The sequence below is a fragment of the Streptomyces sp. NPDC001027 genome (assembly GCF_040299045.1).
GTDB lineage: Bacteria > Actinomycetota > Actinomycetes > Streptomycetales > Streptomycetaceae > Streptomyces.
On sequence record NZ_JBEPBI010000017.1, the window covers coordinates 1 to 54585 of the forward strand.

General features: G+C 69.1%; 57 protein-coding genes, 1 tRNA gene, 2 pseudogenes and 1 riboswitch (1 of these 61 only partly in view). Of the genes and pseudogenes, 31 read left to right on the forward strand and 29 right to left on the reverse strand.

What is annotated here, in order from left to right; all coding sequences use genetic code 11:
• Together ABT300_RS08060 and ABT300_RS08065 are read left to right on the forward strand one after the other, a co-directional pair.
• Positions 1–425 (forward strand): annotated as a pseudogene (locus tag ABT300_RS08060) (SEC-C domain-containing protein); the annotation flags it as partial.
• Between the two features lie 203 nt (positions 426–628).
• A complete protein-coding gene (locus tag ABT300_RS08065; RefSeq protein ID WP_351673243.1) occupies positions 629–1975 on the forward strand; it encodes a DNA cytosine methyltransferase in 1347 nt (448 codons plus the stop codon).
• Here ABT300_RS08065 and ABT300_RS08070 read toward each other — a convergent pair.
• Genes ABT300_RS08070 through ABT300_RS08085 form a run of 4 tightly spaced genes read right to left on the reverse strand, consistent with a single transcriptional unit; the run spans position 1907 to position 6393 of the window.
• Complete coding sequence (locus ABT300_RS08070) at positions 1907–2377, reverse strand: very short patch repair endonuclease (protein ID WP_351673245.1); 471 nt, start codon at positions 2375–2377, stop codon at positions 1907–1909. The genes ABT300_RS08065 and ABT300_RS08070 overlap by 69 nt on opposite strands.
• Positions 2378–2417: 40 nt before the next feature.
• Entirely contained in the window at positions 2418–4238 is a 1821-nt protein-coding gene (locus ABT300_RS08075; RefSeq protein WP_351673247.1) for a DEAD/DEAH box helicase, read from the reverse strand.
• Positions 4235–5686 carry a hypothetical protein gene (locus tag ABT300_RS08080; protein ID WP_351673249.1) on the reverse strand — a complete coding sequence of 484 codons (1452 nt, stop codon included), beginning with the start codon at positions 5684–5686 and terminating at the stop codon, positions 4235–4237. Before ABT300_RS08080 ends, ABT300_RS08075 begins: the two co-directional genes overlap by 4 nt.
• Positions 5687–5703: 17 nt before the next feature.
• Complete coding sequence (locus ABT300_RS08085) at positions 5704–6393, reverse strand: KpnI family restriction enzyme N-terminal domain-containing protein (RefSeq protein WP_351673251.1); 690 nt, start codon at positions 6391–6393, stop codon at positions 5704–5706.
• A 436-nt stretch (positions 6394–6829) separates the two neighbouring features.
• Between ABT300_RS08085 and ABT300_RS08090 the strand changes: the two genes are divergently transcribed.
• On the forward strand, positions 6830–7723 hold the full coding sequence (locus ABT300_RS08090) for a kinetochore Spc7 family protein (protein WP_351673253.1): 894 nt from the start codon (positions 6830–6832) through the stop codon (positions 7721–7723).
• A 29-nt stretch (positions 7724–7752) separates the two neighbouring features.
• Here ABT300_RS08090 and ABT300_RS08095 read toward each other — a convergent pair whose 3' ends face one another.
• Complete coding sequence (locus ABT300_RS08095; RefSeq protein WP_351673255.1) at positions 7753–8394, reverse strand: ATP-binding protein; 642 nt, start codon at positions 8392–8394, stop codon at positions 7753–7755.
• A gap of 216 nt (positions 8395–8610) precedes the next feature.
• On the opposite strand from ABT300_RS08095, the gene ABT300_RS08100 reads away from it, so the two are divergent.
• The 7 genes from ABT300_RS08100 to ABT300_RS08130 all read left to right on the forward strand — a co-directional run bounded on the left by ABT300_RS08100 (position 8611) and on the right by ABT300_RS08130 (position 14213).
• Positions 8611–9456 (forward strand): helix-turn-helix domain-containing protein, encoded by an 846-nt coding sequence (locus ABT300_RS08100; protein ID WP_351673257.1) that lies wholly within the window; start codon positions 8611–8613, stop codon positions 9454–9456.
• The gene (locus ABT300_RS08105; RefSeq protein WP_351673259.1) at positions 9457–9654 is read left to right on the forward strand and encodes a DUF397 domain-containing protein; all 198 of its coding nucleotides are present in this window, start codon (positions 9457–9459) and stop codon (positions 9652–9654) included.
• 130 nt (positions 9655–9784) lie between these two features.
• Positions 9785–11020, forward strand: coding sequence for a helix-turn-helix domain-containing protein (locus tag ABT300_RS08110; protein ID WP_351673261.1), 1236 nt, complete (start codon positions 9785–9787; stop codon positions 11018–11020).
• Positions 11021–11166: 146 nt separating this feature from the next.
• The gene (locus ABT300_RS08115; protein WP_502977894.1) at positions 11167–11580 is read left to right on the forward strand and encodes a flavoprotein; all 414 of its coding nucleotides are present in this window, start codon (positions 11167–11169) and stop codon (positions 11578–11580) included.
• 398 nt (positions 11581–11978) lie between these two features.
• Positions 11979–12143, forward strand: a complete 165-nt coding sequence (locus ABT300_RS08120) for a hypothetical protein (protein WP_351673263.1) — start codon at positions 11979–11981, stop codon at positions 12141–12143.
• An 85-nt stretch (positions 12144–12228) separates the two neighbouring features.
• Positions 12229–13425: a JmjC domain-containing protein gene (locus ABT300_RS08125; RefSeq protein WP_351673265.1), complete on the forward strand. Its 1197-nt coding sequence runs from the start codon at positions 12229–12231 to the stop codon at positions 13423–13425.
• Positions 13359–14213: an aldo/keto reductase gene (locus ABT300_RS08130; RefSeq protein WP_351673267.1), complete on the forward strand. Its 855-nt coding sequence runs from the start codon at positions 13359–13361 to the stop codon at positions 14211–14213. The genes ABT300_RS08125 and ABT300_RS08130 overlap by 67 nt, the downstream gene beginning before the upstream one ends.
• Here the strand turns inward: ABT300_RS08130 and ABT300_RS08135 are convergent.
• The gene (locus ABT300_RS08135) at positions 14201–15058 is read right to left on the reverse strand and encodes a hypothetical protein (RefSeq protein WP_351673269.1); all 858 of its coding nucleotides are present in this window, start codon (positions 15056–15058) and stop codon (positions 14201–14203) included. The genes ABT300_RS08130 and ABT300_RS08135 overlap by 13 nt on opposite strands.
• 240 nt (positions 15059–15298) lie before the next feature.
• On the opposite strand from ABT300_RS08135, the gene ABT300_RS08140 reads away from it, so the two are divergent.
• From ABT300_RS08140 to ABT300_RS08150, 3 genes are all read left to right on the forward strand, one after another.
• Positions 15299–15934: an RNA polymerase sigma factor gene (locus ABT300_RS08140; protein WP_351673370.1), complete on the forward strand. Its 636-nt coding sequence runs from the start codon at positions 15299–15301 to the stop codon at positions 15932–15934.
• On the forward strand, positions 15931–17115 hold the full coding sequence (locus ABT300_RS08145; RefSeq protein WP_351673271.1) for a CU044_5270 family protein: 1185 nt from the start codon (positions 15931–15933) through the stop codon (positions 17113–17115). Before ABT300_RS08140 ends, ABT300_RS08145 begins: the two co-directional genes overlap by 4 nt.
• Positions 17116–17221: 106 nt before the next feature.
• Complete coding sequence (locus tag ABT300_RS08150) at positions 17222–17524, forward strand: hypothetical protein (protein WP_351673273.1); 303 nt, start codon at positions 17222–17224, stop codon at positions 17522–17524.
• Between the two features lie 184 nt (positions 17525–17708).
• On the opposite strand, the gene ABT300_RS08155 is transcribed toward ABT300_RS08150, so the two are convergent.
• Both ABT300_RS08155 and ABT300_RS08160 read right to left on the reverse strand, forming a co-directional pair.
• Complete coding sequence (locus ABT300_RS08155) at positions 17709–18707, reverse strand: hypothetical protein (protein ID WP_351673275.1); 999 nt, start codon at positions 18705–18707, stop codon at positions 17709–17711.
• Positions 18708–18797: 90 nt separating this feature from the next.
• On the reverse strand, positions 18798–19760 hold the full coding sequence (locus tag ABT300_RS08160; RefSeq protein WP_351673277.1) for a GlxA family transcriptional regulator: 963 nt from the start codon (positions 19758–19760) through the stop codon (positions 18798–18800).
• A gap of 92 nt (positions 19761–19852) precedes the next feature.
• On the opposite strand from ABT300_RS08160, the gene ABT300_RS08165 reads away from it, so the two are divergent.
• Genes ABT300_RS08165 through ABT300_RS08175 form a run of 3 tightly spaced genes read left to right on the forward strand, consistent with a single transcriptional unit; the run spans position 19853 to position 22101 of the window.
• Positions 19853–20062 carry a hypothetical protein gene (locus ABT300_RS08165; RefSeq protein ID WP_351673279.1) on the forward strand — a complete coding sequence of 70 codons (210 nt, stop codon included), beginning with the start codon at positions 19853–19855 and terminating at the stop codon, positions 20060–20062.
• Positions 20059–20508, forward strand: a complete 450-nt coding sequence (locus tag ABT300_RS08170; protein WP_351673281.1) for a hypothetical protein — start codon at positions 20059–20061, stop codon at positions 20506–20508. Before ABT300_RS08165 ends, ABT300_RS08170 begins: the two co-directional genes overlap by 4 nt.
• Before the next feature lie 45 nt (positions 20509–20553).
• Positions 20554–22101 carry an alginate lyase family protein gene (locus ABT300_RS08175; RefSeq protein WP_351673283.1) on the forward strand — a complete coding sequence of 516 codons (1548 nt, stop codon included), beginning with the start codon at positions 20554–20556 and terminating at the stop codon, positions 22099–22101.
• Positions 22102–22257: 156 nt separating this feature from the next.
• On the opposite strand, the gene ABT300_RS08180 is transcribed toward ABT300_RS08175, so the two are convergent.
• Both ABT300_RS08180 and ABT300_RS08185 read right to left on the reverse strand, forming a co-directional pair.
• A complete protein-coding gene (locus ABT300_RS08180; RefSeq protein ID WP_351673285.1) occupies positions 22258–23778 on the reverse strand; it encodes an MFS transporter in 1521 nt (506 codons plus the stop codon).
• Between the two features lie 67 nt (positions 23779–23845).
• Entirely contained in the window at positions 23846–25198 is a 1353-nt protein-coding gene (locus ABT300_RS08185) for a DUF445 domain-containing protein (protein ID WP_351673287.1), read from the reverse strand.
• 215 nt (positions 25199–25413) lie between these two features.
• On the opposite strand from ABT300_RS08185, the gene ABT300_RS08190 reads away from it, so the two are divergent.
• Complete coding sequence (locus ABT300_RS08190) at positions 25414–26781, forward strand: SGNH/GDSL hydrolase family protein (RefSeq protein ID WP_351673372.1); 1368 nt, start codon at positions 25414–25416, stop codon at positions 26779–26781.
• A 169-nt stretch (positions 26782–26950) separates the two neighbouring features.
• Here ABT300_RS08190 and ABT300_RS08195 read toward each other — a convergent pair whose 3' ends face one another.
• From ABT300_RS08195 to ABT300_RS08210, 4 genes are read right to left on the reverse strand one after another with little or no spacing between them, the layout of a single operon-like run.
• A complete protein-coding gene (locus ABT300_RS08195; protein ID WP_351673289.1) occupies positions 26951–27802 on the reverse strand; it encodes a DUF1707 SHOCT-like domain-containing protein in 852 nt (283 codons plus the stop codon).
• A 9-nt stretch (positions 27803–27811) separates the two neighbouring features.
• Positions 27812–28837 (reverse strand): ABC transporter ATP-binding protein, encoded by a 1026-nt coding sequence (locus ABT300_RS08200; protein ID WP_351673291.1) that lies wholly within the window; start codon positions 28835–28837, stop codon positions 27812–27814.
• Positions 28834–29598, reverse strand: coding sequence for an ABC transporter permease (locus ABT300_RS08205; protein WP_452987873.1), 765 nt, complete (start codon positions 29596–29598; stop codon positions 28834–28836). The genes ABT300_RS08200 and ABT300_RS08205 overlap by 4 nt, the downstream gene beginning before the upstream one ends.
• 49 nt (positions 29599–29647) lie before the next feature.
• Positions 29648–30382, reverse strand: a complete 735-nt coding sequence (locus tag ABT300_RS08210) for an ABC transporter permease (RefSeq protein ID WP_351673374.1) — start codon at positions 30380–30382, stop codon at positions 29648–29650.
• A 297-nt stretch (positions 30383–30679) separates the two neighbouring features.
• Between ABT300_RS08210 and ABT300_RS08215 the strand changes: the two genes are divergently transcribed.
• Entirely contained in the window at positions 30680–33112 is a 2433-nt protein-coding gene (locus tag ABT300_RS08215) for a transglycosylase domain-containing protein (protein ID WP_351673295.1), read from the forward strand.
• A gap of 31 nt (positions 33113–33143) precedes the next feature.
• Here the strand turns inward: ABT300_RS08215 and ABT300_RS08220 are convergent, their stop codons facing one another.
• The 3 genes from ABT300_RS08220 to ABT300_RS08230 all read right to left on the reverse strand — a co-directional run bounded on the left by ABT300_RS08220 (position 33144) and on the right by ABT300_RS08230 (position 34423).
• Positions 33144–33464: a DMT family transporter gene (locus ABT300_RS08220; protein ID WP_351673297.1), complete on the reverse strand. Its 321-nt coding sequence runs from the start codon at positions 33462–33464 to the stop codon at positions 33144–33146.
• A gap of 35 nt (positions 33465–33499) precedes the next feature.
• Positions 33500–33570: riboswitch (guanidine-III (ykkC-III) riboswitch) on the reverse strand.
• 58 nt (positions 33571–33628) lie between these two features.
• Positions 33629–33931, reverse strand: coding sequence for a GroES family chaperonin (locus ABT300_RS08225; protein WP_393345432.1), 303 nt, complete (start codon positions 33929–33931; stop codon positions 33629–33631).
• A 162-nt stretch (positions 33932–34093) separates the two neighbouring features.
• Positions 34094–34423: a DUF3618 domain-containing protein gene (locus ABT300_RS08230; RefSeq protein WP_351673301.1), complete on the reverse strand. Its 330-nt coding sequence runs from the start codon at positions 34421–34423 to the stop codon at positions 34094–34096.
• Positions 34424–34517: 94 nt separating this feature from the next.
• On the opposite strand from ABT300_RS08230, the gene bcp reads away from it, so the two are divergent.
• The 4 genes from bcp to ABT300_RS08250 all read left to right on the forward strand — a co-directional run bounded on the left by bcp (position 34518) and on the right by ABT300_RS08250 (position 36699).
• Positions 34518–34985, forward strand: a complete 468-nt coding sequence (gene bcp, locus ABT300_RS08235) for a thioredoxin-dependent thiol peroxidase (protein WP_351673303.1) — start codon at positions 34518–34520, stop codon at positions 34983–34985.
• A gap of 599 nt (positions 34986–35584) precedes the next feature.
• Positions 35585–35752, forward strand: coding sequence for an HNH endonuclease (locus ABT300_RS08240; protein WP_351673376.1), 168 nt, complete (start codon positions 35585–35587; stop codon positions 35750–35752).
• A 56-nt stretch (positions 35753–35808) separates the two neighbouring features.
• Positions 35809–36576 carry an HNH endonuclease signature motif containing protein gene (locus ABT300_RS08245; protein WP_351673378.1) on the forward strand — a complete coding sequence of 256 codons (768 nt, stop codon included), beginning with the start codon at positions 35809–35811 and terminating at the stop codon, positions 36574–36576.
• Between the two features lie 48 nt (positions 36577–36624).
• Positions 36625–36699: transfer RNA gene (locus ABT300_RS08250), tRNA-Leu, on the forward strand.
• Between the two features lie 55 nt (positions 36700–36754).
• Here the strand turns inward: ABT300_RS08250 and rdgB are convergent.
• The 3 genes from rdgB to rph form a co-directional block, all read right to left on the reverse strand.
• Complete coding sequence (rdgB, locus tag ABT300_RS08255; protein ID WP_351673305.1) at positions 36755–37357, reverse strand: RdgB/HAM1 family non-canonical purine NTP pyrophosphatase; 603 nt, start codon at positions 37355–37357, stop codon at positions 36755–36757.
• Between the two features lie 40 nt (positions 37358–37397).
• Positions 37398–37814 carry a hypothetical protein gene (locus ABT300_RS08260; RefSeq protein ID WP_351673307.1) on the reverse strand — a complete coding sequence of 139 codons (417 nt, stop codon included), beginning with the start codon at positions 37812–37814 and terminating at the stop codon, positions 37398–37400.
• A 111-nt stretch (positions 37815–37925) separates the two neighbouring features.
• A complete protein-coding gene (rph, locus tag ABT300_RS08265; RefSeq protein ID WP_351673309.1) occupies positions 37926–38663 on the reverse strand; it encodes a ribonuclease PH in 738 nt (245 codons plus the stop codon).
• A gap of 241 nt (positions 38664–38904) precedes the next feature.
• Between rph and ABT300_RS08270 the strand changes: the two are divergent.
• Positions 38905–39045, forward strand: a pseudogene (locus tag ABT300_RS08270) (RNA-guided endonuclease TnpB family protein); the annotation flags it as partial.
• Positions 39046–39192: 147 nt separating this feature from the next.
• On the opposite strand, the gene ABT300_RS08275 reads toward ABT300_RS08270, so the two are convergent.
• Positions 39193–39426 carry a PTS sugar transporter subunit IIB gene (locus ABT300_RS08275; RefSeq protein WP_351673311.1) on the reverse strand — a complete coding sequence of 78 codons (234 nt, stop codon included), beginning with the start codon at positions 39424–39426 and terminating at the stop codon, positions 39193–39195.
• 179 nt (positions 39427–39605) lie between these two features.
• Between ABT300_RS08275 and ABT300_RS08280 the strand changes: the two genes are divergently transcribed.
• A complete protein-coding gene (locus tag ABT300_RS08280) occupies positions 39606–40904 on the forward strand; it encodes a PTS transporter subunit EIIC (protein ID WP_351673380.1) in 1299 nt (432 codons plus the stop codon).
• A 223-nt stretch (positions 40905–41127) separates the two neighbouring features.
• Positions 41128–42378 (forward strand): PTS transporter subunit EIIC, encoded by a 1251-nt coding sequence (locus tag ABT300_RS08285; protein WP_351673313.1) that lies wholly within the window; start codon positions 41128–41130, stop codon positions 42376–42378.
• A 109-nt stretch (positions 42379–42487) separates the two neighbouring features.
• On the opposite strand, the gene ABT300_RS08290 is transcribed toward ABT300_RS08285, so the two are convergent.
• A complete protein-coding gene (locus tag ABT300_RS08290) occupies positions 42488–43240 on the reverse strand; it encodes an MBL fold metallo-hydrolase (RefSeq protein WP_351673315.1) in 753 nt (250 codons plus the stop codon).
• Between the two features lie 260 nt (positions 43241–43500).
• Here ABT300_RS08290 and ABT300_RS08295 point away from each other — a divergent pair, with 260 nt between their 5' ends.
• The gene (locus ABT300_RS08295) at positions 43501–44052 is read left to right on the forward strand and encodes a type II toxin-antitoxin system PemK/MazF family toxin (RefSeq protein WP_351673317.1); all 552 of its coding nucleotides are present in this window, start codon (positions 43501–43503) and stop codon (positions 44050–44052) included.
• A 101-nt stretch (positions 44053–44153) separates the two neighbouring features.
• Here ABT300_RS08295 and ABT300_RS08300 read toward each other — a convergent pair whose 3' ends face one another.
• The 5 genes from ABT300_RS08300 to ABT300_RS08320 form a co-directional block, all read right to left on the reverse strand.
• Positions 44154–45104 carry a PLP-dependent cysteine synthase family protein gene (locus ABT300_RS08300; RefSeq protein ID WP_107443741.1) on the reverse strand — a complete coding sequence of 317 codons (951 nt, stop codon included), beginning with the start codon at positions 45102–45104 and terminating at the stop codon, positions 44154–44156.
• Positions 45105–45120: 16 nt separating this feature from the next.
• Positions 45121–45399 (reverse strand): MoaD/ThiS family protein, encoded by a 279-nt coding sequence (locus tag ABT300_RS08305; RefSeq protein ID WP_057574449.1) that lies wholly within the window; start codon positions 45397–45399, stop codon positions 45121–45123.
• Positions 45400–45488: 89 nt separating this feature from the next.
• Positions 45489–45584, reverse strand: a complete 96-nt coding sequence (locus ABT300_RS08310; RefSeq protein WP_216825713.1) for a putative leader peptide — start codon at positions 45582–45584, stop codon at positions 45489–45491.
• 190 nt (positions 45585–45774) lie between these two features.
• Positions 45775–46359, reverse strand: a complete 585-nt coding sequence (locus tag ABT300_RS08315) for an isochorismatase family protein (RefSeq protein ID WP_351673321.1) — start codon at positions 46357–46359, stop codon at positions 45775–45777.
• A 140-nt stretch (positions 46360–46499) separates the two neighbouring features.
• Entirely contained in the window at positions 46500–47846 is a 1347-nt protein-coding gene (locus ABT300_RS08320; protein ID WP_351673323.1) for a nicotinate phosphoribosyltransferase, read from the reverse strand.
• 56 nt (positions 47847–47902) lie between these two features.
• On the opposite strand from ABT300_RS08320, the gene clpS reads away from it, so the two are divergent.
• The 4 genes from clpS (at position 47903) to ABT300_RS08340 (ending at position 51178) form a co-directional block, all read left to right on the forward strand.
• Positions 47903–48220, forward strand: a complete 318-nt coding sequence (clpS, locus tag ABT300_RS08325; RefSeq protein ID WP_057574446.1) for an ATP-dependent Clp protease adapter ClpS — start codon at positions 47903–47905, stop codon at positions 48218–48220.
• Between the two features lie 11 nt (positions 48221–48231).
• Positions 48232–48840, forward strand: coding sequence for a DUF2017 domain-containing protein (locus ABT300_RS08330; RefSeq protein WP_351673325.1), 609 nt, complete (start codon positions 48232–48234; stop codon positions 48838–48840).
• 336 nt (positions 48841–49176) lie between these two features.
• On the forward strand, positions 49177–50610 hold the full coding sequence (locus tag ABT300_RS08335; RefSeq protein ID WP_351673327.1) for an amino acid permease: 1434 nt from the start codon (positions 49177–49179) through the stop codon (positions 50608–50610).
• Between the two features lie 145 nt (positions 50611–50755).
• Positions 50756–51178 (forward strand): M67 family metallopeptidase, encoded by a 423-nt coding sequence (locus tag ABT300_RS08340; RefSeq protein ID WP_351673329.1) that lies wholly within the window; start codon positions 50756–50758, stop codon positions 51176–51178.
• 25 nt (positions 51179–51203) lie between these two features.
• Here the strand turns inward: ABT300_RS08340 and ABT300_RS08345 are convergent, their stop codons facing one another.
• Positions 51204–51560, reverse strand: a complete 357-nt coding sequence (locus tag ABT300_RS08345) for a hypothetical protein (RefSeq protein ID WP_351673331.1) — start codon at positions 51558–51560, stop codon at positions 51204–51206.
• 205 nt (positions 51561–51765) lie between these two features.
• Positions 51766–54117, reverse strand: a complete 2352-nt coding sequence (locus ABT300_RS08350) for an immune inhibitor A domain-containing protein (protein WP_351673333.1) — start codon at positions 54115–54117, stop codon at positions 51766–51768.
• A gap of 388 nt (positions 54118–54505) precedes the next feature.
• Here ABT300_RS08350 and ABT300_RS08355 point away from each other — a divergent pair, with 388 nt between their 5' ends.
• Positions 54506–54585 carry the 5' portion of a hypothetical protein gene (locus ABT300_RS08355; RefSeq protein WP_351673335.1) on the forward strand. It continues 259 nt past the right edge of the window, so 80 of the gene's 339 nt are visible here — the first part of the coding sequence; it begins with the start codon at positions 54506–54508; its stop codon lies off the right edge, out of view.

Sequence of the window (54585 nt, forward strand, 5' to 3'; positions counted from 1 at the left end):
CACGCCTGCCGAGAACGTCGACCACACCGCCGAAGCGGCACGCCTGGAGCGGACCGCCGGCCTGTATCCCGAGGACGCGGAGGCCCTGCTGCGCCTCCTGTCCTCCTCGGACGGACCGGAGACCCGGAAGAGCCCCCACCTGATCCGCGCCCTGAAGGCCTCCAACCTGTGGGAGTACGGTCACGAGGCCGAGGCCGGAGCGGAGTCCCACGACGAGCCGGAGGCCGCACAGAAGACGTTCATCGTTCGCCGCCTCGGAGGGCGCCTCCCCAGCCGACGCCGACCTCCTCCCCCAATACTCGACGACCCTCGCAGCCCGAGGCCGCGCCACCGGCCGGCCCCCGGAGCGAGACGTACCGTGCTGGTGCGGCTCGGGCACGGCGTACGACGGGTGCCACGGGGCCTGCCTGGGCAGCAGCTCCTAAGAAACCGGACATCGCACACCTGCACATCTCCACACATTTCCATGTGTCCAGCGCGCACCCGGCACGGCCATGGTTAGTCTCGCGTACGTCTTGCCAACCGCCCGCTGCTGGTGCCGTTGGGAAGTGCGAGAATCTTGGTTCGGAGTGGCCGTCCACGACACGGGCCCTCTTCGGCACGATGGTTAAGACTCAGAAGGAGCGGCATGCCCCCCAGCGGCCACAAGCGACCGCAGTTCACCTCGCCACTGACCTCTATCGAGATCTGTGCGGGGGCCGGCGGGCAAGCCGTGGGTCTGCACAATGCCGGGTTTGACCACTTGGCGCTTGTCGAGTGGGACCAGCACGCGGTCAGCACCCTCGCGGCCAACATCGGAAGCTGGCCCGGCTGGACACCACAGAAGGCCAAGGCCTTGAAGCCAATGGACGTCAAAGACTTCCTCACATCAGATGCGCACAAGAGCCTTGGCCTCAAAGACAAGACACTCGATCTCTTCGCAGGCGGAGTCCCCTGCCCTCCTTTTTCCCTGGCCGGAAAGCGACTCGGGGCAGACGACGAACGAGACCTGTTCCCAGCCGCACTAAACATCATCGAGGAACTCACCCCGAAAGCAATCATGATTGAGAACGTCCGCGGCATCCTTGAGCCGCCGGAGGTTTTCATTGAATATCGGGCTAAGATTCTCGATCGGCTGCGCCGCGCCGGATACACCGTCCCAAAAATCGACACCTCACTTTCTCCGGCGGCTCAGGATCTTGAGATGCGTAAAGTGTGGAGGCGGCTCGATGCCAAGGACTATGGCGTCCCTCAATTGCGCCCAAGGGCCATCCTGGTAGCAATCCGTGAAGATTTCACGCAGCGCGGCAACGAATTCTGCTGGCCACTGGGAATCAAAGACGACGAAGCGACCGTCGCTGAGACCCTCCGCAAGACCATGCGGGAGCGGTGCCGCCCGTACTGGGACACAAACCAGTGGGGCGAACCAGCCAAGCCGGGTGAGCGAACCGGGGAGGACGTCTACAACGACTGGTTCGATGCCGCGCAGAAGTCCGCCGCTGCAGGTCGTGGCGTAGCACCCACCCTGGTAGGGGGATCCAGGAAACACGGCGGTGCCGACCTCGGGCCTACCCGAGCAAAGAATGCTTGGGCAGCCATGGGAGTCGACGCCATGGGGGTGGCCAACGAACCCAAGAAATGCATCCCAGAGCGGGACCTGTTCAGGGAGAACGGCCCTATGCTCACCGTTGAGCAAGCCGCCATGATTCAGGGATTCCCTCGCAACTGGCGTTTCCAGGGGAAAAAGACAGCCCAGTACCGTCAGGTAGGGAATGCTTTCCCGCCACCGGTTGCGGAAGCGGTAGGCCGTGCGATCGCCGCAGTGCTACGGCCAGAACACCGGGAAGAACTTCTCCGCGAATACAACCTAGACTCCACAGGCACAGCCGTCTTGGATGAGGAACCCCACCAACTAGAAATCCCGGTTTCAGCAGGAAGCACTCACGTTCCGGCGCTTGCGGACCATCTCGGTAATCTTGTCGGCACAGGTCACTGAAGACTCATGCTCCCAGAACCGCAGTACGAGCCATCCCGCTTCAAGAAGCCTTTGATCAGTGTCCCGATCCCGTGTCACGTTGCGCACCACTTTTTCTGACCAGTAGCCGGAGTTCGTTCTGGGTGGCACATAGTGTTCCGGACACCCGTGCCAATAGCAGCCGTCGATAAATACCGCCACCTTCGCCGGACGGAATACCAAGTCGGCCGTCCGGCGAAGGTCAGGCAGGGGCCGCGCTGACACGCGGTAACGGAGTCCTTTGGCGTGCACCAGACGTCGGATCAGCCATTCCGGCTTTGTGTCGCGGCTGCGGATCGCCTGCATGTTGCGACGGCGGGCGGCGGACGAGGCCCAGGAACCTTCCGGGGCTGCCCATTCGGCTTCGGGGGGCTCGGAGGACACAGTCTCGATCGTAGTACGCCGCGCCTGCCGCACGCGGCCCCTACCGGTTGCCTCCCAGGTGGCTCAGCAGGGCTTCGATGTCGCTTGGAGCCAGACCAGCGGCCACCGACGGCTCCTCCTCCAAGTCCGCCAGCTGCTGGACCGTGGGGTCATCCAATATCTGTCCCATGAACGCCAGCTTCTGTTCCAGTCGCGCGGCCACGACCTCGTCGATGGAGTTGCGTACGGCGAGTACCGTGACCCTCGTCTCAGTATCGGGGGCGAGCCCGAGGCGGTGGATGCGGTCCAGGCTCTGCAGGAAGCGGCCGGCCATAAAGTCGCGGTCTACGTAGACAGCGTCATGGCAGACGTGATGCAGGCTGATGCCCTCACCCAGGGTCGCCGGGTTGGAAATGAGCACCATGCAGGCCGGATCCTCGCGGAAGCGCCGAAGCTGCTCCTCCCGGTCGGGAGTTCCTCCGTAGACCACTGCCGGGCTGAACTTTTCCAGCATGCTTTCCAGCGTTGTCAGGCTTCGGACAAACGTCGTCCAGACCAGCGTCTTACGCCCGGCCGCCGCGTTCTCGGCAATGATCGCCACGGCTTCCTGGTACTTCGGCGACAGCTCGTAGTCGGGCAGATTCTGCAGCTTCGAGTACAGGGAGTCACCCGAAGGGATCGCCAGCGGAGGCAGCTGGTAGGCCAACGGCTCGTACTTGGTGGCTCCTTCCAGGAGCAGAGCCGGGCTCGTCGCGGCCATCAGGAGCCGCAAGGCTGTCCTGCCAAGCGCGCTCAGATCCTCCCTGGCCACCCCGTTGCTCATACCCCCGACCAGAGATGCGTAGATCTCATCATGCAGTGGCGGCATGTCCACGTAACGGATGCCGAGATCGACAGGGGGCAGTCCGAGTTCTTGCTTGGTCGTCCGCGTGAACAGCGGTCTCAGCACAGTACTTGCGCGCTTCAGGTCCCCTCCGGCCACGGCGCGGACAACGGTCTGCTGCCCGTGCCCCGGCCACACGAAGCCCAGAAGGTTTTCCAGGTCCTTGGAACCGTTAGGGGCCGGCGTACCCGTGAGGATCAGCCGCCGGTCCGCATGCGGTCCGAGGGCCATGCATGCGGCTCCGTAGGTGCCCCGAGCCCCGAGCTTCATCCGGTGGGCTTCATCCAAAATGATCATGGATGGCTGGGCCGCCAGCCACGCGGTCAACATCGGCAGCGACCGGTCCAGCCGTTCGTAGTTGACGACCAGTACCTCCGCCCACTGGTCCAGAGACCCATCCAGGACATTGACGCGCAACGCGTGTGTCAGGCACTCCGCAGTCTCGAAACGCCATGAGTCATAGGCCGACTTCGGGCATACGACCAGAAGCCGTCGCGCGTGGTCGGCGGCCTTCTGAGCCGCGTACACAGCCAGCGCGACTCGCGTCTTGCCTGCGCCGGGGACGCTGAAGTTGGCACCGTGTTGGAGGGACAGCAGCTTCGCGATGTCCCTGCGCTGGAAGGCACTCAGGTCGCCCTTCCAGTTGTCGCCGAGCAACCCCAGGACGTCGTCGGCGTCGACCTCACCGACGGAACCCGCTCCCGCCAGCCTGGTTTCCACAGTCCGGGCGTCCTGGAGGACGCCGGTCACCAGCTTCCTCAGAGCGGAGGACCACTCCACACCGCTGGGGTCGGCCCAGCCCCCCAGGACTTCCAGGTTCGCCAGGAAGTCATCAAGAGCGACCGAGGCACTGAGCAGGTCCAGTTGGCCGCCCGTCCGGAAACGGGCGGCCAACTGAACGAGGTCCGGCTGGTAGCGCTCAGTGGCCCGAAGGACAACACGCGTGTGGCTCTGATCGAACCCCAGCCGCAGGGACGTTTCACCCGATTCACTCGTCACCGCGGGCCCTCCGTGGCGACGGCTTCCATCAGCCAGGTAACGCCGTCCCCCGGGTCCTGAAGACCGCGGCCAGCTTGCTGGGCGAGCTTCAGCAGACTGACCCGAAGCTTGATCACCGCGTCATCGAAAGCATCTTCATCGAGACTGCGTGAGGTGCGGGCCTGCACCAGATCGCTCACGCACTGGTCAATGCTGGCGCACGCCTCCGCGAGCCGGGCCGGCGCGAGCTGCTTGCGCTTACGGAGCCGGGCACTACGGCCTGCGGCCTCGATGGCCTCGTCGAAGGTCTTCCTCGCATCGTCCAGAACGCGCTGGGCCTGCTCCTTGACCTCGTTCCCGAGGGCCAGCTCTTCGTTGCCCTCTTCCTTGTTGCGCACCACAGCCGCAGCATGCAGCAGACGGTCGTTGAGCGCCTTCATGTCGGCCACCGCGGACGAGGCGGCCGGAATCTCCACCCCGAGCCCAGGGATTACCACGCCAGCCGGCTTCGCCTCAGGCCGAGCCTCAGACCCCGGCGCAGCAGACAGCAGCCTCTGCTCCAGCCCCTCCTTAAGGAAGTCCTCGTTGATGTGACGCACGTCGGTCTTGGAGAAGTTGAGCAGGATCGCCGCCAGCCGCAGCTCCTTCAAAATCTCCGCCTGGTCACGGTCGAGCGTCTCCAGCTTCACGTACAGGCGCTGCAGCTCCTTGAGCCGTTCCTGGGCCCCCTCCCAGTCGACTAGCCGCAGGCCTTCACCGCCGGCGCCCTGGCTGCGCTTGATCAGCTCACGAATCGTGGCGAGGATCCAGCGTTCCTGGTGGTACGTCCGGACCTGGATCCGGAAGTCCTTGGCGATCTGTTCGGGCGTGCGCCCGAGCCCCGCCTGCTCTTCCATGGCGATGATGCGGTTGATGTAGGAGTAGTCACGCCGGTGGTCCCGGCGGAGCTGCAAGGACAGCTCCACGGCGTTGATGTCCGCCCAGGTGAACGACTCGGGCAGCACGCCCACGCGCATCGACTGCACACCGAGCTCGCGCAACGCGGCGGCCCGGGTGTTGCCGTTGACCAGAACCCCGTGGTGGGTGACCAGCCCCGGGTCATTCTGACCGAACTCATCGAGGCTCTCTTTCAAGGCGTCGAAGTCCACGTCGCGCAGGTAGGTGTCAGTGGGCGACGCCTGGAGCAGGAGGCGGAGGTAGTCCTGGCTGTCCGCGCTCCACGGGTTCTGGTCCAACTCCGCGTCTCGCGCGGCGTCGTGACTGCGCTGGGCCCGGATACGGTGCGTGCTGGGATTGAAGTAGAGCTTGCTGAGCGGAAGGTCGATCACATCGACGTGTGCCTTCTGCTCGTTCCAGTCGACGGTCACGGTCTCACGGGTACCGCTCGCCGTCTGCGCCTCCGCCACCTTCTTCTTGATCAGTTCACTCAGTTCGTCCGCCTGCGGCGGAGCGGGAAGTTCTCGCATCATTTCCGTTCGGTCCTGTCCTAGTCGTCCGCGCCGTCGAGCACATCCGCCACAGCGTTTCGGGAGGGCTGCGGAAGCGTCCGGTACTGCCCCCAGAGCTTGTCCAGCGGGCTGAGCGAACGCCGGTCGGCAGCGATCCAGGCTCCGAGCACTCGCTGTTCCATGGAAGACAGCGCAGCCGCCTGCTCCAAAACACGCCCGAGGTCGGCCTGCCGGCCCGCGCTGCCCACACCGCACCGCTTGCACTCGGTAACCAACTGGTAGGCGACCTCTCCGCCAGGCTGGATCACCTGGCGGCGGGCCACATTGAGCACGGCCTGCTCGATACCCTCCTCATACGCCTCACCAGCCGCGATGCCGCACGTACGGCACAGGTAACCGTCCTCCTCCAGGATCTTGGCGCGCTGGGCGGCCGTAAGGCTTGCCTTGTGCTTTGGCGCCTTCGACTTCCCAGGGATCCACACCTCCGCCCCCTGCGCCACGAACCGCTGCTCCTGCTGGCGAAGCGTGGGGTCCTCACGGCTCGTCGAGATCTTCCAGTCATGGTCTCGAAGGTCGCGCATGCGCCGGTCAATCTGGGCAACATCCGGGAACGCCTCACGCAGATCAGCCTTCGTGAAGATCTCGTCTTCCCCCACTTCCTGCACCAGCCACAGTGCAGCTCGTGCCATGCTTCCCAGGTTCGCGTCCCGCCAGGACGGCAGCGTCATTTGTCACTCCTGATGTCGAATTGCGCACGCATTCTGACAAAGGCGTAGTTTGCTGGGATACGTAACTCATCCAGCAGCACCGACGCCTCGGTCACCCCCCGGCTCCACGAGCGGCTAAATCAGAGTCTGCCACCAGAAACCGAAAGCCAGTCCCCACTGGAACACTTGCGCACCAATCAGCAAGAAGGCAACTCGCGGCCGATCGTGCACACTTGACCCAACCTGCGCCCGAAGGGCCGCCGCATTGACAAACCGCGTCACCAGCAGGCCGATTCGCCCCGATTCCTCACCAAAGGGCCGAGAAAGTGAAGTAAATATCATGCCGCGACCAAAAGGAAGTTACGCCCCTTACTGCTGGACAGAGAAGAGGTTCAGCAGTGATGTTCCACCCGGAAAACGCGCCTTCGCCTCCGAACTCCAGAGACTCTGCCGCCTCTTGGCTCCGGAGTCCGACGGCAGGACTCCGACACAGAAACAGGCAGCCGACCGGCTGAAGGTCAGCGAGACCTCATTGTCCAGATACCTCAGCGCCATACACCTGCCGGACATAACGATCGTCAGGGCGCTCCACGCGGCCGCAAGCACTGACGCAGGCGGCGCGGAGAAGCCAGGCATCACGAAGGCCGAACTGGAGGAGTTGCACTCCGTGGCGGCCTCTGCCAAACAATGTGATGAGTGCGTCGAGCTGCGCAGCGAGGCGGTCGTGTTGCAGCAGCAGACCAGTGAGAGAGTCGCTGAAGCCAGCAGCATCCGGACAGAACTCGACTCCACTCGGGCGAAACTCGACTCCACCCTCGCAGAACTCGACTCAACTCGACAGGAGGCCGCAACCCTGCGGGCAGGAGTCAGAGCCTTGAAGCATGAGGTGCAGGCGCTGAAGGCCCGGGAAGGGCGCGCGCTCAAAAACACCGCGCGGCGCGCCATTCGAGCCGGCCAGCGATCACGTCAGACCGCCCGGAGGGACGCAGCTCAGCTGCCGGTCCCCCGTCGAAGGGGGGACCGGCAGCTGAGCAATCCCGAGAAGAGAGCGGCACTGAGTGTCGCCCTCCAGGCCGGGGCCTTGCAGAACGGCGGCCGGCAGGACCGAGCACTTTCGCTGTTGCGTCACTCGGCAGAAGTGCTCAGCCCGGCAGAGACGGCCACCCTCATGCTCGTCTTGCGGGAGAGCCAACTAGACGATCTCGCAGGCACGTTGATCCACATCTACGGGCGAGACAACTCCGATCCGGATGTCATGCAGGCAGCAGCCCGGCTCCATCAGCACGGAGCGCCGGAGGATGCGGCCGCACTCTTGCAAGCGGCACTGTCGACTCGGACGGGGAGGGCCTGAATCCGGGGGGCAGGGCGGGTGGCCGGCAATCAGGCGGCCGCCGCCTCGCCCTCAGATTCGGCTTCGTAGTGCATCTGGGCCTGGTCCAGTACGTCATCGGGGTCTTGCCCCTGGGCGGCAACCCAGTGCAGCAAGTCCGCGATCAGCGCGACTGCGGACTCGTACAGGAAGGCCGCTTCGCTGCGCCCTCGCGCGGCCATGGACGGAAGGCTTTCCTTGTACCTCCCCAGTGCACCGCGAGCCCGTTCCACCCGCTGGCACACAGCCGGCTGCACCTCGATCTCACACCACACAGACTTGCCGACGGCCGTCAGCACCGTCCCCCAGTCCGCAGCCAGCGCCGCGAGCAAATGGAGACCACGCCCGCACTCCTCGTCGCAGCCGGCCTGCACGGGGGTCGGCAGCTCCCGGCTCTTGTCGTGAACCTCAACCCGCAGGCGTTCACAGCGCCACTCCAGAATGAGTGTCGCCGAAACACCCTGTCCCACGTGTTTGATGACGTTCGTGACAAGCTCCGTCACCAGCAACTCCGCCTCCTCGGCCACAGAGGCCGCCCCCCATTGTTCGAGCTGCGCGACGGCGGCTCTGCGCATCGGACGAACTGCCGCAGGCTCGGCATCGAACGGCAGTACACAGCGGAACTGAGGCTCGTGCGCTTCGTAACCGGGCATGGCCACTCCTCCCTCCTGAGCCACGCGCATGCCTGCGCCCGCCGCATCTGCACGACTGCATTGCGTAGCGATCTCATGACAGCATGACACGGAGAAGTCTTGCTGTGTAACTTCTCATGAGCTTCCATCGGGTGAATCTGATGGCTGGCCACCGCGTGCCTGCCTAGCCTGATGGGGATCTCCGGGCCTGCCGCCCGGCACTGGCGAAGGAGCCCCATGTCCCAACGAACCACCACCCGCCGCCGTCAACTGGGGGCGATGATGCGAAAGTTGCGCGCCCGCAAAGGGCTGACGCTGGAGGAAGCGGGACGGCTCGTCGGCGTCTCCAAGGCGACGGTGAGCCGATACGAGACGCAGGCCGGGCCGGTCAAGTGGCTCGTCGTCGACGCGCTATGCCGAGAGTACGGGGCAACTGAGGCTGAGCACAGGGCCGTCGTGAACATCGCCAAGGACGCCAAACAGCAAGGTTGGTGGAGTTCGTTCGCCGACTCCATCCCGGAGAGCATGAACCTGCTGCTCACGCTGGAGGATGAGGCCTTGCGCGAGAGCCAATTCGCGTGCGTCTATGTCCCTGGCCTCCTACAGACACGCGCCTACAGCACCGCACTGCAGAGAGCCAACGAAGTTCCTCTGGACTCTGCTGAGATCGAGCGCCTGGTCGACATCCGTATGAAGCGGCAGGCGATTCTCACCCGTCCCAAGCCGCTGCGACTGTGGGCGATTCTCGACGAGTCCGTGATCCGCCGCGTCGTCGGCTCACCTCAGATCATGCAGGAGCAGCTCGACCAACTGCTCAAGGCAAACGAGTCCCCTCACATCACGCTTCAGGTGCTGCCCTTCGCCAAGGGAGCCCATGCGGCCGCCCTGGGAAGCTTCGTCATCATCGGCGGACGGGAGCCGGCGCTGGATGTGGTGTACGTGGACTTCCACACGGGCTCCCTCTTCCTGGAGAAGGACGAGGAACTGGAGCGATACAGACTTGCGTTCGAGTACCTCCAGGCTCAAGCGTTGGACATGGAGGCCTCCTCCGCCGTGATCCATCGCGCCCGCAAGGAGTTGTGAATGTCAGCCAGCCCTCAGCCTGTCTCCGAGCCCGTCTGGTTCAAGTCGTCCTACAGCGGCGGTAACGCGACCGAGTGCGTTGAAGCGGCCTTCATGCCGACCTGCGTGCTCGTTAGGGATTCCAAGGCTGCGGACAGCCCTCACATCTCCGTGTCCGCCGAAGCTTGGTCCCGGTTCGTTCTTGCCTCATTGCGGTGATCTGTGGTGCCGACTGCTGCGGGCCAACGCCACGGTCGTCGGTATCAGCTACGGCTTGGGTTCCCGTCAGTTGTCCATTGCTGCTCACCTCTTGTTGGCATGACCCTTCCAGCGACCGTGGAGGACGCGGATGCGTGGGCTTGGAGATCACCTGACCATCGGTGAGCGGATCGCCTTCCACCGGCGACGCCGTGGCTACACCCAGCAAGTCCTCGCCGGCCTCGTGGGCCGCAGCACCGACTGGTTGGCCAAGGCGGAATCAGGTCGGCGCAAGCCGCCCCGTATCGACATGCTTGCCGAGTTGGCCCGTGTGCTCCGGGTGCCACTCGGCGACCTGCTCGGAAAGCCCGTGCTGATGGAGGACGTGCAGCAACAGGACGACGTCCCAGCTGTCCGAGACGCGTTGATGAGCCCGCGCCGCTTGTCCCGGTTGATGTTCGGGCCGGAGGGGGACAGTCAGCTCCCGACGCCGGGCGTGATCGCGCCTCGCGTCGAAGAGGCTTGGGACGACTATCAGGCTGGTCGGCTGGGCAAGGTGATCGCTGCGCTTCCCGGGCTTCTCCAGACAGCCCATGGGCTAGAAGATCGTGCAGCGCGCTCCGTCAGGGAGCGTTTGGACTCCTGGGCAGTCTCCGCGCGCATCCATCATCTCGCAGCCACAACCCTTGCCAAGGTGGGTGAGTCCGACATCTCGTGGCTCGCGGCGGAGAGGGCGATGAGGGCTGCCGACGAGTCGGAGAATCCGCTCGTCTTGGCGTCTGCTGCCCGATCTGGCACTCATGCCCTGCTGGCCAATGGCCGTTACGACGACGCACTGGAGTTGGCGATGACGGCGTCGGGCTGGCTTTCCGCTCGGATCGAGGAGAGCGAGCCGACTGCCTTGAGCCTGCTGGGCATGATCCACCTGCGAGCGGCCATCGCGGCAGCCCGGCACCAAGATCGCTCGACGGCCATCAGCCTGCTGTGCCGCGCCGAAGAGCTGGCCAATCGGCTCGGTTCCGACGAGAACCACTGGCACACCAGTTTCGGGCCTACGAACGTGATGCTGCACCGGCTGTCGGCAGAGCTGGATCTCGACAACATCTCGTATGTGGTGGAGCACGGTGATATCGACGTGGCCCACGTAGCAGCGGAGCGGAGCGTCTCCCACCGCATCGACTATGCCAGAGCGCTCTCCCTGTCCGGCCGAGTGGACGAAGCGTTTACACATTTGCGCATAGCCGAGTCCACATCGCCGCAGCTGGTGCGGAACAATCCTCGTGTCCGTGACACGCTGCGCGACCTGATCAAGCAGGCTCCGGTCACGGGCGGCGCTCCTTCGTCGGAGTTGTTCGTGATGGCTCAACGGTGCAGGGCGGTGCAGTGAGCGTGAGCAAGAGCCGGGTCCTGGGAGTCGTGGGCACCAGCGCCGGTGGAGTGGAGAGCCTACGTAGCGGCCTCGTGGAGCCGGCGCTGGCACGGGGCTGGCAAGTGGCGGTGACCCTTACGCCGACGGCGGGTCGCTGGCTGCGTATGAGTGGTGAAGTCGACCGCCTGGAGGCGGTAACCGGTCTACCCGTGCGGGATGGAGCGCGCCTGCCTGGTGACACAAGCCCACACCCGAAGGTGGACTGCTACGTGGTCGCCCCCGCGAGCGCCAATACGGTGTCCAAGCTCGCAACCGGCATTGCGGACAACCAGGCGCTGACGCAAGTAGGGGAGGCAATCGGCACTCTCGGACTGCCCGTCGTGGTGTTCCCCAGGGTCAATGCGGCCCATGCCCGCCACCCGGCCTGGAAGCGTCACATCAGGACGCTGCAAGAGGCCGACGTGCACCTGGTCTACGGGCCAGATGTCTGGCCTCTGTACGAGCCGAGAGAGGCACCAGCAGGGCGGGAACTTCCGTGGACCGCGGTGCTCGACACCGTCGGACGCGTCATCGGGTGACGCGATTCGCGGCTTCTGAGCTGCGGTAACAACCGACCCGGACAGTTTGTCAGGGCTCTTGCCCCTCAAGCCATCAAAGCTATCTCCTGTCGGGCCAACCACCGCCCGCGCTGGCCCACTTGCCGGTCTGAGACGGGAGTTTGCCATGCCCCGCACGAGTCCTCCCCTGCGGAGGAGAGGCCGGCCCGCACCGCGACAGCACGCAGTCGCGGATCCGCCGCCCCAGAGGGCGACGTCCCATGGACCCCGCCCCTGTACAAGTTCCAGAGTTCCTGAACGGCTCTGGCGTACCGCCAGAGCCCAGCACCAAACAAACGGCTGCGTCGCCTGACACAGCCGAGCACTTCGTGTGTCGTCGGCCTCCTCATTTCAGAGGCCCCGAGAAAAGGAGCAACGAGGTGGCAGAGAAAGCGACGTCGCCACAAGACCGCGGTCTTCTGGTCGCAGTGGAAGAGCTGACAGCCGTTCACGACCGCTACGACAACCTCCGGTCCGACAACGCCGGCAGTTCCGGCGACGCCCCGTGGCCGGGCGGTGACGGCAACCTGCACGACAGCGAGTAAGCAGCACTCGGCGGGGGCCTCGCGGACCGCCGTGCTGGGCCCCCGCTGCGTCCGCGCCCTGTGGTCGAACTCGGAGGAGGAAGTGATGAAACACCAGTTGATCGATGCCATCGAGACAGCGCTCGGATGGAGCGGTGCGGAAAACCTTGGCAAGGGCTTCGCGCGAGGAAGCACGGCTGCGCCAGACCTGATGTCTCGCATCCTGAATCCGCATCGCATGCTCGACATCGCCATGCGCAGGAGCCTGAACCGCCCGCAGTTCCGGGTCTTCCGTGAGAACGAGGAGGTGCACCCGGCGGTCTATTTCACCGACAGTGTGAGCCCTCGGGGCCAGAGCATCCCCATGGTCAACATGCACAGCCTTGGCAGGCTCCTCCGTGACGGGGCGACCGTCATTCTCGACCAAGCCAACGTCTTCGATCCGACTATGGAAGTAGTGTGTCGGGCCTTGCAGTGGTGGTCACATGAGCGCGTGCAGGTCAACGCATACCTGACCACGAACGAGGCATCCGGCTTCCCGCTGCACTGGGACGACCACGATGTGGTGATCGTCCAGCTCGCTGGAGAGAAGGAGTGGGAGGTACGGGGGGCTTCGCGGGCGGTGCCCATGTATCGCGACTCCGATCCCAACAGCACGCCGAGCGACGAGGTCATCTGGTCCGGGGTCATGAAGACCGGCGACGTGATGCACATTCCCCGAGGGCACTGGCACCGGGCGACCCGTGACGGTCACGGGTCAGGTAAGAGCCTTCATGTGACGTTCGGTATCACCAAACGTACAGGGGCGAACTGGCTTTCCTGGCTCGGCGACTGGTGTCGAGAGAACGAGGTGTTCCGGCACGACCTCGACCGTCGGCACAAGGCTGGCAGCCAGGCTCTGACCAATGCCGCCGCGCGTCTGATCGTCGACCGCCCCCCAGACGAATACCTGGCCGCGTATGAGCAGGCCATGCCTGTTGGGAGGCATGTGCCCTTCCTTGACGTCTTCGGGCAGCTTCACGCGGTGGTATGCACTACTCACTTCCCTCCACAGATTCGGCACGGCGGTGAGACAGTCGAGGTGTTGGCCTCAGGCAAGAAGCTCACGTTTACCGCCAAGGCCATGCCCTCGCTGCGGCTGCTCCTGAGCGGCCGGCCGGTCGACCTGGATCAAGTGGTGCCGGTCGTCGGGACCGAGGTGGTGGACGTCGCGGAGGTTCTGGTGAAGGAGGAGATGTGTTCGCCTCTGACCCCCGAGTTGTCCTCGGGTTACACCGGTCTCGTCACGAACGCCGACTCCTGACAGGTGCACTGGACCTGGGTGTCACCGAACTCGACACCAGCTCCAACTATCCCGGATTCCTCTCGCACGAGAAATTGGCGAGCACAGCTGCGGATCTGCTGCCGCAGTTCAGAGTCTCCACGAAGGTCGGCTATTTCCAAATGCAAGGCGGGGTAGAGCACTCCCTCGACCCCCTCCGGTTGCGTACGGGCGTAGAGCAGGCTGGCCGGGACCTCGGGCAAGAGCCGGACCTGGTGTTTCTGCACAACCCGGAACACTCACTCCAAAAGCCCGTCTCACATGGGCAGGACGCCCTGGCCCAGGCGTGCGCCGCTTTGGACGACGCCACGACGATGGGAATGTGCGGCGCATGGGGCGTCGCGTCCTGGGATCCGTCACCCCTGTCAGGCCTGATCGACACGACCACGCCGAGGCCCTCCGTGCTCATGGTCCGCGCCGGTCTGCTGGTCGGAAACCGAACACTCCTGGCCGCCGACGTCATCTCCACGGCGTGGGGCCTGGACGACGGCATGCTATGGGGTATGAGCCCCTTTGGGGGCAACATGAACGCACCCATATGGGAAAGGTTGGATCCCCGGGTCTTCCTTCGAGAGGGCGGCCTCTCTCGCGTTCAGGCGGCCTTCCGGGCCGCATACCATCTTCCACAGGTACGTGCGATAGCCGTCGGCACCGATGAACCGGCGCATCTGAGCGAACTGGTGGACGCTCTGACCTGTGAGGTCGACGAACGGGTAATCCGCGAGTACCGGAACCTGCTTCCGAGCGCCCCGCGTAGTCAGCCCGTCTGAAGTTCCGAAAGGATCTGCTCCGCCCTGAGGCAAGCGGGCTCCAAGCGAGGGTCCTCCGGGTGCGCACCCGGGCCGAGGATCTTCGCGCACGTGAACAGGGTCATCAGTTTGCCGTCCCGGCTCTCGAAATCGTGAAGTCGTTCCTGCCACACACGATCAGCCAGAGCCGGCACAGCTAGGGAGCTTCCCCACAATGTCGCGGAGTCCAGCCCTCTCGGGGCGTTCCCCCAGTCCTCCCAGTCGAAGAGACAGAAGGTCGGAGCGGTCACGTTGGCCCAGTTCAGGTCCGCATGGGCCGGTGCCCATCGTTCGACGGTCGTATCGAACCCACTGGGAAATGCGGTGCTGATGGTCTCGGTGACCAGAGCCTGAGTGATGGCGACGGTGTCCGGGGTGGCGACCCTCCTAGTGTGCTGCTCCGCGAGTGCGTCCAGGGAGTCGTTGAAGGCCTGCCACCACGTGTCCGTCAGCCTTGGGGCGTTGATCAGAACGGCGGTGCCGACGGGACTTCCGGGCAGTAGTTCAGTCTCGTCTGCCCGCCACATCACGGGCTCTGCAGGATCCCGCCAGACCACACAACCTTGCCATGCGGGCTGGGTAATGTGTTTGAGACGTGTGGCTGATTCGGTGCCGTTCCATCCCTGGTCGCTGATCTTGTCGAGCACACGACGTTCTACCCGGACCCAGGTATCGCGGTCTGTCCTGGCACCCACAGAACGACGCTTGCGTACCACCGTTTCCAGGGCCAAACGCACCTGCAGAGACCGCTCTACACGGTCAAGAACCTCATCAACCGGCTCAACTCGTAGATCAACAGCACGACCAGCGGAGACCGGGAGCGTCATGAAGGCGACCGTAGCAGTGCTGTCGGCTCGCTCACTATCGATCTCGGAACAAGGATGAGCGGCATGGACATTCCGGGTTGCTGACGAGTGCCGGTAGGCAGCCACGCCGCTGCACCGCCCGACCCGGTTGTACCGGACCATGGGGATGTGATCGGCGACACGGGAACCGGGGGCTTCGGGCGGAGAGGGTTCTGTGTGAGGTCCAGTGGAGAGAGCGAAGAGGATGACGACGGGCGTCGGTTGCGGCGGCGGGTGCGGGGCGGGGAGCGGGCCGCGTTCGGCGAGCTCTATGAGTTGTACGCCGGCGTCGTCTATCAGCATGCCCTGCGGTTGACCGGGGACTGGTCGGTGGCCGAGGAGGTCATGTCGGAGACGTTTCTCGCTGCTTGGCGGGGGCGGGAGGCCGTGGAGGCGGACGGGGGGTCGCTGCGGCCCTGGTTGTTCGGGATCGCCACCAACAAGGCGCGCAACGCCGACCGGAGTCTGCGGCGGCGGCTGGCGTTCCTCGCGCGGCGCGCCGAGGCCGGGGTCGGGGGCGAGGAGGTCGTCGGGGATTTCGCCGAAGCGCTCGTCGGGCGGATCGACGACGCGCGGCGGCTCGCCGAAGTGCGGCGGGTGCTCGGGCGGTTGCGGCGGCACGAGCGCGAGGTCATCGCCCTCTGTGTGTGGGGCGGGCTCGACTATGCGCAGGCCGCCGAGGCGCTCGGGGTGCCGGTGGGGACCGTCCGGTCGCGGTTGTCCCGCGCGCGGAAGCGGCTGCGGGAGATCGTCGAGCGGGAAGCACTAGCGGGCCGGAAGGAACTCCGCTCGCGTCGCGGAGAGGTGGAGAGTGAGACCGCGTTCGCGGTCCTGCCCATTCAGGAGGAAGCCCGATGAACTCCCCGGAGGAACTCGACGAACTCGCGGAGATGGCAAGGCTTTTGCCCGCCGGTCCGGTCGAGCGGGGGCTGCCGCCTGAGCGTCACTCCCACCACAAGGATCTACTGATGCAGCTCATCGATCGCGACGCGGCCGCCGCGGCTCCGTCCACGACCGGTCGTCCCTCCCGGCCCCGCCGCTTCTCCCGGCCCGTTCTGCTCGCCGCATGCGTCGCCGTCGCGGCGACCGCCACGCTGACCGTGACGCTGGCGGACGGGCCGCAGGAGCCGGGGCGCGGCCACAGCGCAGCGGCCACGCCGGGCACGGGCGGGCAGGGCGGGCAGGGCGGTCGCGCCGGGCACGGCGCCGTCGTCACGCTCGACCGGATCGCCGCCGTCGCCCTGCGCACGGACGTCGAGCCCGTGCGGGACAGCCAGTACGTGTACGTGCGCACCCGCGTCGCCGAGAACGAGGCCGACTGGGGGCAGCCGGTGCGGCCCGGCTCCCTGCACGACCGGGAGACCTGGTTCTCGCAGGACCGCAAGCCGCTGACCGAGTACGGCATGACCCGCGAGAAGGGGGCGGAGTACCCGATCAGGATCCTGGTGCCGGAGGGCTCCGCGGGCGAGGCCGCCGGCATCGACCGGCCCACCTACGCCTGGCTCGCCTCGCTGCCCGCCGATCCGGCCGCGCTGCTGCGGCGCATCTCCGCCGAGACGCCCGTGGCGGACGGCGAGGACCGCGACCAGGCCGTGTTCGACCGGATCGGCGAGCTGGTCCGGGAGCAGGTCATGCCGTCCGCCACGACCGCCGCGATCTACCGGGCCACCGCGCGGATTCCCGGCGTGACCGAGGTGGCCGACGCCGTGGACGCGGCGGGCCGGCACGGCATCGCCATCGCCCGCGAGGACGCGAAGACGGGCCTGCGGACCGAGTGGATCTTCGATCCCGGCACCCTCGAGTACCTCGGTGAGCGGACGGTCCTCAGCCGGGCCTCCGCGATGGGCGCGGCGGGGACGGTGTTCGACACCCGGGCCGTCCTGGAACGGGCCGTCGTCGACCGGAAGGGGCAGGAGCCGGGTTCGGGTGCGGAGCCGGGTTCCGCCACCCACTCCGGCTCCGGCACCCACTCCGGCTCCGGTTCCGGCACCCACTCCGGCTCCGGCTCCGGCTCCGGCTCCGGCTCCGGGGTGAGTTAGCTCGTTCGCCGAGAGGGCTACGGGGACGGGGCTCGGACGTCGGGCGGTGAGGCGGGCGCGTAGCCTCGTGGGCGAGCTTGATGATCAGGGCGAGGAGGCGGCAGACATGGCGAAGGTTCCCAGTGCGGTGATCGCGGCGGGCGGGCTGGTCGGCGGGTACGGGGTGGCCCGGTGGACGCGGCAACGGCCGCTGGGCGGGGCCGTCCTCGCCGTCGCGGGGGCTGCGGCCGCGCAGCAGTGGCGTCAGCAGGCCGGCGGGAAGGCCGCGGGGGCGTTGAGCGCCGCGTACGTCGCCGCCTTCGCGGCCTCGCATCCGCTGGCCAAGAGGGTGGGCGCCTGGCCTTCGGTGTTCGGGGTGGCGGGGGCCGTCGCGCTGGCCTCGTGGGCGGTCGCCGACCGCCGCGGGTGAGGCGCCGCCCCGACTCACCGCCGGACCGGAGGCCACTCACCGCCGGACCGAAGGCCATTCACCGTCGGTCCCATGGACGCCGACTGGCCTCCGGGCACGGATACTCGAGCCCCACGGCCCCCCACTGCACCCGCAGGCCTCACCGGCCCCACGGCCCCCGCGCATCCCTCACGTCCTGCGGGTCCTACGGCGAGTACGGCAGGCTCGGGGTGTGCGGCGGGTACTGCGGCTCCGGCGCGTAGGTCTGGCCCGGGAGGTGGCCCGGACCCGGGGTGTACGTCTGCCCCGGGAAGCCGGTCCCTCCCGGTGCGTACGTCGGGACCGGCGCGTACGTCGGCGGCTCCGGCGTGTACGTCGGTTCCGGGGTTCCGCCCCGGCCCAGCGCCGAACGCATCGTCACGCCGTAACGGCGCCTCAGTCGTCGTACCTCCCAGGCCGACAGGGCCGTCACCGAGAGCGGGCCGCCCAGCAGGAAGGCGAGGCCGACGAGCGGCGGGGCGGCCACTTCGGGGCCGTCGGAGTAGCTCAGCGCGAACAGCGCCCACACCAGGAACGGCGAGATCAGCGCGGGCAGCAGATCGTGGACGTCGCCGACCCGGAAGCAGGAGTTGAGCGCGAACACCCCGGCGGCCAGCGTGAACAGCGCCACCACGGCCAGGACGAACGCGCCGATGAGCATCACGATGACGAACACCAGGAACGACGCGAGCCAGGCGAGGTTGCCGGCGGCGCGGATGTCCGCCCACGGGATGATCTCCGCGTGCAGCAGCTTCACGCCCAGCAGGACGCCGCCGCCGCACACGCCCACGCCGAGGGCGATGACCCCGAGCGCGGTGCCGGGGCCGGTGAGGCGCCGCAGGTAGACGCCGCGCAGCGAGGGGCTGGCCATGCCGATGAAGACGCTCAGGGCGATCGCTCCGGCGACCAGGGCGATCCCGCAGCCGACGACGACGTCCGTCACCTTGCCGAGGAGGATGTCCTGGCCGCTCTCGGCCAGCGGGTAGACGAACAGCATGCCCGCCGACGCCACGACGCCGGCCCAGGTGCGACCGGACTGAAGGCGCTCGACGACCGGGTCCCCGACGCGGTCGGGGCGGGACGCCGCCGCCAGCGCCGCGGCGGCGGCGAGCGGGCTGGGCGCGGAGCGCAGCCTGGACGACAGACTTGCGCGACTGGTCTGCACGGTGACGTCTCCCCCGAGTACGTGACGGTGGTTCACGTGTTCGCACGTGCCACGGCGGGACACCTTATCCGAGCCCTGACGGCCCGGCGATCACGCCCCCGTCGGCCTCGACCGGAACGCCTGCCGGTAGCCCTGCGGGCTCGTCCCGACGACCTTGCGGAAGCACTCCCGGAACGTCGTCGGGGAGGCGAAGCCCGCCTGGGCGGCGATCCGTTCGACCGGGTACGCCGTCGCCTCCAGCAGGTACTGCGCGCGCCGCACCCGCGCTCGCTGCAGCCAGCGCAACGGCGTCGTGCCGGTCTGCTCGCGAAAGCGGCGGTTCAGGGTGCGGGTGCTCATGCCGGCCCGTTCGGCGATCCGGTCCAGCGTCAGGTCGTCGCCGCAGTGGTCCTCCAGCCAGGACAGCAGGGGCTCGAGGGTCGCCCCCGCGGGCGCGGGAGCAAGGTCGTGGACGATGAACTGGGCCTGGCCGCCCTCGCGTTCGAGCGGCATGACCGACATCCGGGCCGCCTGGGCGGCGACCGCCGAACCGTAGTCCTTGCGGATCATGTGCAGACACATGTCCAGGGCCGCCGCCGCACCGGCCGAGGTGAGGAACTGACCGTGGTCGACGTAGAGGACGTTCGGGTCGACCTCCACCTTCGGGTGGCGCTCGGCCAGTTCCCGCGCCGCGAACCAGTGGGTCGTCACGCGCAGTCCGTCCAGCAGGCCCGTCGCCGCGAACAGGAACGCGCCGACGCAGACCGACGCGATGCGGGTGCCGTTCGCCGCCGCGTCCCGCAGCGCCTCGGCCACCGCGGGCGGCAGCTCGTGGGGCGGGTCGGCGACGCCGGGCAGGATGACGGTGTCCGCCTCCGCCAACGCCTCGAGCCCGTGCGGCGCCCGCACGGTGAACGCTCCCGCGCTCACCTCCCCGGACGCGGCCGGCGAGCAGACCCGCACCCGGTACGCCGGACGTCCGTCGGGCAGCCGCGCCCAGCCGAAGGCGTCGATCGGGACGGACAGGTCGAACGGGACGACCCCGTCCAGGGCCAGTACGGCGACGGTGTGCATGGCGCGATCCTAGGCAGCCGACGGATGCCCGCCAACCCGCGTGCCCGGCAGAGACTCGGCGCACGACGACACACGACGACACACGACGACACATGACTACGTATGACGACGTCAGCGCCCGGGCAGCAGCGGAGGACCGCACCCGCGGCAAGGACGGGCGCAGGACCGGCGACGGCAGCGACAGGCGGTGGCGGCCGGCCGTGGCGGCAGGCGGCGACGGTCAGCGGTGGCGGGATTCCGTCGCCCCCTGGCACTCCTGCCACTTCTGTGTGATCCGCGTGCCGCCTACCGTCGCCCCGTGACCAAGTTCCTCCTCGCCGTCCACGTCCTCGCCGCGATCGTCGCGATCGGGCCCGTGACCGTCGCCGCCAGCATGTTCCCGCCCGCCGCGCGCCGGGCCCTGGCCGCCCCCGACGACGTGCGCGCCTCCGAGACCGTGCGGCTGCTGCACCGCATCTGCCGGGTGTACGCCGTCGTCGGCATCGCCGTCCCCGCGTTCGGGTTCGCCACGGCGGGCGCGATGGGGGTGACGGGCGACCCCTGGCTGATCGCGTCGATCGTGCTGACCGTGCTGGCCGCCGGGGTGCTGATCGTCCTCGTGCTGCCCCGGCAGGAGGTGCTCGTCGAGGGGCGAGGCGTGCGCGAGACGACCGTGCAACTGGGCATGTACACAGGGATGTTCAACCTGCTGTGGGCGACCGTGACGGTCTTGATGATCGTGCGGCCGGGGTCGACGACGGGCGCTTAGGGTCCGGTTTGCGTTATCGGGCACCTCCTCGCCCGTCTCCCGTACATGCATCAGAACCGACCTCGACAGGACGGCGTCGTCAGCCGCCGGAGCATGCTGAAGGCCGCGGGCGTGGCCGCCGGGGCGACCGCCGTCGGCGTCACCGCGGCTCCCTCGGCGTCCGCGGCCGGCTACGCCCACCCCGGGCTTCTGCACACCGGCGCCGACCTGGCGCGCATGGCCGCCAAGGTGAAGGCCGGCGCCGCGCCCCAGACGGCCGGATACGCCAGGCTCACCGCGAACCGGCATGCGCAGAGCGGCTGGACGGCCGACCCGCAGGCGACCGTGTACCGGGGCGCGGGCTCGCCCCAGAACTACGCCGTCCTCTACAACGACCTGCACGCCGCGTACCAGAACGGCCTGCGGTTCCACGTCAGCGGTGAGCGGGCGTACGCCGACACGGCCGTCGCCATCCTCAACGCCTGGTCGGCGAAGCTCACGTCGCTCGCGGGCTCCGCCGACCGGTTCCTCGCGGCCGGGCTCTACGGCTACCAGGCCGCCAACGCCGCCGAACTCGTCCGTGACCGACCCGACTTCGAACTCGCGCGCTTCCAGAAGATGCTGACGACCGTCTTCTCCCCGCTCAGCGAGAGCTTCCTCACCGGGCACAACGGCGCCGTGGTCACCAACTACTGGCCCAACTGGGATCTCGCCGCCATGGCCTGCGTTCTCGCCACCGGCGTCTTCTGCGACGACGGGGCCAAGGTGGAGCAGGCCGTCGAGTACTTCAAGAACGGCTCCGGGCTCGGCGCCGTCCGGAACGCCATCCCGGTCGTGCAGGACGACGGACTCGCCGAGTGGCTGGAGGCCGGGCGCGACCAGGGGCACGCGCTGCTCGGCGTCGGTCTGATGGGCTCCTTCTGCGAGATGGCCTGGAACCAGGGCATCGACCTGTACGGCTACGACGACAGCCGCTTCCTCAAGGGCGCCCAGTACGTGGCCAGATGGAGCCTCGGCGGCGCCGTGTCCTACACCGCCAACACCCGGCGCAAGGGCGCGGTCGGCGGCTGGTCGGGGACGGAGACCGCGTCCGGCGCGGCGGGCGTCGACCCGGCGATGACCCGGCCGATCTGGGCGATGATCGCCAACCACTACACCAAGCGCCGGGGACTGTCCGCCTCCTACCTCACCCGGATCGCCGCCAAGGCATCGCCCGAGGGAGGCGGCGGGGACTACGGCCCCAACAGCGGCGGCTACGACCAACTCGGCTTCGGCACCCTCGCGTTCACCCGGGACCGGGACGAGGACCGGGACGACCGGAGCCGGGGCCGGGCGGCGGCAGCTCCGGGCGGCCCTGGCGGGTCCCCGGGCGGGTCCTCTGCCGCCTCCGCCGGCGCTTCGGCGGCGGGCGCGTCCGGCTCGGCGTCGCCCACGGCTCAGGCGTCCCCGGAAGGCCGGTCTTCCGCGCGCGCCGCAGCGGGCCGCGACGGCGGCCTCGCGTCCACGGGCGCCACCGACCTCGCCGCCTGGAGCGCCGCCACCGGGATCACCGCCCTGGCCGGCGGTTTGCTGCTGCTGCGCCGCCGGGGACGCGCGCGGGAGACGGCCGAATAGCCCTCCGGTCGGCGCTCGACACGCCGACCGGGGACAGCAGCTCCTCAAGCCGTCGCACGGACCGCGCGGCCGCGAAAGCGCAGCCACGCCTCCGCAGCCGCCCGCCCGCTGCCACGCCTCCGCGGGCGCGTGGCCGCGCAGCCGCGCGCCCGTGGCTCAGGCGGTCGCCTTGCGGGTGCTGTCGCCCCGCTTCGTCGCCTCGCGGGCCGTCGTCGCCGCGGCCGTCAGGGGCTTGGCGATGTCCTCCAGGGAGCGTCGCTCGGCCTTGACCGCGAGGAACGCGGCGACCAGTCCCGCCAGGCACATCAGGGTCGCGCCGACGGAGAACGCGAGGACCGTGTCTCCGACCTTGCCCGTGTCGGTGAGCTTGGCGAACAGCAGGGGGCCGCTGATGCCGCCGGCGGCAGTGCCGAGGGCGTAGAAGAAGGCGATGGACATCGCCCGGGTCTCCATCGGGAAGACCTCCGACACCGTCAGATAGGCGCTCGACGCGCCCGCCGACGCGAAGAACAGCACCGCGCACCAGCAGGCCGTCATCGTCGTCGCGTTGAGCGAGCCCTGGTCGAACAGCCAGGCCGTGCCGAACAGCAGCACACCCGACAGCAGATACGTCGAGGAGATCATCACCCGCCGGCCGACGGTGTCGAACAGCTTGCCCAGCAGCAGCGGGCCGCAGAAGTTGCCGATCGCGATGACGGCGAAGTAGTAGCCGGTGTCGCCGCTCGGCACGTCGAAGAACCTGGTGAGGATCGCACCGAAGCCGAAGGTGATCGCGTTGTAGAGGAACGCCTGCCCGATGAAGAGGGAGAAGCCGAGGATCGAGCGGCGCCGGTAGTCGGAGAACACCGTGCGGGCGATCTCGACGAAGGAGACGCTGCGGCGCTGGTGGACGGTCAGCTCGCCCTCGGCCCGCGGCAGCCGCTCCCCCTTGTCCGACTCGATCTGCCTCTCGATGGAACGGACGATGTCCTCGGCCTCCCGGTCCCTGCCGTGGATCAGCAGCCAGCGCGGGCTCTCCGGGACGTGCCGCCGTACGAGCAGGATCACCAGGGCGAGGACGGCGCCCAGCGCGAACGTCAGCCGCCAGCCCACGTTCGCCGCGAAGACGTCCGTGTTCAGCGCGACGATCGACAGCAGCGAACCGCCGACCGCGCCCAGCCAGAAGCTGCCGTTGATGATCAGGTCGACGCGGCCCCGGTACTGCGCCGGGATCAGCTCGTCGATCGCGGAGTTGATGGCCGCGTACTCGCCGCCGATGCCGAAGCCGGTGAGGAACCGGAACAGCAGGAACCACCAGGTGTCGAAGGAGACCGCGGTCAGGGCCGTGGCCGCCAGATACACCGCGAGGGTGATCATGAACAGCTTCTTGCGGCCCCATTTGTCGGTCAGCCGGCCCCAGAACAGGGCTCCGGCGCATGCGCCGGCCACATACAGCGCCGCCGCGATGCCGGTGACCTGACCCGAGGTGATGGGCAGGCCGCTGCCCGGCTCGGACAGCCGGGCGGCGATGTTCCCGACGACCGTGACCTCCAGGCCGTCCAGGATCCACACGGTGCCGAGTCCGAAGACGACGGTCCAGTGCCAGTGCGACCAGGGCAGCCGGTCCAGACGGGCGGGGATGTCGGTGGTGATCGTGCGGCCTCTCTCGGCCGGCACTGCGGCTTCGGCGCTGGTCATGGGCTCCCTCCTCGGCACGCGCTCCTCATCGAGCGGAACGCGGTCCGGGTTCCCGCGGCCGACGCCTTTACGCTCCGAGCCAGTGCGCCACGGTGTAGATGAGCAGCCCGGCCAGCGAACCCACCACCGTGCCGTTGATCCGGATGAACTGCAGGTCACGGCCGATGTTGGCCTCGATCTTGCGCGTCGTGTGCTCCGCGTCCCAGCCCGCGACGGTGTCCGTGATCAGGGAGGTGATCTCACGCCGGTACGTCGTCACCACGTGCACCGCCGCGCCCTCCACCCAGCTGTCGACCTTCTCCTGCACCTTCGGCTCGGTGGCCATCCGCGCCCCCAGGGACAGCAGCGATGCCCGCACCCGCAGCCGCAGCTCGCTGCGCTCGTCCTCCGCGGCCGCCACGATCATGGAGCGGACGGCCGTCCAGACCGACGCGATCAGGTCCTGCACCTCGCCCCGGCCCAGCACCTCGCCCTTCAGCCGCTCCACCCGCGCGCGTGTGTCCGTGTCGGACTGCAGATCGACGGCGAAGTCCCGCAGGAAACGGTCGAGGGCGCCCCGGGCCGGGTGGGAGGGCATGTCCCGCATCTCCGCGCAGAACCGCAGCAGCTCCTTGTAGACGCGCTCGCCGATCCGCTTGTCGACGAAACGGGGCGTCCAGCCGGGCGCGCCGCCCTGCACCGCGTCCATCACCGAGTCGGCGTGCAGCTCCAGCCAGTCGTGCGCCCTGGACACCACGAGGTCCACGGCCCGCCGGTGACCGCCGTCCCCCACGATCCGCTCCAGCAGCTTCCCGATGCCGGGCGCGATCTCCTGCGCGTCGGCGCGCCGGGTGATCGCCTCGCCGACCACCGCCTGGACGTCCGCGTCGCGCAGCACCGTCAGCGCGCCGCGCAGGGCCGTCGCCAGCTCCGCCGTCACCCGGTCGGCGTGCTCCGGCTCGGCCAGCCAGGCGCCCAGCCGGGTGCCGATGCCCACCGACCTCAGCCGCTGCCGCACCACGTCCTCGGAAAGGAAGTTCTCCCCGACGAACTCACCCAGCGAGACGCCCAGCTGGTCCTTCTTGTTCGGGATGATCGCCGTGTGCGGAATGGGCAGGCCGAGCGGGTGACGGAACAGCGCCGTCACCGCGAACCAGTCGGCGAGCGCACCGACCATGCCCGCCTCCGCAGCCGCCGCCACATAGGACGCCCACGGGCCCGCCCCCCGGTGCAGGGCCCACTCGGCGAGGACGTACACCACGGCCACGAACAGCAGCAGCCCCGCCGCGGTGAGCTTCATCCGGCGCACCCCGCGCCGCTTCTCCTCGTCGGCGGCGCTGAACACGGTCATCGCGCGCGCCGCCCCGGCGCCCGCCGTCCCGCCACGGGCCGTCCCGCCACGGGCCGTCCCGGCGCCCGCCGGCTCCTCCGTACGATCCATCCGCTCCACCCGTTCCGATCGGCCGTGCACCGCCGGCGTCCCGCACGCTGATAATGGTCCCTGCCTGACCGACTCCTGGAACGGAACAAGAGTTCCCGTCGTCTGTCAGACGGGGGAGCTCGACGGTGAACTCCTGCATGAACGCGTGCCCGGTCGGCGCACGCACGCATCATCCGGAGCAGCACCGCTCCCCGCACGAGGAGAACCACACCCGCATGACCGCCAAGCATCATGGTTATGCCCTGCTGGCGGCGATCGTCGCCCTCGTGGTGGGCGTGTCCGCCGCCATATACGTCAGCGCCGCCTCCGGCGACGGCGCCGGCTCAGGTCGCCGCTCCGCCGGGGACACGGTCGCCGCGGGCCCCGGCCCGGGCAACGCGGCTCCCGTCTCGACCGGCGTGTGGGTGGGGGCCTGGTCCGCCGCACCGGCCGGCGGGGAACCGGGCACCGGGACCGACGGCATGGCCGGCCGCACCGTCCGCAACGTCGTGCACACCGGCGTCGGCGGCACCAGCGCCCGCATCACGCTCTCCAACCTCTACGGCGACGGCCCGCTGACCGTCACCCATGCCACGCTCGCCGTCGCCGCCGCCGACGACAGCGCGGCCGCGGACCCCGCCACCCTGCGCCGGCTCACCTTCGGCGGGTCCGCCTCCGTCGTCGTCCCGGCGGGCGGACAGGCCGTCAGCGACGCCGTCGCCGTCGTCGTCCCGCACGACGCCGACATCCTGGTCAGCACCTACACCCCGACCTCCGCGGGCCCGGTCACCCACCACCCGCGCGCCCGGCAGACCAGCTATGCCGCCGACGGCGAGTCCACCGAGGACGTCACCGGCGCCTCGTTCACCGCGACCAGCGTCTACTGGCGCTACCTGACCGCGCTCGACGTGCTCAGCAACGAGGCCGACGGCACCCTCGTCGCCTTCGGCGACTCCATCACCGACGGCGTCACCTCAACCGCCGGCGAGAACCGCCGCTGGCCCGACGTCCTCGCCGGACGGCTCCGGACGGCGCTCGTCGCGGGCCGCTCCGGCAGCGGCTCCGGCGTTGGCGACACGCCCCGCTACGGCGTCGTCAACGCGGGCATCAGCGGCAACCGGGTCCTCGTCGACGACCCGCTGCGCGGCGCCAGCGGCCTCCACCGGTTCGACCGTGACGTCCTCGACCGGCCGAACGTGAAGGCCGTCGTCATCGACCTCGGCATCAACGACATCCTGCGCGACCGCGACCCCGACGGTCCGCAGGCGATCGTGGCCGGTCTGCGCACCCTCGTCGACCGCGCCCACGCCCGCGGCGTCCGGGTCGTCGGCGCCACCCTCACGCCGTTCCGCGGCCACCGCGGCTACAGCGACGCCCGCGAGCGCGTCCGGCAGCAGGTCAACGCGTCGATCCGCGCGGGCGGCCTGTTCGACGAGGTCGTCGACTTCGACAAGGCGCTGCGCGACCCCTACGACCCGCGCAGTCTGCGCTCCGAGTACGACTCCGGGGACCATCTGCACCCCAGCGACCACGGCTACCGGGCGATGGCGCGCGCCGTCGACCTCGGCGACCTCGCCGGACCGGCCGCCCCCGCACGGCTCTGACGACGCGGGGCGCCGGGCGCCGAGCCGACGCCCGTCGCCCACCACGCGTCCCGCCCATCACGGCCTCCGGTGACGACACCGGTCCGTCCCCTCGCCCGTGCGGTCCCCGCGACTTTCCGGCCACCGCCACGCCTGTTCCGTCATGCCCCGTCACGTCACGTCACGTCGGCTACTCCTCGCGGCGGCGCTCCCGCCGCTCCTCCCGGCGACCGGGCCCCTCGCCGAGGCCGAGTCCCTGCTCGCGGCCGTCGCCGGGGCCGTGGAGGCGTCCTCGCAGCAGGTCCTTGTGGCCCTCCAGCATCCGCCGGTGCGCCTCCTGCACGTCGTCCCGGAAAGCGGCGTGCAGCTCGCGCCTCGCCGCCTTGCGGTCCAGCTTCTCCTGCCGCCGGGCGGCCCGCGTCATCTTGCGCTCCACACCGACCCCGCCCCAGAACGCGAACCCGGTCACCACCACCCGCGGCGCCCCCGGCTCGCCCCGCACACCGCTCTCCCGCTGGTCGAAGCCGCCCATCACGCCGACGCCGCGCACGACGACCTCCACCCCCGGCGGCACCGTGATCTGCACCCCGCCCATGACCGCGAAGCAGTTGATCTCGACCTCCCCGGCCGAGAAGTCCGCCTCGCGCAGGTCGATCTCGCCGCCGCCCCAGAAGGCGACGCACGTGAACCGCCGCGGCACCGTCCAGCGGCCCTTGCGCTGGAAGCCCGACATCACCGCCACCGCCCACGTCGACGACCCCTCGCCGCCCACGATCCGTCCGGCCCAACCCCCGTCCCCGGACGGCTCCTTGTGCAACGACACCACGGGCGGCGCGGCGACCCCCGGTGCCGGCAGGTCACGCGTGATCGGCGCCAACTCCCGGTACGTGCGCGCCGCGTAGGTCTGCTCGAGCCGCTCCTCGAACTCCGTCATGTCCAGCCGGCCCTCGGCGACCGCGTCGCGCAACACCTCGGCGACCCGCTCACGATCGGCGTCGGAGGCACGGAGGTCGAAACGGTCCGGGACTGCGTCGTCGGTCATGCCCGCAGCCTACGAGTTCCCGGCCCCCGGCACTACGGTCTCCCGCTCCCCCGGGGAGCCGCCCTCCCCCTCCCCGTACAGCATCCGGGCGATCACCGCCTCGATGTCCGGCTCGCGCACCGACAGGTCCACCAGCGGGTACTCCGCCGCGATCCGCGCGACCAGCGCCGCCGCCGACCCCGACGCCGCAAACGCCAGCCACTGACGCGGGCCCTCGACGCGCACCACCCGGGCCGCGTCCCCCACCTCGATCGGCGGCGACTCCCGCTCCAGGTCCACCACCAGCGTGCGCTCGCTCTCACCCACCTCGTGCAACCCCGCCAACGCCCCGTCGTACACCAGACGCCCGTGGTCGATGACCATCACCCGCGAGCACAACTGCTCGATGTCCTGCAGATCATGGGTGGTGAGCAGCACCGTCGTACCCCGCTCGGCGTTCAGCTCGCGCAGGAACTCCCGCACCCGCGCCTTCGACACCACGTCCAGACCGATCGTCGGCTCGTCGAGATACAGCACCTCGGGATCGTGCAGCAACGCCGCCGCGATGTCACCGCGCATCCGCTGCCCCAGCGACAGCTGACGCACCGGCGTCTCCAACAGGGCCGACAGGTCCAGCAGTTCCACCAGCCGGTCGAGATTCTCCCGGTAACGCCCGTCCGGGATGCGGTACATACGGTGCATCAGCCGGTACGAGTCGATCAGCGGCAGATCCCACCACAGCGTCGTACGCTGCCCGAACACCACCCCTATCCGGTGCGCCAGCCGCGTCCGCTCCCGCGACGGATCGATCCCCGCCACCCGCAGCCGACCGCCGCTCGGCGTCAGGATGCCGGTCAGCATCTTGATCGTCGTCGACTTCCCCGCGCCGTTCGGCCCGATGTAGCCGACCATCTCCCCCCGCGCCACCGAGAACGACAGCCCGTCGACCGCCCGCACCTGCCGCAGCTCACGCCTCAAAAACCCCGTCCGGCGGCGCACGTCGAAGACCTTCTCGACCCGGTCCACCTCGATGAAAGCGTCCTCGGACACACTCAACTCCCCGTACTCCGATACGACCTGAGACCCACCCGCCACGCCAGCCCCGCCGCCGCGCAGCACACCAGGGCCGCCAGCGGCGAGGCGAACGCCGCCCACCCCGGCAACCCCAGCGGATACGGCCGCCCCAGCACATAGGCCGCCGGCACCCAGTTGACGAACGCCAACGGCAGCACGAACGTCACCGAACGCAGCAACTCCCGACCGAACACCGTCGGCGGATACTGCAGCAGCGTCTGCCCGCCGAACGTGAACGCCGCCTGCACCTCCGCCGCGTCCTGCGCCACGAACTGGAACGACGCACCCGCCACGAACACCGCCGAGAAGATCACCCCGCCGCACACCAGCATCACCGGCACCAGCAGCACCTTCACCGGCGTCCACGCCACGTCCAGCGACGCCAGCGCCCACCCCAGCACCAGAGCGCCCTGCGTGATCCGCGCCACCCTGCGCAACGCGAACCGGTCCGCCGCCACCTGCGCCAACACCGGCGCCGGCCGCACCAGCAGCATGTCCAGCGTCCCGTCACGCACCCGCGTGCCCAGCCGCCCCGCCGAGCCGATCGCCAGATCCGCCGCCCCGAACGACGTCGCCGACAACCCGTACAGCAACGCGATCTCCGGCAACGTGTACCCGCCCAACACATCCACCTGCGAGAACATCAACAAGATCGCGACAAAGTCCAGCCCCGTCACCAGCAGACCGCCCAGCACCGTCATCGCGAACGACACCCGGTACGTCAACGTCGAGCGAATCCACATCCCGGCGATCAGCCGGTACGCCCGCACCCCCTCCGCCAGCCGGCCGACCTCACCCACCCTGCACCACCACCCGTCGCGTCGCCGCGCCCTGCACCAGCCGGCCCACCGCCAGCAACACCACCGCCCACCCCGCCTGGAACGCGAACGCCGACCACACGTCGACGCGCCCCATCAGCACGTCCGCCGGCGTCTGCAGCAACGCCGACCACGGCAGCAGCATCACGACGTCCCCCAGCGGCTGCGGAAACGCGTTCAACGGCAACGCCATCCCCGAACAGAAAACCCCCGTGACCATCAACACCTGCAACGCCCCCGTGCCGTCCAGCAGCCAGAACCCGCTCAACGCCACCAGGAACCGGATCGCGTAACTCACCACCATCGCCAGCACCACCGCCACCAGGAACGCCAGCCACACACCCACCTCGTCCGGCAACGCCGTCGGGAAGAACAACGCCCCGAACACGAACGGGACCACGCCGCGCCCCAGCAGCTGGAACAACGCCCGCCCCAGATCCGTCGCCAGCCACCACGCCTGGAGATCGGCCGGCCGGTACAGGTCGACCGCCACCTCACCCGTGCGGATCCGCTCGATCAGATCCGTCTCGAAGCCGCCGCCCTGGATCGCCAGCGTCGCGAACAACGCCTGCCCAAGCCACACGTAGGTCACCGCCTGCGCCTGGTCGTACCCCCCGAGGTGCGGCCGCTCGTCCCACAACGCCAGATATGTGTAGACGAGGATCAGGCCGAAAACGGTGTTCGTGAACACCCCCGCCGCCGTCGCCACCCGATACGTCGCGTACCTTCGGAAGCCCCCCGCCGCGACGGCCGCGTACAACCGCGCCGATCCCAAGGCAACCCTCCTCCTCGCCCAGTAGTCACCTGGGTGCCCCCTGCGACACCGAAGCGCAGGAGCCTAGTGCGCCGCCCCCGCCGCGTGCCACGCGTTTTCCGGCACAACACGCGCCGATTGTCGGGAACGGAACGCCCGGTGCGAGAGTCTTCAACAGGGGGCGCAGAAGAAATAAACGAGGCGTACGAGGCGTACGGGAACGTACGACGCGAAACAGGAGTCCTGCAACACATGAGCGACGAGCCGCAGCCGCAGCAGCCCACCGAGGGCGCCGCCCCCGGAGAGCCCGAGGCGGGTGACGGAGGGAGCAGCAAGAAGGTGAAGCGACCCAAGCGCACCGGCTGGCGCCGCCTGCTGCCCACCTGGCGGATGGTGCTCAGCGCCTTCGTCCTCGGCGTCCTGCTCCTCGCCGGCCTGTTCTTCCTCGGCTACTCCATGGTCAAGATCCCGCCGGCCAACGCCCTCGCCACCAAGCAGTCCAACGTCTACCTCTACGCCGACGGCACCGAGATCGCCCGTGACGGCAAGGTCAACCGGGAGAACGTCGACCTCGCGCAGATCTCCAAGGACGCCCAGCACGCCGTCCTCGCCGCCGAGGACCGCGACTTCTACACCGAGTCCGCCATCGACCCCAAGGCGATGCTGCGGGCCGGCTGGAACACGGCCACCGGCAAGGGCAAGCAGTCCGGCTCCACGATCACCCAGCAGTACGTGAAGAACTACTACCTCGCGCAGGAACAGACCGCCACGCGCAAGGTGAAGGAGTTCTTCATCGCGATCAAGCTCGACCGCGAGAAGTCCAAGGACGAGATCCTCGAGGGCTACCTCAACACCAGCTACTTCGGCCGCAACGCGTACGGCATCCAGGCCGCCGCCAAGGCCTACTACGGCATCGACGCCCTCAAGCTCAGCCCCGCCCAGGGCGCCTACCTCGCCGCCCTGGTCAACGCGCCCAGCGAATACGACGTCATCGCCCACCCCGAGAACCGCAAGGCCGCCGAGGCCCGTTGGAACTACGTCCTCGACGGCATGGTCACCAAGGGGTGGCTCACCGCGTCCCAGCGCACCGGCATGAAGTTCCCCAGCCCCAAGGAGACCTCCGGCGCCGACAACGGCATGTCCGGACAGCGCGGCTACCTCGTCAACGCCATCAAGGACTACCTGCGCGACAACAAGATCGTCACCCAGGCGGACCTCGACGCCGGCGGCTACCGCATCACCACCACCCTCGACAAGAAGAAGCAGAACGCCTTCGTCGACGCCGTCAACGACCAGTTGCTGAAGAAGCTCGACAAGAAGGACCGCAAGGTCGACACCTACGTCCGCGCGGGCGGAGCCGCCGTCGAGCCGAAGACCGGCAGGATCCTCGCCCTGTACGGCGGCGTCGACTACGTCAAGCAGTACACCAACAACGCCACCCGCCAGGACTTCCAGGTCGGCTCCACCTTCAAGCCGTTCGTCTTCACCTCCGCCGTCCAGAACGACTCCACCACCCAGGACAACCGCCGGATCACGCCCAACACGATCTACGACGGCACCAACAAACGCCCCGTCCAGGGCTGGTCGGGCCCCGTCTACGACCCCGAGAACGAGGACTACGTCAACTACGGCGACATCAACGTGCGCACCGCCACCGACAAGTCCGTCAACTCGGTGTACGCGCAGATGGCCGTCGACGTCGGCCCCGCCAAGGTCAAGCAGACCGCCATCGACCTCGGCCTGCCCACCGACACCCCCGAACTGCAGCCCTACCCCTCCATCGCCCTCGGCACCGCCAACGCGAGCGTCCTGGACATGGCGCAGGCCTACGCCACCCTCGCCAACCACGGCAAGCACGGCATGTACACGATGATCAGCAAGGTCACCAAGGACGGCTCCGACGTCGTCGAACTGCCCGCCTACAAGGCCTCCCAGGTCGTCAGCCGCGAAGCCGCCGACACCACCACCTCGATCCTGCGCAGCGTCGTCCAGAACGGCACCGCCAGGAAGGCCCAGGCCGCCGGCCGCCCCGCCGCCGGCAAGACCGGCACCGCCGAGGAGGACCAGGCCGCCTGGTTCGCCGGCTACACCCCCGACCTCGCCACCGTCGTCGCCGTCATGGGCCAGGACCCGGTCACCGCGCACCACAAGTCCCTCAAGGGCGCCCTCGGCCTGCCCCGCATCAACGGCGGCGACGCCCCCACCCAGATCTGGGCCCAGTTCACCGAGGAAGCCCTCAAGGGCAGCCCCGCCAAGGACTTCGACCTCACCCTCCAGGAAGGCGGCGGCGACTCCGCCGCACCCTCCGACCCGGCCGACGACCCGGACGAGCCCACCGACGAAGGAACCGGCGGCAGCACGCCGAGCGCCGGCACCAAGGGCCAGACGCAGGGCCAGACCCAGGGACAGAGCCAGGGACAGACCGGCGGCGGCAGCACGACCAACGGCAACACCACCGGCGACACCAGCACCGGCGCCACCGGGGGCAACACCGCCGACGGCGGCGCCTCGACCGGCGCCGCGAACGGCGGATCGGCGACCAACGGGACGACCAGCGGCGCCAACTCCGGCACCACCGACGGCGGCACGTCGGCCGGCGCCGCCGACGGGGGCGGGGGCGGCGACGCCGGCAACTCGGCCGGCACGACCGTCGGCCCCCAGCTCACGCCCACCCGCCGGGAATGACCACCGGTCGCCTCCATGACCGCCGACGGCGTCAATGACCGCCGGTCGCCTTGAGCCCCACCACCGCGACCAGCAGCAGACACACGAAAAAGATCCGGGCGGCGGTCACCGGCTCCCCCAGCACCGCCATCCCCACCGCCGCCGCACCGGCCGCACCGATCCCCACCCACACGCCGTAGGCCGTGCCGATGGGGAGCGAGCGCGCCGCATACGACAGCAACAGCATGCTGGCGACGATCCCCGCACCGGTGAAGAGACTGGGCACGAGCCGCGTGAACCCGTCCGTGTACTTCATCCCCACCGACCAGCCCACCTCGAGCAGACCGGCCACGACCAACAGAACCCACGCCACGAGACACCTCCGACAGACACGGACGACAGAACGCCGATGCGTCGTCTTTGCCTGCATCCCGGTACGGCGCGTCTCGTCGGGCTCCTTCGAAGATAGCAAAGCCACAGCAAAAAGGGCTGGTGACGACGGTCACCAGCCCTTTCGGCCATGCAATCAGAGGACGATCAGAGGTACAGCCCCGTGGAGTCCTCCGAGCCCTCGAACCGGTCAGCGGCCACGGCGTGCAGATCGCGCTCCCGCATCAGCACATACGCCACGCCCCGCACCTCCACCTCCGCACGGTCCTCCGGGTCGTACAGCACACGGTCGCCCGGCTCCACCGTCCGCACGTTCTGCCCCACCGCGACCACCTGCGCCCACGCCAGCCGGCGACCGACGGCCGCGGTGGCGGGAATCAGGATCCCGCCGCCCGAACGCCGCTCGCCCTCACCGGTCTCCTGCCGCACCAGCACACGGTCGTGCAGCATCCGGATGGGCAGCTTGTCGTGCTGCGGATCGAGGTCGTCTCTCTTGGCGCTCACAGCACTGAACCTACCTGCCCACGAGGCATCCGTGAGCGAGCGGGGTGCACCGACGCACGCGTCGGCCCGGCCGCCGTCCGCGGCCGTCACGGTCGCGCCCCGGGCGGATCAGCCCCTGCGGCGGCGCGGACCGAAGGCCAGCAGGCCCACGACCCCGACGACCAGCAGCGCCACCGGCACCACCCGCTCCAGGCGCGGCGCGCCCTCCTCGTCCACGAACTGCACCTTCACCTCGCTCACCACCCGGTTGACCTGCACGTAGGCCCGGCCCAGGGTGTGATCGACGTTGGCGACGACCCTGGCCTTGGCGTCCCCGAGGATGGTCTTCGGGTGCACCCGCACCCCGATCTCGTCCAGCGTCTCCGCCAGCGCCTCGCGGCGGGCCCTGATGTCCGCCTCGATCTGCGCCGGGGTTCTGGTGTCCGACGTCTCCGCCACGGTCAGTCCTCCGAAGTCGGCTGGGTCCTGTTCCGGACAGTCTGTCAGCTTCACCCTCGTCCGCACCGCCGGGACCCCCGGTTACGCTGGACCGATGAGCGAGCGACTGCAGCCCGGGGACGTGGCCCCCGCCTTCACCCTCTCCGACGCCGACGGCAACCAGGTGTCCCTGTCGGACCACAAGGGCCGCAAGGTCATCGTCTACTTCTACCCGGCCGCCCTGACCCCCGGCTGCACGAAGCAGGCCTGCGACTTCACCGACAACCTCGACCTCCTGGCCGCCGCGGGCTACGACGTCCTCGGCATCTCCCCGGACAGCCCCGAGAAGCTGGGCAAGTTCCGCGAGAAGGAGTCCCTGAAGGTCACCCTCCTGGCCGACCCCGAGAAGACCGCCCTCGACGCGTACGGCGCGTTCGGCGAGAAGAAGAACTACGGCAAGACGTACATGGGCGTCATCCGCTCCACGATCGTGGTCGACGAGGAGGGCAAGGTCGAACACGCCCTCTACAACGTCCGCGCCACCGGCCACGTCGCCAAGATCATCAAAGACCTGGGCGTCTGAGATCCCCATCCCGCGATCAAGCGGCCCGCGTCGGACACCCCGCCGCGGGCCGCTTCACGTTCCCGCGCGTGACTGTCCGATAACCGGTTCGTTACTCCGTACGAGACCACGAACGGGTGGTCGGGAAGACGGAGGGGATTCGGATGGGCGCGAGGTACACCCTTGAGTTGCTACACGAGGCAGCTCGTGCAACCACGAACTGGGACGACGCAGTGCGGTGGTGTGGAGGGACGCCGACAGCGGGCAGCAGACGCTATCTGCGCCAGAAGATGGCGGACGCCGGTGTAGACGCCTCGCACTTTCCCACGGGCTGGGCACGTCACAGCGAAGCGCGGCTTCGCGAGGTCGTGGCCGCATCGAGCAGCGTCAAGGAAGTGATCCGCCGTCTGGGTATCAGCCCGGTGGGCGGCAACCACAGCCACATCAGCCGCCGTATCAAGACGCTGGGCATCGACACGTCCCACTTCACGGTTCGGCGAGGGGGGCCGAAGGGTTCGCGAGGCAATCCCCTGACCCTGGGGTCTCCAGAGACCGGGAGAATTCCTGGCAGCCGCCTACGGCACCGGCTGCTGCACATCGGAGTCCAGGAAGTGTGCACGATGTGCGGGACGGGCCCCGAGTGGAACGGCCGACCCCTCCGTCTGGAGGTCGACCACGTCAACGGCGACTGGTGGGACAACCGGCCAGAGAACCTGCAACTGCTCTGCCCCAACTGTCATGCGGTAACGGACACATACCGAGGACGCAAAAAGAGGGCGGCAGCGTGAGCAAGCCGAGGTTCACGCGCGTCGTCCTGACTCGGGCCGCCGCCAAGGCCACGAGCATGGTCGATCTCATGCGCGAGCTGGGCGTACCTATGGGCAGCGGCCCCCACCGCTACCTGAACCAACGGCTCCAGCACTACGGCATCGACGTATCCCACTTCCGCGAGGAATCCCTGCCGGAACGTGAGCGGCGCAGCTACCCGGAGGAACTGCTCCGGGAAGCTGCCGCCCATGCACACAGCATCCACGAGATGCTGGAGTACATGGGCTTCCCTCCGAGCGACAGCCCGTACGGCTACATCAGAAAGCAGCTGGACCGATTCGGGATCGACACCTCGCACTTCCTTGGCGGCCGAAGGTACGGCTCCGGAGCCCCTCCTCGCGATGAACTGGCGCCTGCGGTCGAAGCGGCGACAAGTCTGGCTGGAGTTCTGGCCGCCCTGGGCCAGAGCGACACCGGTGCAGCCCGGGCGCGCGTGAAGCGCGGCATCGAGGAGTACGGGTTGTCGGCCGCCCACTTCACAGGGCAGGGCCACTTCCGGGGCACCCGTTCCCCGCATCGCAAACCTTCAGCCGAGATTCTGGTGCTTCTTATGCCGGGAAGCCCTCGCACCAAAACACTCTTGCTCAGGCGGGCCCTTGACGACCTCGGCGTGCCGCATGTCTGCGATGAATGCGGAATCGGAGACACCTGGCAGGGCCGACGGCTCGTGCTGGAGATCGATCACGTCAATGGCGATCGCCTGGACAACAGGCGAAAGAATCTGCGGTATCTGTGCCCTTCATGCCACAGTCAGACCCGCAGCTTCGCGAACCGACGTCGGTAAGACGTCGCTGCCTGGACGGCGAGCCCGGCACAGTACAGTAAGCGTCCTGGGCCCGTACCCCAGCTGGCCAGAGGGCGCCGGTTTAGGTCCGGTGTGTCGTGGGTTCGAGTCCCACCGGGCCCACAGGTAGATCGAGCCCCGCACCTTCGCTTCAAAGGTGCGGGGCCTTTCTGTCGGCTCAGCCCAGCAGCTCCCGGACCGCCGGTACCAGCTCCCGGAAGGCCTTGCCTCGGTGGCTGATCGCGTTCTTCTCCGCCGCAGTCAGTTCCGCGCAGGTGCGCGTCTCGCCGTCGGGCTGGAGGATCGGGTCGTAGCCGAAGCCGTTCACGCCCTCGGGCGCGAAGCGCAGGACGCCCGTCAGCCGGCCTTCGACGACGCGTTCCGTGCCGTCCGGGAGGGCCAGCGCCGCGGCGCAGGCGAAGTGGGCGCCGCGGTGTTCGTCGGCGATGTCCGACAGCTGGGCGAGGAGGAGGTCGAGGTTGGCCTTGTCGTCGCCGTGGCGGCCCGACCAGCGGGCCGAGAAGATGCCGGGGGCGCCGTTGAGGACGTCCACGCAGAGGCCGGAGTCGTCGGCGACGGCCGGGTGGCCGGTGGCCCGGGCGAGGGCGTGGGCTTTCAGCAGCGCGTTCTCGGCGAAGGTGACGCCGGTTTCCCTGACGTCGGGGATGTCGGGGTAGGCGTCCGCGCCGACGAGGTCGTGGGGCAGGCCTGCGTCGGCGAGGATCGACCTGAGTTCGGTGATCTTTCCGGCGTTGCGGGTGGCGAGGATCAGGCGGGTCATGCGCCCAGTATCCCGGCCGCCCGCTCCGGCGCCGCGGTCGCTAAGGGGTGCAGACCTTGGTCAGTTCGCCGGCCGCGTCGGTGACGGGGCTGACGTCGGGGGTGTTGTCGCCGTTCTTGACGGCGGTGCGGACGTTCGCGACGGCCTTGCGGAGGTGGTCGACCGCCTTGTCGACGTCGGCGTTGTCCGTCTTGTCGCCTATGTTGTCGAGGTTGTTCTCGATGGAGGTCAGCGACTCCTGCGTCTGGGTCGGGTCGTTCGCGGCGTTCTCCACGGCCTGCTGGAGGTCGGTGACGCTGTCGGCGATCGAGTCCGCGGTCTGGACGCAGTCGAGGGCCTTGTTGACGGCGTCGCAGCCGGTGGCCGTCAGTCCCAGGGTGAGGGCGACGGCCGCCGTGGCGGCGGCGATGACGGTTCGGCGACGCCGGAGCGGGCGTCGACTCGCGGCCGTGGACATAACTGTGTTCCTCCCCTTGTCAGGCCCAGGAGGCCCCCGTCGGTGTACTGGCCTAGACGCGACGGCGGGCGGACCGGTTGCCCGCGCCCGCCGCCGTTCTTGGTGTGCTCTTTACTTTTCGAGGACGGCGTCAAGTGCCGTGCGCTGGAGTGCGGTCAGTTCTGCGCAGCCGGAAACGGCGAGGTCCAGAAGGGAGTTGAGTTCGTCGCGGGCGAACGGCTCGGCCTCGGCGGTGCCTTGGACCTCGACGAAGCGGCCGTCGCCGGTGCAGACGACGTTCATGTCGGTCTCGGCGCGGACGTCCTCCTCGTAGCGGAGGTCGAGGAGCGGGACGCCGGCGACGATGCCGACGGAGACGGCGGACACGGTGCCGGTGAGGGGCTGACGGCCGGCCTTGATCAGCTTCTTGCCCTGGGCCCAGGACACGGCGTCGGCGAGGGCGACGTACGCGCCGGTGATGGCGGCGGTGCGGGTGCCTCCGTCGGCCTGGAGGACGTCGCAGTCGAGGACGATGGTGTTCTCGCCGAGGGCCTTGTAGTCGATGACGGCGCGCAGGGAGCGGCCGATGAGGCGGGAGATCTCGTGGGTGCGGCCGCCGATCTTGCCGCGGACGGATTCGCGGTCGCCGCGGGTGTTGGTGGCGCGGGGGAGCATGGAGTATTCGGCGGTGACCCAGCCTTCGCCGCTGCCTTTGCGCCAGCGGGGGACGCCTTCGGTGACGGAGGCGGTGCAGAAGACCTTGGTGTCGCCGAAGGAGACGAGGACGGAGCCTTCGGCGTGCTTGCTCCAGCCGCGTTCGATGGTGACGGGGCGGAGCTGTTCGGGGGTGCGGCCGTCGATGCGAGACATGTCGCTGAGCCTAGTGGTAGCGGGGTGGGGCTCCGCCCGTGGTGGGTGGAGCCCCACCGGTCCAAGCGCGGAGCGCCCGTACCGCGGTAGCGATCGCCAAGGTATACGAACGCGTGTACGCACGATCACCGGTCAGGGAGCCGCTGGGGAATCGGGGGCTCTTGTGCGGCTGTCGTACGTATGGTCTTTCGGAGGGTTCGGGACGGCACGGTGTCCCGGCCGGCGACCGTGAGGGGGCGGGATGGCGCAGGCGGGGGCGGCTGTGGAGGCTGGGCGTGCCCGCTACACCTACCGGCCGCGCGTGTCGTGCGCTGCCGGCGCCGCTCTGGCGGCGGAGTGGGGCCGCTGCCGCTGGGTGTGGAACGAATGCGCTGCCAAGTCCATCCCGCGCACACCACGATGGACTGCGCGCACTGCTCGTCCGGGCTGGTCTCAACCCGGCTGGCGCCGATGGCGCAAGACCTCCTGGAGCACTGCTCCAGGAGGCGGCCTGAGCCAGGAATCCCCTTCCCTCAAGGGAGGGGAGGATTCACATCAGGTCTTCGATCTCCGCTGCGATGGGGTCGGCGTCAGTGCCGATGACGACCTGGATGGCGGTGCCCATCTTGACGACGCCGTGGGCGCCGGCGGCCTTCAGGGCGGCCTCGTCGACGAGTGAGGCGTCCTTGACCTCGGTGCGCAGGCGGGTGATGCAGCCTTCGATCTCTTCGATGTTGTCGATTCCGCCGAGTCCGGCGACGATCTTCTCAGCCTTGGTGGCCATGTTCGGTCTCCCTGAATTCCCTGGTGCCGGCCGTGATTGCGGGTCGGACCGCTGGTGGCAGTAACCCACAGTCGGCCCAGCTTCGCGAGCGAGTGGGGCGTGTGTGCCGAAGGATGGCGTCACAGTATCCCCAGTCGTCCGTAGCTGGTCTACACCACCTGACAGGCGGTCGCCAAACGATGAGTGCCGAGAGCGCCCGGTCCGAGGTCAGTCCCGCGCGAAGGCGCTGGCACAACGCGTTCCAGGGTCTGCAGAAGATGGGCCGGAGTCTGCAGTTGCCGATCGCGGTGCTGCCGGCCGCGGGCATCCTGAACCGACTTGGTCAGCCTGATGTGTTCGGCGACGACGGGCTGGGCTGGACGGACGTGGCGAAGGTGATGGCGGGTGCGGGAGCGGCGCTGCTCGACAGCTCCCTCGGGCTTCCGCTGTTGTTCTGCATCGGTGTCGCCATCGGCATGGCGAGGAAGTCGGACGGGTCGACGGCGCTGGCCGCGGTGGCGGGGTTCCTCGTCTACTACAACGTGTTGCGGCAGTTCCCGGAGGACTGTCCGCCGGGCTCGAAGGTGATTCCGAACATCGGGTGCCAGGCGACGGACAACACGGTGGGGGCGTTCGCGTACCAGAATCCGGGGGTGTTCGGCGGGATCGTGATGGGTCTGCTGACGGCGTTCTTCTGGCAGCGGTACCACCGGACGAAGCTGGTGGACTGGCTGGGGTTCTTCAACGGGCGGCGACTGGTGCCGATCGTCATGGCGTTCGTCGCGATCGCGTTCGCCGCGTTGTGTCTGTGGGTGTGGCCGCCGATCGGCGACGCCCTGGAGAACTTCAGCGACTGGCTGGACGGGCTGGACGTGTGGGGTGCCGGCATCTTCGGGGTCGCGAACCGTGCGTTGCTGGTGATCGGGCTGCACCAGTTCCTGAACGTGCCCATCTGGTTCCAGTTCGGGAGCTTCACCAAGCCGGACGGGACGGTGGTGCACGGTGACATCAACATGTTCCTGGCGGGCGATCCGGACGCGGGGCAGTTCACCTCGGGGTTCTTCCCGATCATGATGTTCGCGCTGCCGGCTGCGGCGCTGGCGATCACGCACTGTGCGCGGCCGGAGCGGCGCAAGGAGGTCGGGGGCCTGATGCTGTCGGTGGCGTTGACGTCGTTCGTGACGGGCATCACCGAGCCGATCGAGTACTCGTTCCTGTTCGTCGCGCCGCTGCTGTACGCGGTGCATGCGGTGCTGACGGGTGTGTCGATGGCGGTGACGTGGGGGTTGGGGGTGCATGACGGGTTCAGCTTCTCGGCGGGGTTGATCGACTACGTCATCAACTGGAACCTGGCGACGCGGCCGTGGGCGATGGTCCCGATCGGTCTGTGCTTCGCGGGCCTCTATTACGTGATCTTCCGGTTCGCGATCATGCGGTTCGATCTGAAGACGCCGGGGCGGGAGCCGGAGGAGGAGCGGGAGGACGTCACGAAGGCGTGAGGGGAGGCCTGCGGGCCGGTTGCGGCGCTGGGCGATGGGCCCCTGGGACTCGGTTCCGGGGGCCCTTCGGCGTGCGCGGCGCATGTCGGGCGAACGGCTGAGATCGGGCACGGGGCGTAGTTCGTCGGTTGCAGGTTTGACGGGTTCCTTATATCGCCTTCACCGTGCTACAACATGGTCTACACCACTGAGTGGTGTAGACCATCACCGATGGAGGAAGTCTATGAGCACCGCCACCGCGCCCACGGCGGCCCCCACGAAGAAGTGGGGATCCGGCCTGTTGCAGGGCCTGCAGAAGGTCGGCCGAAGCCTTCAGCTCCCGATCGCCGTGCTGCCGGCGGCGGGTCTGCTGCTGCGGTTCGGCCAGCAGGACATCCAGGACAAGCTGAACCTGCCCGACAAGGTCACCGCGGTGTTCGCGACGGCCGGCGGCGCGATCTTCGACAATCTGCCCATGCTGTTCTGCATAGGCGTCGCGATCGGCTTCGCCAAGAAGGCGGACGGCTCGACCGCGCTCGCCGCGCTGGTCGGTTTCCTGGTCTACAGCAATGTCCTGAAGGCGTTCCCGGTCACCGAGGCCAAGGTCCAGGCCGGCGCGGACGTCGCCGCGACGTACAACAACCCCGGCGTCCTCGGCGGCATCGTGATGGGTCTGCTGGGCGCCGTGATCTGGCAGCGCTTCCACCGCACGAGGCTGGTGGACTGGCTGGGCTTCTTCAACGGCCGCCGTCTGGTGCCGATCATCATGGCGTTCGTCGGCACCCTCATGGGCGTCTTCTTCGGGCTGGTCTGGGAGCCCATCGGCGAGGGCATCTCCAACTTCGGCGAGTGGATCACCGGTCTCGGCGCGTTCGGCGCGGGTCTGTTCGGTCTGATCAACCGCGCGCTGATCCCGGTCGGCATGCACCAGTTCGTCAACTCCGTCGCCTGGTTCCAGATCGGCGACTTCAAGGACTCCGCCGGCGCCGTCGTGCACGGCGACCTCACCCGCTTCTTCGCCGGCGACCCGACCGCCGGTCAGTTCATGGCGGGCTTCTTCCCGATCATGATGTTCGGTCTGCCGGCCGCCGCCCTGGCCATCGCGCACACCGCTCGTCCCGAGCGCCGCAAGGCCGTGTTGGGCATGATGATCTCCCTGGCCCTGACCTCCTTCGTCACCGGTGTCACGGAGCCCATCGAGTTCTCGTTCATGTTCATCGCCCCGCTGCTGTACGCGATCCACGCCCTGCTGACGGCCCTGTCCATGGCCATCACCTGGGCCCTCGGCGTCCACGCGGGCTTCACGTTCTCCGCGGGCTTCATCGACTACGCGCTGAACTGGAACCTGGCCACCAAGCCCTGGATGATCATCCCGATCGGACTGGTCTTCGGCGCGATCTACTACGTCGTCTTCCGCTTCGCGATCACCAAGTTCAACCTCCCCACCCCGGGCCGGGAGCCCGAGGAGGAGGTCGAGGACCTCACGAAGGCGTAGGCGACGCCCTCGCCCCCGCGCCCTCCCCCGCGCGACACGCGCGACACGCGAAGACCCCCGAAGCCCTGAACCGCTCCGGGGGTCTTCGTCATTTCGGCGTGCGGGGAACTCAGATCTCGTACGTCTGCCGGGGCGCGGCCAGTTCCACCGGGCCGTCGAACACCGCGCGGGCGTCGGCGAGGTTGACCTGGGGGTCGGTCCACGGCGGGATGTGGGTCAGCACCAGCTTGCGCGCGCCCGCCCGGCTCGCCGTCTCGCCGGCCTCGCGGCCGTTGAGGTGCAGGTCGGGGATGTTCTCCTTGCCGTGCGTGAAGGCGGCCTCGCAGAGGAACAGGTCCGTGTCGCGCGCGAGTTCCAGCAGTGCGGGGCTGACGCCCGTGTCGCCGGAGTACGTCAGCGATCGGCCGCCGTGCTCGACGCGGATGCCGTATGCCTCTACCGGGTGGGCGACCCGCTCCGTGTGCACGGTGAAGGGGCCGATGTCGAAGGTGGACGGCTTGACGGTGTGGAAGTCGAAGACCTCGCTCATGGAGGAGGCCGAGGGGGTGTCGGCGTAGGCGGTGGTCAGGCGGTGCTCGGTGCCCTCGGGGCCGTAGACCGGGATGGGGTCGCAGCGCCCGCCGTCGTGCCGGTAGTAGCGCGCGACGAAGTACGCGCACATGTCGATGCAGTGGTCGGCGTGCAGATGGCTCAGGAAGATCGCGTCGAGGTCGTAGAGACCGCAGTGGCGCTGCAGCTCGCCGAGGGCGCCGTTGCCCATGTCGAGAAGCAGCCGGAAGCCGTCGGCCTCGACGAGGTAGCTCGAGCAGGCCGATTCCGCGGAGGGGAACGACCCCGAGCAGCCGACGACGGTGAGCTTCATAAAGCAGAAACCTCCGCTGGCGGGTAACCGGGAAGGGTCCGGAAGGGACCGTGAACGCTTGATCGTCACATGGGGCGACGGGGGTCGTGCGGTTCGTCGAGCGTAAGGCGCAAAACCCCGGGTCGCTCCTCCGCCAGGGGCCGTTGTGGGCGAACTCACCTGCGCTGTCACCGGTTCGGCTGGACCAAGGGCGTGCGGGATGCAACAGGGGGCGCGCGTTGATGGTCGCGCGCTGGTGGGGCCGCCGGTAACGTCGTCGTATGGACACGTCCTGGTGGCTCGCGCTCGCCGCGGTGGTACTGCTGGCGCTGGTCGCCGCGCTCGTGGACGGCTGGGGTCGTGGGCGGCGTCCGCGGGAGGGCGGGAGCCGGCCGCCCGGTCGGCCGAAGCGCCCGGCGACGGGACGGCCGGCACGGGGGCGTGATCGCGCGGGGCGGCCGCAGCCGGCGGAGATCTGGTGGGCTAACGTGCCGTTCGAGGACGCGCCCGAATCGTGGGCGGCCGGGCGGCGCGGGTCGCCCCGCTCCTTCGGCGCCGGGACGGCGGCGGGGGACGCGCGGGCCAAGGACCGGCCGTGTCTGGTGCTGGCGGTGCGCGGCGACCGGGTGACCGTCGCGAAGATCACCAGCAGGTACCGGGACGAGCGGCCCGGAGTGATCCCGCTGCCGCCGGGGGCCGTCGGGGACGCGCAGGGGCGGCGGAGTTTCCTGGAGACGGACGAGTTGCGCCAGGTCCCGGTGCGGGAGTTCCGGCGCCGGGTGGGGGTCGTGGACCCGGTCCTGTGGGACCAGGTCCGTCATCTGACCGCCTGAGGTCCGGGCCCTGGTTCCCCGCGACTCTCACCGGAGCGGCTGCTTCGGGGAAGCGGGCGCTCCGGGAACCGGGCCCGTAGGAAACCGGAGCCGCCCGGGCTCTACGCCCAGAGCTGGCCCTGGAGGGTCTCGATCGCCTCCTCCGTGGTGGCCGCGGTGTAGACGCCGGTCGACAGGTACTTCCAGCCGCCGTCCGCCACGACGAACGCGATGTCGGCGCTCTCCCCCGCCTTCAGCGCCTTGTTGCCGACGCCGATCGCGGCGTGCAGGGCGGCGCCGGTGGAGACGCCGGCGAAGATGCCCTCCTGCTGGAGGAGTTCCCGGGTGCGGGTGACGGCGTCGGCGGAGCCGACGGAGAAGCGGGTGGTGAGGACGGAGGCGTCGTACAGCTCGGGCACGAAGCCCTCGTCGAGGTTGCGCAGGCCGTAGACGAGGTCGTCGTAGCGCGGCTCGGCGGCGACGATCTTCACGTCCGGCTTGTTCTCGCGCAGGAAGCGGCCGACGCCCATCAGCGTGCCCGTCGTGCCGAGGCCGGCGACGAAGTGGGTGATGGAGGGGAGGTCGGCGAGGATCTCGGGGCCGGTGGTGGCGTAGTGGGCGCCCGCGTTGTCGGGGTTGCCGTACTGGTAGAGCATCACCCAGTCGGGATGCTCGGCGGCGAGTTCCTTGGCGACGCGCACGGCGGTGTTGGAGCCGCCGGCGGCCGGGGAGGAGATGATCTCGGCGCCCCACATGGCGAGCAGGTCGCGGCGTTCCTGCGAGGTGTTCTCGGGCATCACGCAGACGATGCGGTAGCCCTTGAGCTTGGCCGCCATGGCGAGGGAGATGCCGGTGTTGCCGCTGGTGGGCTCGAGGATGGTGCAGCCGGGGGTGAGGCGGCCGTCCTTCTCGGCCTGCTCGACCATGTGCAGGGCGGGGCGGTCCTTGACGGAGCCGGTGGGGTTGCGGTCCTCGAGCTTCGCCCAGATGCGGACGTCGGCGGACGGCGAGAGCCGCGGCAGGCGCACCAGAGGGGTGTTGCCCACCGCGGCCAGCGGGGAGTCGTAACGCATGGGGTCCGGCGGCCGATCAGGCCATGCCGCCGGCGACGGCCGGCAGGATCGTCACGGTGTCGCCGTCGGTCAGCTTGGTGTCGATGCCGTCGACGAAGCGGACGTCCTCGTCGTTGAGGTACACGTTGACGAAGCGGCGCAGCTTGCCGTCGTCCACGATGCGGGCGTGGATGCCCGCATGGCGGGTCTCGAGGTCGGTGAACAGGTCGGCGAGGGTCTCACCGCTGCCCTCCACCGCCTTCTGACCGTCGGTGTACTGGCGCAGGATGGTGGGGATGCGGACCTCGATGGCCATGGCTGAGGGCTCCTGTCGGAAGGTGTGGGCAGCGCGAAAACGTGCGTGTGGGACGCCGCGGCTCACGGCCCACGGCGGCAGGACCTGCGTCAACAGATGGCGCTGGCGAGCCTGCACAGGTCGACGTGCAGCCGCGCCACGAGCAGTGCGCCCGGCGTCTTGTCGCTCACGTCGTTCAGAACCATGGGCTCATCGTATCGATTCCCGGTCAGGCGTCCGGAGTGTGATCTCACGTGGCGGACGGATGGGGTCCAGAGAGTGGGATCGCGCCGGTTGGGGGGCCTCCCGGTACGGCCGGCTCGCCCGGCGGGCGCGGGTGCGGCCCGGGCCGCGCGTCCCGGCGGCGGGGGGCCTGGGGCGGCGGGGGCGGGGGCGTCAGACGACGGGCTTTCCGGTCAGGTGGACGCCCGCCGCGCGCAGGTCCTCCAGGGCGCGGTCGGTGGTCGCCTCGGCCACGCCCGCGGTGAGGGACAGCAGGACCTGGGTGCGGAAGCCGGCGCGGGCGGCGTCCAGGGCGGTGGCCCGGACACAGTGGTCGGTGGCGATGCCGACCACGTCGACCTCGTCGATCTGCCGGTCCCGCAGCCAGTCGCCCAGGCTGACGCCGTTCTCGTCGGCGCCCTCGAAACCGCTGTAGGCGGCCGCGTAGTCGCCCTTGGAGAAGACGGCGTCGACGGCGCCGGAGGCGACGGCCGGGGCGAAGTTGGGGTGGAAGCCGACGCCCTCGGTGCCGGCGACGCAGTGCGCGGGCCAGGAGTGGACGTAGTCGGGGTTGTCGGCGAAGTGGCCGCCGGGCGCGATGTGGTGGTCGCGGGTGGCGACGACGTGCCGGTACCCGGCGGGGGCCTGCCCGATGAGCTCGGTGATGGCGGCGGCCACGTCGGCGCCGCCGGCCACCGCGAGGCTGCCCCCCTCGCAGAAGTCGTTCTGCACGTCTACGACGATCAAGGCGCGGCGCATGGTCGGTGTCCTTCGGTGGGGGTCCTCCGGTTCTTCCGAGCCGGAGGAAAGGTGAAGTAATTGAGCCTAGAGACTTTGCCGGCGGTACGGGAGGGGGCGGACCGGTGGTCCGGCGCGCCCCCTCCCTCAGGGCCCACGCCCTAGCTACCCGACGGGCCGTGCAGATACTCCGTGGGGATGACGGGTTCGCCGCGGGAGAGCTGGGTGGCGGACAGGGGCAGGCCGGCGCGGGCGGCGACATGGCGGTCGCGGACGGCGTCGAGGGGCTCGCGGGCGACGACCTCGCCGCCCTTGACGAGGTCGACGAGGAGCCCGCGGTCGGCCAGTTCGGCGGGGACGTCGCCGGTGCCGACGACTTCGGCCTCGGCGACGCCGTTGGCGTCGAGGCGGCGGGCGGCCCACTTGCGGCCGCCGACGGAGGTCTTGCCGCCGGACGACTTCTTCGCCACCGGGACGAGCGGCGCGGCCGGGTCGTCGGACCCGGCGCGGGCGACGAGCTTGTAGACCATGGAGGCCGTGGGGTGTCCGGAGCCGGTGACGAGCTGGGTGCCGACCCCGTAGGCGTCCACGGGGGCCGCGGCGAGGGAGGCGATGGCGTACTCGTCGAGGTCGGAGGTGACGATGATGCGGGTGCCGGTGGCGCCGAGGTCGTCGAGCTGCCGGCGCACCCGGTGGGCGACGAGGAGGAGGTCGCCGGAGTCGATGCGGACGGCGCCGAGCTCGGGTCCGGCGACGTCGACGGCCGTGCGGACGGCCTCGGCGACGTCGTAGGTGTCGACGAGGAGGGTGGTGCCGCGGCCGAGGGAGTCGACCTGGGCGCGGAAGGCGTCCCGCTCCTCGTCGTGCAGGAGGGTGAAGGCGTGGGCGCTGGTGCCGACGGTGGGGATGCCGTAGCGGAAGCCGGCGGCTAGGTCGGAGGTGGTGGTGAAGCCGCCGATGTAGGCGGCGCGGGCGGCGGCGACCGCGGCGAGTTCGTGGGTGCGGCGGGCGCCCATCTCGATGAGGGGGCGCTCGCCGGCGGCGGAGGACATGCGGGAGGCCGCGGCGGCGATGGCGGAGTCGTGGTTGAGGATGGAGAGGATGACGGTCTCGAGGAGGACGCACTCGGCGAAGGAGCCCTCGACGCGCATGATCGGCGAGCCGGGAAAGTAGACCTCGCCCTCGGGGTAGCCGCTGATGTCACCCGAGAAGCGGTATCGGGCGAGCCAGTCGAGGGTCGTCTCGTCGACGATGCGGCGTTCGCGCAGGAAGCCGAGGAGGTCGGCGTCGAAGCGGAAGTTCTCCACCGCGTCCAGGACCCGGCCGGTGCCGGCGACGACGCCGTAGCGCCGGCCGTCGGGCAGCCGGCGGGTGAAGACCTCGAACACGCTGCGGCGTTCGGCGGTGCCCGCCTTCAACGCGGCCTGCAGCATCGTCAGCTCGTACTGGTCCGTGAAGAGCGCCGTCGACGGGACTCGCACCGGCAGCCCAAGGTCCGCTGTGTTCATGACGAGGATGCTACCCCCTTTTCGTCGGTGTGACGATTTCGGTGCGGCGTGGCAGCATGGGCCTTGTGACGTCACCCGCTCCCCTTGAGATCGAACGCACCGAGTCGGCGGAGGAGGTCTTCGCCGTACCCGAGCCGGACGTCCCCTGGGTCACGATCGTCCACAACGACCCGGTCAACCTCATGAGCTATGTGACGTACGTCTTCCAGGCGTACTTCGGCTACTCCAAGGACAAGGCCACCAAGCTCATGCTCGACGTCCACCACAAGGGCCGGGCGGTCGTCTCCAGCGGTTCCCGCGAGGAGATGGAACGCGACGTGCAGGCCATGCACGGGTACGGCCTGTGGGCCACCCTCCAGCAGGACCGGAAGTAGCCTCCCCTCATATGCCTGGACACTTCGAACCGCTCCCCGGCGGCGGCGCGGCCGTCGCGCTCGACGACGTCGAGATCTCCATCATCCGGTCGCTGGCCGTGCAGCTCCTGGAGCTGATCGGCCCCGGCCCCGCCGAGGACGCCCCCGACGACCCGCTCGCCGAGCTCTTCGCCGAGGGGCCGAGCGAGCCGCCCGCCGATCCTGTGCTCCGCAGGCTCTTCCCCGACGCCTACACCGACCCGGAGGCCACCCCGGGGCCCCGGGAGGCGGACGAGCAGAAGGCGCACTCCGCCGAGTTCCGCCGCTACACGGAGAACGACCTGCGGGCCGGCAAGCGGGAGAACGCCCTCACGGTGGTCCGCTCGCTGGACGAGCTGGCCTCCGAGGCGGCCGGCGGGGGCGGGGCGGTGCTGAAGCTGACGCCGCAGGAGTCCCAGCAGTGGCTGCGGGCGCTGAACGACCTGCGGCTGGCGATCGGCTCCCGGCTGGAGATCACCGACGAGGAGGACACCGACCTCCTCTACCGGCTGCCGGACGAGGACCCGCGCAAGCCGATGGTGATGGCGTACCTGTGGCTGGGCGGGCTCCAGGAGACCCTGGTGACGACCCTGACGCCGTAGCCGTTACGCACCGGTTCGCACGCATTTCCCGTTCGCTCAGAGGACGCTCAAATCCGGATAACGATCGCGTCACCGCGACGGCCGGGAGTGTCCTCTTTGTGTCACGTTCATCCGCTTCTTCTGGTGTCGTGCGCCACACGTTCCGCCGCTGACCGATATTGCGGGCGTGATAAATCTTCACGACCGCCCGGCGAACACCACCCGTATGTTCCGCCGGGTGCGCCACCGAGCCGGTTGATCGCCGGCCAGGCATCGCTCCATCAGTCCGGGGGGATCGAAACCCGATCCGAGGCCGACGAGAGGTCCGGATCGGCATGGAGAAAGGCGCACCACTACATGTCCTCTGAGAAGGTCACTGACACCGCCGTCACTGACACTCCCGAAGAGGGGTACGAACGCGGACTCGGCAGCCGCCAGGTCCAGATGATCGCCATCGGCGGCGCCATCGGCGTCGGCCTCTTCCTGGGGGCCGGGGCGAACATCGCCAAGGCCGGCCCCAGCCTCATCGTGATGTACGCCCTCGCCGGCGCGATCGTCTTCTTCATCATGCGGGCGCTCGGCGAGCTGCTGCTGTACCGCCCGGTCTCGGGCTCGTTCGCGGAGTACTCCCGCGAGTTCCTCGGCCCGTTCTTCGGGTACTTCACCGGCTGGACGTACTGGCTGATGTGGGTCGTCACCGGCATGGCCGAGCTGACGGCCGCCGCGATCTACGTCAACTACTGGTTCCCGGCCGTCCCCCAGTGGGTCACGGCGCTGGTCTTCCTGGTGATCCTGTTCGGGGTGAACCTGATCTCCGTGAAGGTCTTCGGAGAGCTCGAGTTCTGGTTCTCGATGGTCAAGGTCACCGCGCTGATCGGCATGATCGTCATCGGTCTGGGCGTCCTCACCTTCGGCTTCAGCTCGGCCGGCGACACGGCCGCCGTCTCCAACCTGTGGGCCTTCGACGGCTTCTTCCCCAAGGGCGTCGGCTCGTCCCTGATGACCCTGCAGGGCGTCATGTTCGCCTACCTCGCGGTCGAGCTGGTCGGCGTCACGGCCGGCGAGTCGGAGAACCCGGAGAAGACCCTCCCGAAGGCCATCAACACGCTGCCGTGGCGGATCGCGCTGTTCTACGTCGGCGCGCTCACCGTCATCCTGTGCGTGGTGAAGTGGACCGAGTTCGCACCCGGCGTCTCACCGTTCGTCGCGGCCTTCGCGAAGATCGGCATCCCCGCGGGCGCGGGCATCGTCAACTTCGTCGTGCTGACGGCCGCGCTGTCCTCGTGCAACTCCGGCATGTACTCGACCGGCCGCATGCTGCGCAACCTGGCCGACAGCGGCGAGGCCCCGGCGGTCTTCCGCAGGCTGTCCGCGTCCAAGACGCCGGCGTTCGGCATCACGATCTCGGTGCTCTTCATGGGCATCGGCGTGATCCTGAACTACGTCGTCCCGGAGAAGGCCTTCGGCTACGTCACCTCCGTCGCCACCGCGGCCGGCATCTGGACCTGGCTGATGATCCTGATCAGCCACGTCCTGTACCGCCGCGCGGTCGTCGCGGGCCGGCTGCCCGCGTCCAGCTTCCCGGCCCCGGGCGGCTCGGCGTTCAGCTGGGTGGCCATCGTGTTCCTGCTCTTCGTCACCGGCCTGATCGCGTACGACGCCGACTCGCGGGTCTGCCTGTACGTGATGGCGGGCTGGGCTGCCGCCCTCGGCGTCGGCTGGGCGGTCCTGAAGAGCCGCAACCCGCAGGTCGCCGCCCGGCGCGAGCCGGAGTTCGAGAAGGTCGGCTGAGGCGCCGGCCGGACGTCGGCCGGGCGGCCGCGTCGCAGGGAGCACTCGTGGCGCTCCCTGCGGCGCCCGCCCTGACCGTCCGCGATATGGGCCGTTCCGTACCACTCCTCGGTACGGGACGGCCCCTTTGCTTATCCTGGCGACCATGCTGACCATCACCCAGGACCTGCACGACCGGATCGTCGCCCACGCGCGCAAGGACCACCCCGACGAGGCGTGCGGCGTGGTCGCGGGGCCGGCGGGCACGGACCGCCCGGAGCGCTTCGTCCCGATGCTGAACGCGGCCATGTCCCCCACGTTCTACGAGTTCGACTCGGGCGACCTGCTGAAGCTGTACCGCGAGATGGACGACCGCGACGAGGAGCCGGTGGTCATCTACCACTCCCACACCGCGACCGAGGCCCACCCCTCCCGCACCGACGTCTCCTACGCCAACGAGCCCGGCGCGCACTACGTCCTGGTCTCCACCGCCGACACCGACGGCCTCGGCGAGTTCCAGTTCCGCTCGTTCCGCATCGTGGACGGCGTGGTCACCGAGGAGGACGTCCGGGTGGTGGAGGCGTACTGAGCCGCCGCGGCGCGGGCGGGCCGGCCTAGGCCGCCGCTGCGTCGAGGAGGGCGCGGACGGGGCGCCACAGCTGGGGGCCCGCGGACCCGCCGGCGACGGGGACGCCGTTGTCGGGGGCGGTGCGCCAGACCAGGCCGTCGGGGTGGTGCAGGACGGCCGTGATCTCGTCCGGGGTCGGGGGCGCCGCGTTGCCGCGCAGGTAGACGGCCCGCAGGCCCAGGTTGCGCAGCCGGGTCAGGGCGCGTGCGCGGTTGTGGGCGTGGACGAGGAACCGGACGTCCGCGGAGGGGCCCGGAAGGCCCTCCCGCGCCGCGGGGCGGGGCAGGTTCAGCGCCACCACCACCATGCCGTCGGGCAGCTTGCAGAAACCTCCTGCGGCCATGCGGTCACACCCCCGTGCGCGTCGGTATCGGCATCGGCGCCACGGGCGGCGCCGATGTGCGGGTCGGAGTCGGTGTCGATGCCGGCGTCGGAGCGGGCGTCGAGGGGACTGTCAATAAGAAGGGCACAGGAGGCACCTAAACACGATCGGCGGCAACCCGCCAAGGGGTTGCCGCCGATACGCGTCTGACCTGCGAAAACGTCGACTACTTCGCCGACGGTCCGACCTGCAGGCCGATCGTCGAGCCGTCCGCCGGCTCCTTGACGATCTTGATGCGGGTGTTGGTGTCAGTGATCTTCACGCCCGCGAGCGGGGTCTTCGCGTCCCAGTACGTGGACGTGCCGTCGTCGAAGACCGGGATGCCGATCCGCGACTTGACCTTGGTCGCGACGCCCGCCTTGTGCAGCGTGAACGCGTCGGTCGCGGCGCGGCCGAAGGTGGAGTCGAAGGACTGGATCCGGCTGTTCATGTACGTGCCGTCGGCCCACTTCATCGGCGTCGGGTGCGCGTCGACGGGCAGGATGAGGCCCGTGCCGTTGTGCTGGCTGGTGTTGTCGTCAGCCTGCGAGGTGTCCCACTTCCAGATCAGCAGACCGTTCTGGTACGGGTAGTGCTCGACCCAGGACGGACGGGTCGTCGAGAAGCCGAAGTTGTACGGGCCGACCTTGAGGGTCTTGTCGTACGACGTGTACTGGCGGTTCTCGGCGATGTAGTACTGCGGGTAGTCGTCCGTGATGGACGCGCCGATGCGGGAGAAGCCGTTCGCCGTCCAGGCGGCGTCCTGCGACTCGGCGTTGTCGGAGAAGACGGTCGCGCCGTTCGCGGTCACCGTGATCTCGTCGGCCGCGAAGCCCTTCAGGGCCACGCCGCCGTCGCTCTGGTAGCGGAAGCGCAGGGCGACCTTCTTGCCGGCGTAGGCGTCCAGCGAGTAGGTCAGCTTCTGGTAGGCCGCCACCGAGCCGGTGAGGGCGGGCTTGCCGCTGCCGTCACGGGTGATGGCGCTGCCGTCGGCCAGCTTGCCGTCGATCGGCGTCCAGTTGGCGCCGCCGTCGGTCGACACCTCGGTGTAGAGGAAGTCGTAGTCGGCCTCGATGTCCCACCAGCCGTCGAGGGTGAGGCTCGCGGTGGACTTGCCGGTCAGGTCGACCGAGCGGGACAGGGAGTTGCGCAGGTCGTTGCCGCTGCCGCTCCACCACTGCGTCTTGCCCTGCGCCGGGGCGACCACCTCGGTGGTGACCGTCTTGTCGGGCAGCTGGACGATGAGGGCCTGCGGGTTCTTGGTGTTGTACTCCGCGACGCCCAGCGTGTGGTTCGACTTCTTGCCGGCCGTGGCGACGTCGTAGTCGAGCCAGCCCAGCTGCAGCTTGTCCCAGGCGTTCATGTCGCCGGGCAGGTCGCCGATGGTGTCCTTGCCGGTGCCCAGCCAGGAACCGGAGGACATCAGCGTCCAGAAACCGGTGGAGTTCTCGCCGCCGCCGGAGGTGTCGTACTCGTCCGGCAGGCCGAGGTCGTGGCCGTACTCGTGTGCGTAGACGCCGAGTCCGCCGTTCTCCGGCTGGATGGTGTAGTCGCCGACCCAGACCCCGGTGTCGCCGATCTGGGCGCCGCCGAGCCTGTTGGCGTCCGGGCCGGTGGAGCCGGCGTCGGTGCCGAAGGCGTACCAGCGGTGCGCCCAGATGGCGTCCTCGCCCTGGGCGCCGCCGCCCGCGGACTCGTCCTCGCCGGCGTGCACGATCTGGAAGTGGTCGATGTAGCCGTCGGGCTCGTTGAAGTCGCCGTCGCCGTCGAAGTCGTAGCGGTCCCACTGGTCGTACTGGGCCAGCTCCGCCTTGATCTCGGCGGCCGAGTCACCGGCGGCCTCGCGCTCGGCGACCCAGGCGTTGACGCCGTCCTGGACCGCGTACCAGGCGCCGGTGGTGGCCTTGTTGGAGCCGTAGCGGGCCTCGTTGTAGGGGACCTTGACCCAGTCGGTCACCTCGCCGTCGACCGAGTAGCGGCCCGAGGACTGCTTCTCGTAGTACTTCTTGAGCGACTCGGCGTTCTTGCCGGCGCCGAAGTACAGGTCCTGGAAGTGCTTCTGGTCGTAGTCCGCCTGCCAGGCGGTGGAGTTGTCCTGCTTGCGGTCCGGCTTGGCTATCTGGTTGTGCAGCGGGCCGGGCGTGCCGCCGTAGCGGCTGTCGACCTGGTCGCCGAACTCGACGAGGATCGTGAAGATCTTGTCGGTCTTCTCGCGGCCGAGTTCGACGTACTTGCTGTCGCCCTTCTTGCTCTTGAGCTGGACGACCTTCGAGCCGTCGCGGTTCTTGACCGACGACCGGCCGGCTATGACCTCCTTGAGCGCCTCCTCGCGCTGCGCCTCCTGCGTCTTGCTGAGCGGCCCGTCGAAGTCGTGCTGGCGGGCCTTGGCCGGCTGCGGGTCGTGCCGGCCCGCCGCCGGGGACTGCGCCGAGTCGTTCTCGGCGGCCTGCGCCACGGCGAACGTCGTGAACGTCGCCGTGGCCGCCGCGAGTGCGACGACCGTGGCGGCCGTGCGGAACGTCCAGGATCTACTGGTCACTTGATGTCCTCCCACGCACGCGTCAGCCCGCGCGGTAGGGGGATTCCTGTCAAGGAAAGTCCGCGCGCTGTTATACGCGTGTAGTCAAGTGACGCTATTTGACTACTGGTTTAGAAGAAAAGACAGACCTTGACTTGGACAGGTCAAGTGCATTATTGGGAGACGGTGTTCGCATTACGGACGCGTGACGGATTCTTGACGTAACCTCCGGCGGGCGTGAGGCGTAGCCTCCGGCGGGCGCGCGAGGCAGTCCACCTGGTGGACGTCATGACTCCGTGCGCCCCCTGTGCTCCGGCACCGTGGGTTAGGTCACGCTTACCGTTGGTTCCGCTCGGGCATGCAGCCGAATAGAGTCGAGACCGCCCCCGCTCCCGAGGACACGATTGCCATGCCTCGTCCGACAGTCGCACAGCTCACGTACGGTTCCTGCACCGTCATCTTCTCGACGCTCGCCATGCTGCTGCTGTC

Excerpts from the sequence above, each read along its gene's own strand:
- ABT300_RS08135 (WP_351673269.1), bottom strand. The coding sequence starts at position 15,058 with ATGACGCTCCCGGTCTCCGCTGGTCGTGCTGTTGATCTACGAGTTGAG.
- ABT300_RS08110 (WP_351673261.1), top strand. The coding sequence starts at position 9,785 with ATGCGTGGGCTTGGAGATCACCTGACCATCGGTGAGCGGATCGCCTTC.
- ABT300_RS08125 (WP_351673265.1), top strand. The coding sequence starts at position 12,229 with ATGAAACACCAGTTGATCGATGCCATCGAGACAGCGCTCGGATGGAGC.
- ABT300_RS08165 (WP_351673279.1), top strand. The coding sequence starts at position 19,853 with ATGACTACGTATGACGACGTCAGCGCCCGGGCAGCAGCGGAGGACCGC.
- ABT300_RS08080 (WP_351673249.1), bottom strand. The coding sequence starts at position 5,686 with ATGATGCGAGAACTTCCCGCTCCGCCGCAGGCGGACGAACTGAGTGAA.
- ABT300_RS08240 (WP_351673376.1), top strand. The coding sequence starts at position 35,585 with ATGTGCGGGACGGGCCCCGAGTGGAACGGCCGACCCCTCCGTCTGGAG.
- ABT300_RS08205 (WP_452987873.1), bottom strand. The coding sequence starts at position 29,598 with ATGTGGATTCGCTCGACGTTGACGTACCGGGTGTCGTTCGCGATGACG.
- ABT300_RS08300 (WP_107443741.1), bottom strand. The coding sequence starts at position 45,104 with ATGCGTTACGACTCCCCGCTGGCCGCGGTGGGCAACACCCCTCTGGTG.
- ABT300_RS08310 (WP_216825713.1), bottom strand. The coding sequence starts at position 45,584 with ATGGTTCTGAACGACGTGAGCGACAAGACGCCGGGCGCACTGCTCGTG.
- ABT300_RS08275 (WP_351673311.1), bottom strand. The coding sequence starts at position 39,426 with ATGGCCACCAAGGCTGAGAAGATCGTCGCCGGACTCGGCGGAATCGAC.
- ABT300_RS08095 (WP_351673255.1), bottom strand. The coding sequence starts at position 8,394 with ATGCCCGGTTACGAAGCGCACGAGCCTCAGTTCCGCTGTGTACTGCCG.
- rdgB (WP_351673305.1), bottom strand. The coding sequence starts at position 37,357 with ATGACCCGCCTGATCCTCGCCACCCGCAACGCCGGAAAGATCACCGAA.
- ABT300_RS08180 (WP_351673285.1), bottom strand. The coding sequence starts at position 23,778 with ATGACCAGCGCCGAAGCCGCAGTGCCGGCCGAGAGAGGCCGCACGATC.
- clpS (WP_057574446.1), top strand. The coding sequence starts at position 47,903 with ATGGGCCTTGTGACGTCACCCGCTCCCCTTGAGATCGAACGCACCGAG.
- ABT300_RS08305 (WP_057574449.1), bottom strand. The coding sequence starts at position 45,399 with ATGGCCATCGAGGTCCGCATCCCCACCATCCTGCGCCAGTACACCGAC.
- ABT300_RS08195 (WP_351673289.1), bottom strand. The coding sequence starts at position 27,802 with ATGACCGACGACGCAGTCCCGGACCGTTTCGACCTCCGTGCCTCCGAC.
- bcp (WP_351673303.1), top strand. The coding sequence starts at position 34,518 with ATGAGCGAGCGACTGCAGCCCGGGGACGTGGCCCCCGCCTTCACCCTC.
- ABT300_RS08105 (WP_351673259.1), top strand. The coding sequence starts at position 9,457 with ATGTCAGCCAGCCCTCAGCCTGTCTCCGAGCCCGTCTGGTTCAAGTCG.
- ABT300_RS08340 (WP_351673329.1), top strand. The coding sequence starts at position 50,756 with ATGCTGACCATCACCCAGGACCTGCACGACCGGATCGTCGCCCACGCG.
- ABT300_RS08225 (WP_393345432.1), bottom strand. The coding sequence starts at position 33,931 with ATGCTGCACGACCGTGTGCTGGTGCGGCAGGAGACCGGTGAGGGCGAG.
- ABT300_RS08175 (WP_351673283.1), top strand. The coding sequence starts at position 20,554 with ATGCATCAGAACCGACCTCGACAGGACGGCGTCGTCAGCCGCCGGAGC.
- ABT300_RS08280 (WP_351673380.1), top strand. The coding sequence starts at position 39,606 with ATGAGTGCCGAGAGCGCCCGGTCCGAGGTCAGTCCCGCGCGAAGGCGC.
- ABT300_RS08215 (WP_351673295.1), top strand. The coding sequence starts at position 30,680 with ATGAGCGACGAGCCGCAGCCGCAGCAGCCCACCGAGGGCGCCGCCCCC.
- ABT300_RS08295 (WP_351673317.1), top strand. The coding sequence starts at position 43,501 with ATGGACACGTCCTGGTGGCTCGCGCTCGCCGCGGTGGTACTGCTGGCG.
- ABT300_RS08315 (WP_351673321.1), bottom strand. The coding sequence starts at position 46,359 with ATGCGCCGCGCCTTGATCGTCGTAGACGTGCAGAACGACTTCTGCGAG.
- ABT300_RS08190 (WP_351673372.1), top strand. The coding sequence starts at position 25,414 with ATGACCGCCAAGCATCATGGTTATGCCCTGCTGGCGGCGATCGTCGCC.
- ABT300_RS08260 (WP_351673307.1), bottom strand. The coding sequence starts at position 37,814 with ATGTCCACGGCCGCGAGTCGACGCCCGCTCCGGCGTCGCCGAACCGTC.
- ABT300_RS08065 (WP_351673243.1), top strand. The coding sequence starts at position 629 with ATGCCCCCCAGCGGCCACAAGCGACCGCAGTTCACCTCGCCACTGACC.
- ABT300_RS08320 (WP_351673323.1), bottom strand. The coding sequence starts at position 47,846 with ATGAACACAGCGGACCTTGGGCTGCCGGTGCGAGTCCCGTCGACGGCG.
- ABT300_RS08285 (WP_351673313.1), top strand. The coding sequence starts at position 41,128 with ATGAGCACCGCCACCGCGCCCACGGCGGCCCCCACGAAGAAGTGGGGA.
- ABT300_RS08185 (WP_351673287.1), bottom strand. The coding sequence starts at position 25,198 with ATGGATCGTACGGAGGAGCCGGCGGGCGCCGGGACGGCCCGTGGCGGG.
- ABT300_RS08345 (WP_351673331.1), bottom strand. The coding sequence starts at position 51,560 with ATGGCCGCAGGAGGTTTCTGCAAGCTGCCCGACGGCATGGTGGTGGTG.
- ABT300_RS08245 (WP_351673378.1), top strand. The coding sequence starts at position 35,809 with ATGGTCGATCTCATGCGCGAGCTGGGCGTACCTATGGGCAGCGGCCCC.
- ABT300_RS08330 (WP_351673325.1), top strand. The coding sequence starts at position 48,232 with ATGCCTGGACACTTCGAACCGCTCCCCGGCGGCGGCGCGGCCGTCGCG.
- ABT300_RS08100 (WP_351673257.1), top strand. The coding sequence starts at position 8,611 with ATGTCCCAACGAACCACCACCCGCCGCCGTCAACTGGGGGCGATGATG.
- ABT300_RS08145 (WP_351673271.1), top strand. The coding sequence starts at position 15,931 with ATGAACTCCCCGGAGGAACTCGACGAACTCGCGGAGATGGCAAGGCTT.
- ABT300_RS08085 (WP_351673251.1), bottom strand. The coding sequence starts at position 6,393 with ATGACGCTGCCGTCCTGGCGGGACGCGAACCTGGGAAGCATGGCACGA.
- ABT300_RS08335 (WP_351673327.1), top strand. The coding sequence starts at position 49,177 with ATGTCCTCTGAGAAGGTCACTGACACCGCCGTCACTGACACTCCCGAA.
- ABT300_RS08150 (WP_351673273.1), top strand. The coding sequence starts at position 17,222 with ATGGCGAAGGTTCCCAGTGCGGTGATCGCGGCGGGCGGGCTGGTCGGC.
- ABT300_RS08160 (WP_351673277.1), bottom strand. The coding sequence starts at position 19,760 with ATGCACACCGTCGCCGTACTGGCCCTGGACGGGGTCGTCCCGTTCGAC.
- ABT300_RS08115 (WP_502977894.1), top strand. The coding sequence starts at position 11,167 with ATGAGTGGTGAAGTCGACCGCCTGGAGGCGGTAACCGGTCTACCCGTG.
- ABT300_RS08290 (WP_351673315.1), bottom strand. The coding sequence starts at position 43,240 with ATGAAGCTCACCGTCGTCGGCTGCTCGGGGTCGTTCCCCTCCGCGGAA.
- rph (WP_351673309.1), bottom strand. The coding sequence starts at position 38,663 with ATGTCTCGCATCGACGGCCGCACCCCCGAACAGCTCCGCCCCGTCACC.